This window comes from Paraburkholderia sediminicola (assembly GCF_046027355.1).
GTDB classification, from domain to species: Bacteria; Pseudomonadota; Gammaproteobacteria; order Burkholderiales; family Burkholderiaceae; genus Paraburkholderia; species Paraburkholderia sediminicola_B.
This window is the reverse complement of the sequence record NZ_JAQQEK010000008.1, coordinates 283,792-340,180: the sequence shown is the minus strand read 5'-3', so window position 1 is coordinate 340,180 and position 56,389 is coordinate 283,792. Positions and strand designations below refer to the sequence as shown.

Sequence of the window (56,389 nt, the reverse complement as noted above, 5' to 3'; positions counted from 1 at the left end):
CGTGAATCGCTTCAGCGTGAACGTCACGCCGAACCACGGCGCGAATACCATCGTGGCCACGTTCGTCGCCTCGAAGAGGGCGGTCAGCCAGGTCCCATCGTCACGTCCGATCGAGAACGCGCCGCGAATATCAGCGAGCGCCACCGCGGTGACCTGTTCGTTCAGGATGGCCAGCAGCGACGCGAGCAACATGCCGATCAGACCGATAGCGAGGCGCAGGGGGAGTGTCGCTTCGGTGGATGTCTGCTGTGCAGGAGTGCCTGTCCCGGGGACAGAGACCGGCGCCGGCGATGGTTCGGGCTTCGCTTCTCCTGTTCCAGTTATCGGTGGGTTGGCGGTGTTCATAAGGGTCCGGCTACCAGTGTTTAATGGGGCATTCCATCGGGACATCTTCCTGTCACGACCGGTGTTCGCAAAGATCCAGCCGGCTCACTACCGTATTGCCGCCGCGCGATGGGTTTATGAATTCTAGGAGGCGGCTCGGCTTTCTTAAAGCTGACACAGGTCGCGTATCAGGCCATTTCGTGCGCAAATCTGGCCAATCCACCGTCGCGACCAGAACAACGTGCTCACCCCCGGCAATGAATCTTTTCCGTTCGTTGGACAGAACAAATTTCACCGGCAAGGGGCGGCGCGCGCAGCTATCTTTTTGTAACGACCGAGGGTCACTACAGATGAATCGCGGCCAACCTGTTTCGTTACGAGGATGCCGATATCGCGCCACATCCGGCTCACGCCTTGGGCCGCACCTCTGCAAAGTACTGAGGCGCCTCGCGGCGATCGAACATGCCGTACTCCCGGACAACGCGGATGTGCCGCAGGCGCACGAACTTCGGCAGCGTCGTATTGCGCTCGAAGGCTTCAGCGGCCGCCAGGTCTTCCCACGTCGCCACCGCGATGACGTCGCCGGGTGTCATCAACGCGTCGAATGCGTCCCAGGCGACGAGGCCGGGCGCCTTCGTGTCGAGTCCGAGCGATTCCGCAACCTCGTCCGCGCTGACCAGCTTGACCCAGTCTGGGGCGTACGTCGCGTCGAGTAGCGTTATCGCCTTGCCAACTCCCGTTTCGGTTGTATCGAGGCGTTGCTCGACCAACGTCTGCCCGGCAGGCACGCACGTATCCGCGACGGTCTGGCCAATGCGCAAGCGGTAGTCGGCAAACACACGATCGCGCGCCGCCTGCTGCACCTTATGATGGTTCGTCGTCACTCGCCAGCGTATCAGCGACTTCTCATCGCGCCAGCTCGATAGCGAGAGCAGCCATCCCTGGCGCGTCAGACTTGCGTAGCGGGTGTTGTCGACGAAACCATCGATCGCTTCGAGTTCCGGGCGCAGCATCTTGGCCATGCCGAGATAGGCATCGAATTGTTCGGATAACGGATTGACTTCAAGCATTGCAGAAAACATGGATTCCTTCGTCTGGTTGAGGATGCCTGGTCATGTAGCAGGACATGTCACCGCAGCGACGCAGTCGATTCAGCATCACGTGACTGTCGCGCGATGGGTTGCTTGATTGTCGGAGATGGAGAGGGCTTCTTGAAGCCTCAGCAGGCCGCGTATTGGGCCATTCCATGCGGGAATTCTGCCAGGCTCGTCACGGATACCCAAGGCGACGCGCCGATCCGGAAAAGGTCATTTTCCGTTTGGTTAACAGAGCAGATCCCACTGAGACGGGATATCGCGAAGGCCATTTCGTTTGCTCGTTGAAAGAGTGCGAAACCGGCCATTCCTGGTCTTCTTCGAGTCAATCGTGGGAAGAGAGCGTCACCATGCATGACATGGCGCTTACTATTGCGGCATCTTCCTGGCGCCCGATGACGCGGCGTCCCCATGAGGAAGGCGCAGGTCTATTGGCAGGCTGCAAACACATTCAAGTTGGAATCAAGATGGACAGATTACGCGAGATGGAGGTTTTCGTAGCCATCGTCGACCGAGGCAGTTTCACCAGCGCGTCGGAGAAACTCGGAATGTCGGCTCCCGCGGTCTCGCGGGCGCTCAACTCGCTCGAAGCCCGCCTGGGGGCGCAACTGCTTGCGCGAACAACCCGTTCAGTCAGGCCGACAGAGGCGGGTATGTCATACCTGGATGCCTGCCGCAAGGTGTTGGATGCCGTCACGGACGCAGAAGCCGATGTCGCGGCTTGCCAGGACAACCCGGTAGGCACACTGACCATTTCTGCCCCGGTGCTGTTCGGCCAGCGATTCATCGCTCCGCTAATCGATGCGTATGCCCAGCGCTATCCGGACGTCAGCATTAACGCGGTGTATGTCGATCGCACCACGCGACTTCTCGAAGAGGGCGTGGATATCGCCATCCGGATAGGTCATCTGGGCGATTCTTCGATATATGCAATTCCGTTGGGTTTTGTACGGCGCCGAACCTACGCGGCCCCGGCTTATCTCGTGGCGCATGGAGAACCCGTTCATCCCAAGGAGCTTGCCGACCACCACTGCGTGTCCCTCACGGGAGTGACGAATCCTCTCGAATGGTCGTTTTATGAAAACGGCTTGAGGCTATCGGTCCGGGTTCAGCCACGAATGATCGTCAACCTGGCGCCCGCGGCCGTTATGGCAGCAGTGGACCGCGTGGGATTAACGCAATTGTTTTCCTACCAGGCGGCTCCCGAGGTACTCAATGGAACGCTGCTGCCGGTCCTGACGGCATTCGAGCCCGAGTCGACGCCTGTCAACTTGCTGCATGTGGAGCGGCGCGGCGCAAGCGGTAAGATTCGGGCCTTCGTGGAGTTCGTGACCGAGACGTTGCGCAGAAACGTGCATCTCCAACATATGGAGACCGGCATGACTATGAATGGGACCTCTGGAATGTTGAGGCAGTCAAATAGCGCATGCTGACGGGCTGAGTCGGATTGTTCGGGCTAGTCCACGCGGCGAGTTCTTCAAGCTCAAACTGAACCAGGCGGCGCGACTGCAAGGCGAAGTTCCCGATAGGCAATCACCAGCGCATCGAGGCTGAATGTCCGGTTCAGGCCGCTAGGATTGGGCAGCACCCATACGCGGGCGCCGCCGAAGGTTGCCGGTTGCGGGCCCCACGGGATGTCCCGGCTGCCCGACATTGCGCTGAGCGCCATCTTTCCGAGGAAGGCAACGTATTGCGGTGCGTATCCTTCGATCTTCCGTTCGAACTCCGTCGCGGCCGATTTGAATTCCCAGTGTGATAGCTGGTCCGCTCGTGCTGTTGGACGCGACACCACCGTGGTGAGACCACAACCATACTGCAGGAGCGTGTGGTCGTCTTCGGGACCAATCTGTTCGGGAGTAAAACCCGCCAGATGAACGGCCCGCCAGAACCGATTGCCTCTGCCGGCAAAATGGCGGCCGGTCGACGCCGCGCGGACGCCCGGATTGATGCCGCAAAATACGACGGATAAACGCGGCTCAAGGAGATCAGGAAGAGATTGAAGTGAATCGGAGCGAGTCACGGATGGTGTAAGCCTATTCATGAAGTACATTCGACGCGCCGAGTGGCAACAAAAGGCTACCTCCACGACACCACGCGCGCAGTTTGAACCACCCCATCACGGCGGACAAGCGGCAAGAGCGTCGATTTCAGGTCAAATGTGCCTGGATTCTTGCCAGCCCAACCCGGGTAGACCCGAGAGCTAATCGACAGTTTCCAGTTCCGCTGTTTCGACTTGTTCCTCGACCTCATTAGATGCCCACTGCTGCTTGCCTACCGCGCCACGGAATCGCTGCCGATACTGTCTGGGCGTGACGTTGAGTCGCCGGAAGAAAGTCGCTCGCATATGCGTGGCGCTGTGAAAACCACAATTGAATGCCACGGTCTTGAGAGGCGCATCTGTCTCCTCGAGCAGCTTCCTCGCGGTGTCGACACGAACCTGTTCGACAAATGCGGACGGCGTCACCTTGGCATACTTCGCGAATAGCCTCGAGAAGGTACGGCGGCTGACTGAAACAGCGCTGGCAAGCTGTTCGATCGACAGCGCGTCGGTTATGTGCTCGGTCACGTACCGCAGTACCTTGCCGACGATCGGATCCTGGTCCTTCCGTACGCCGACGTAAGGACTGTATTGAGACTGTCCGCCTTCCCGCTGGATGTAGACCACCAGACGTTTCGCAACCCGCACCGCCAGCTCGTGCCCCCAGTCTTCCGCCACCAGCGACAGGCACAGGTCGATGCCCGCCGTCACGCCGGCAGAGGTAAAGAGCCGTCCGTCACGGATGAAGATCCGGTCCGGCTGCACGCGCGCCTGTGGGAACTCGTCGGCGAGGCGGTGCGCATCTGCCCAGTGGGTCGTCACTTCCTTGCCGTCGAGCAGCCCGGCGTGCGCGAGCACGAATGCTCCGTTGCAAACGGAACCGAACCGGGTTGCGCCGCGCGCCTGGTCTTGCAGCCACTTGAGGAACTCGGGCCGTGGCTGGGCGTTGGGCAACCGCGGTCCGCCGGCTACCAACAGCAAGTCGAATGGCGTGTCGAAGTCCGCGTAGCCATAGGGAATCGAGAGTTGCATCCCGTTCGAGCACGACACGGTGCCGGCCTCGTTGCCCAGCAGAAACACCTGATACTTCTGGTGTTCAGGGAGAAATGTGTTTGCTTCCGCGAATACGTCCAGGGGGCCAGCAACATCCAGCGCCTGCACATCATCGAATACAACAATGGCGACTTTCATGCCGTGACCCTCGTTCCTCGTTGCCGGACTTCATGTCCGCGTCCCTCGAGCGGGTCGGTCGACCCACCGTTCGCGAATCCGCGCGCGCCCGGTGAGCGGCTTGCCTGCCGGTTCGCGACACAGATGTCTCTTCGCTGGACCCACTATAAGAGCGAAGCGCCGCGGGATAAATGCGTTGCGCCGAAAATCACTTGTTACACGAAGTGGGGGTACGCAAACCGGGAAACACTGGTAGAGAGGCGCGCAGGCCCGTTGGTTGGCCGTCGCGAGGGTGGAGTCAGGGGGACGCCGTTTATTGCGGCGCGCCCCATGACCTGTTCGCAACCGACGTGCAGGGCGACTCCGGCTGTGTGGCCCAAATCTCATCGCTATTGGCCAGCGACGGCGCCAACGATGCACACGGTCGCCGTGCCGACTACCTATGCTTTATCTCATCAATGCGGCTGGGAACTTAAGGCTCGGGCGCACCAGAGAATCTGTCGTCGGCGAAATGGTCGTCCGTCCTTAGCCCCTGGTTGCACGCCGGACTGGCCACGATGAGGCTACAGCCGCCTCACCCCATGTCACGGTCGAAGTTCAGACCGGACGCGAATCGAGGACAGATTCATCATGCTGATGGAAAAAATTCAAAGCTCTTTCCTGTTCGGGGGAAACGCCCCCTATGTCGAGGAGCAGTACGAACTCTACCTGGCTGACCCGGCATCGGTCGCGAATGAGTGGCGCGCCTATTTCGATGCGTTGCGCGAAACCCCCGCCATCGACGGCAGCGACCGCGATGACGAGCCGCACGCGCCGGTCGTTTCCACCTTCGTCGAGCTGGGCAAGCGCTCGCGCGCCACGGAGATGACGCTCGATGACGGTCTCGCGATCGCCAGAAAGCAGGTGGCGGTGCAGTCGCTGATTGCCGCGTTCCGCATGGTCGGCACGCGCAAGGCGAAATTGGACCCGTTGCTGTGGACTCCGCCGCAGGCCTCCGTCGAACTGACGCCGGCGTTCTACGGCTTGTCGGCGGCGGACATGTCCACGCGATTCAGCACGGCCGACACCTTTCTTTTCGACGAAGACGCAACGCTGGGCGAGATCGTCGCGGCGCTCGAACAGACCTATTCCGGCACCCTCGGCGCCGAATTCATGCATCTGACCGATGCGGGCGAGCGGCGTTGGTGGCAGATGCAACTCGAGTCGACACGCGCGAGACCTTCGTTTTCGGTTGCGGAAAAAAAACGGTTCCTCGAACGCCTGACGGCCGCCGAAGGACTGGAGAAGTACCTTCACACGCGCTATGTCGGGCAAAAGCGCTTCTCGCTGGAAGGCGGCGAATCGTTGATCGTGCTGCTGGACGAGCTGGTTCGTTACGGCGCATCGAAGAAGGTCAGCACGGTGGTGATGGGCATGGCGCATCGCGGGCGTCTGAATGTGCTGGTGAACATTGCCGGCAAGCCTTTGCGCGCGCTCTTCGACGAGTTCGAGGGCAAGAGCGGCGACCCTCTCCCGGCCGGCGACGTCAAGTACCACAAGGGCTATAGCGGTGTCACGCAGACGGCCGACGGGCCCGTCGATGTCGTGCTTGCATTCAATCCCTCGCACCTGGAAATCGTCAACCCGGTCGTGCAGGGCATGGCGCGCGCCAAAGGGGATGCCTCGGGCGCGGGCGACGGAAGCGACGTGCTGCCCGTCGAAATTCACGGTGACGCGGCAATGTCCGGGCAAGGCGTCGTGATGGAGACGTTGAGCCTGACGTACACGCGCGGACACGGCACGGGCGGAACCGTGCACGTGGTCGTCAACAATCAGATCGGCTTTACGACTTCGGATCCGCGCGATACGCGCTCGTCGTTCTACTGCACGGACATCGCGAAGATGATCGAGGCGCCGGTTCTGCACGTCAACGCTGACGATCCGGAAGCGGTGGCCATGGCGGTGCGCCTCGCGCTCGACTATCGCACGGCGTTCAAGCGCAGCGTGGTGATCGATCTCGTGTGCTTCCGCAAGCACGGGCATCAGGAACAGGACACGCCCGCCATCACACAGCCTCTCATGTACCGCGCGATTGCCAGCCATCCTGGCGTGAGGACCGTGTATGCCCAACAGTTGATCAAGGAAGGCGTGGTGACGCAGGATCAGGTCAAGGACATCCTCGACGCGCAACGCGACAGCCTGGAGCACGCGCGAGAGAGCGAGCCAGTCGAGGTATCCGTGCAGCCAGACGAAATACCCACATGGCCGGAGTTTCTCAAGGACTATTCCGGCCCGGTCCAGTATGGTCCTCCGTTCCCCGCGCAGGTGCGTGCGCTGGCGCAGCAGATCTCGACCGTTCCGGACGGTTACGAAATCCATCCGCTGGTCGGCAAGATGATCGCCGCGCGCCGCGAGATGGCCGCGGGAAGAAAGCCCGTCGATTGGGGCATGGGCGAGCACCTGGCATTCGCCTCGTTGCTCGGCGCCGGGATCGATGTCCGCTTGAGCGGGCAGGACAGCGCGAGGGGCACGTTCAATCACCGCCACGCCGTTCTGCACAATCAGACGCGCAGGAGCCGGTCGGAGGGTGTCTACATCCCGCTCGATCATATCGACGGCGCACAAGGCCGATTTACGGTGACGAACTCCATTCTGTCGGAGGCGGCCGTGTTGGCTTTCGAGTATGGCTACTCGACGGTGAACCGCAATGCGCTCGTCGTGTGGGAGGCGCAATTCGGGGACTTCGCGAATGGTGCGCAGGTTGTGATCGATCAGTTCATTGCGGCGGGCGCCGCAAAGTGGGGGCAACTCAGCGGCTTGACCCTGTTCCTGCCTCACGGGCAGGACGGGCAGGGACCGGAACACGCGTCGGCGAGGCTCGAGCGGTATCTGCAGCTTTGCGCGCAGGACAACATGCGGGTAGCCCAACCGACCACGCCCGCGCAACTGTTCCACTTGCTGAGGATGCAAGCGGCTGTCTTCGATCGCCGGCCGCTGGTCGTGATGACGCCCAAGTCGCTGTTGCGTCATCCGGAAGCGGTCAGCACGCTCGACGAACTGGCCACGGGTGCGTTCCGCGAGATCCTGGTGGACACGCAGGTCGAGCCGTCGCGGGCGTCGAGTGTAGAGCGCGTCATCGTGTCTTCGGGCAAGGTCTACTTCGACTTGCTCGAACAGCGCCGCACGTCGGGTGTTGCCGATACGCCGCTGATCCGCGTCGAACAGCTGTATCCGTTTCCGTCCCGGCAACTCGCCGCGGAGTTCGCGCGCTATCCGAATCTGAAGACCGTGGTCTGGTGTCAGGAGGAATCGCGCAACCAGGGTGCATGGAGCTTCATCGAACCGCAGTTGCGTGAGGTCCTGCCTTCGGCCGCGCAATTGCTGTATGCGGGGCCTGCGGCTTCCGCGTCGACCGCGCCGGGTTATCACGCGGTACATGCGGCGAGACAGGCGGCACTTATCTCCAGTGCCTTCGCGGAATAAAGGCGCATGTCTATTGCTGTGATGCCGCACGCGGACTTCAATCGCTCGGGACGTGGATAAGCGTCCCGAGCGGCGACCGTTCGCATGCAATCAAAAAGAGACGGAGTGTCATTGCAATGGCTCAAATGCGGCCTATCCTGGCCCATAAACAAGCTCTTTTACGCGTGTGCGCAGCCTCGATCATTGTCAGAATGACTAAAACCGTTTCTCACGATTCTTCCAGACGCACATCAAAAAAGTGCTAGATGGGCTGCGCTTCGTACGGAGAACCCGTCGGAGCAATCGCCCATGAGCTGGTAAGGAACATACGCTGTTCTCGAGTTGGAAGGGAAATCGTCCTTAGATTTTGGCCGCTGATGTTCTCAGCGCCCGTTTCCATGCGAGCCAGCCATGACCCAAAACCCAAACCTTGCTTTAGACGCTCTTCTGAAACCGCCGGCCGCCGGCGAATCGATGTCGGGTGCCGACATCATCCTGCGCGTGCTCAGCGAACAGGGCGTCGATACCGTATTCGGCTATAGCGGCGGCGCAATTTTGCCGACGTACGACGCTGTGTTTCGTTTCAACGAAATGCACGCGCAAACTCCCGAGCGCCAGATCAAACTCGTCGTACCCGCCAACGAACAGGCCGCCGGTTTCATGGCCGCCGGTTATGCGCGCGCGAGCGGAAAGGTCGGCGTATTCATGGTGACGTCAGGCCCCGGGGCGACCAACGCCGTGACGCCGATCGCCGACTGTAACGGCGATTCGATCCCCGTCGTCCTTATAAGCGGACAGGTGCCTCGTGCCATGATCGGCACCGATGCTTTCCAGGAAGCGCCCGTCTTTAACATCATGTCCGCGTGCGCAAAGCAGGTGTTTCTGGTTACCGACCCGGCAAAGCTGGAGCAGACGTTGCGGACTGCATTCGAAGTTGCTCGCACCGGCCGTCCAGGCCCGGTTGTCGTGGATGTGCCCAAGGACATCCAGAACTGGACCGGCGTCTATCACGGGCGAGGTACGTTGGAGTTTCGAGGCTACTCCGACCGTCTTCGTCAGGTGGCAAAAGGCGCTCGTCTCGAAGAAGAGAAACGCACCGAATTCTTCGATCTGCTGGCGCGGAGCAAGCGGCCGCTGCTGTATGCCGGCGGCGGCATTATCACGGCCGGCGCGACGGCTGAACTGCGTCAGTTTGCAGAGCGCTTCGGGATCCCCGTGGTGACCACGTTGATGGGTCTTGGCGCGATATCCGTGAAACACGAACTGGGGCTTGGCATGCTGGGCATGCACGGCGCGGCCTGTGCGAACTACGCGGTGGAAGATTGTGACTTCCTGATCGCGGTGGGTGCCCGATTCGATGACCGGGTTGCGGGTGGCCGCCCTGACGCCTTTGCGCCCAGAGCGCGGTATGTCGCGCACATCGACATCGACGAGGCGGAAATCAACAAGGTGAAGCGGGCGCACTGGACGCACGTTGGCGACGCGAAGGATACCTTGCTGTCACTGATGAAGCATGGTCAAGCCACGCAACCGCCTTTGGACTGGCTCGATCGGATCAAGGAACTGAAACGGACCTACGGTATGAACTACGACCGCAATAGTCCGGCAATTCAGCCGCAGTTTGTTATCGAGAAGCTCAGTGAAATTACCGGCGGGCGAGCCATCGTCACCACAGGCGTCGGCCAGCACCAGATGTGGGCTGCGCAATTTTTCGACTTCGTCGAGCCGCGCAGCTTCCTGACGTCGGGCAGTATGGGGACCATGGGTTTCGGGCTGCCCGCGGCTATCGGTGCTCAACTGGCGCGGCCGGATGCCCTTGTCATCGACATCGACGGTGACGGCAGTATCCGCATGAATATTGGCGACCTGGAAACGGCAACCACCTACGGCGTGCCTGTCAAAGTATTGCTGCTCAACAATCTCGGTGACGGGATGATCCGGCAGTGGCAGCGTCTCTTTTACGAGGGTCGCTTGTGCGTGAGCGACAAGTCGCTTCATCGCAAGGATTTCGTCATGGCGGCTCGGGCCGACGGGTTTGAGTTTGCCTGTCGCGTTGACGCAATGAACGAACTCGAGGACCAACTCAAGGCCTTCGTGGAATTTGACGGACCGGCGTTCCTCGAAGTGATGGTCGACGAGAACGCCGATGTGTTTCCAATGGTGGGACCAGGGCAAAGCTACGCGAATATGATCACCGGGCCGTTCATTCCGTCCCGGGTTGAGCCGGAAACCAAAGGGAAGGGCACGGAGCGTCAAGCGGCTGCGGATATGTTCTAACCCTACTTGCTGTCGACTCACCTCGCGCGATCTCACCCGTCCGCCTCAACAGCGTGACAATGCCGATGGCTGCGCTATACTTGCGGCGATGAAAATCCTGCGGACACTTCTCGTCTTGCTGCTGTGTGTGATGCTGCCCCTGAGCGGGCTGGCAGCAAGCGGCACGGCTGGAGCGTGTCCAATGGAATCCACCATGACCGGCGACACCGCCGCCATGTCGGCTGATATGCCCGGCTGCGATTCGGCGAGCCCAATGTCCAGTGAACACGCCAAGTCGAAGGCGTCGCTGTGCAAGGTGAGCGCCCAGTGTCAGATGGGCAGCCTCTATCACCCCGCTTCTTCTCCCACCGTGACTCGACCCGCCGGGTCGTTTGTTCCCGTCAGCTTCCACTACGCACAGTCGCTCTCCATCCGCGAGCCGGATGGCCTCTGGCGTCCACCGCAGTCCCTCTAACTCCATCGTTCTGGTTCACCGCTTTTGCGCGGTGATGTCGTCCCGTTTCGGGACGTGAGTTCGTGTGTCCGCTCGCGCGGCTACACACGGCTCGACCATTCGAGGTTAGACCATGTTTTCCATCATCGGCACGCCGGCATCCCGGCGCGCCCGGGCTGGCGCGTGCGCCGTCTTTTTTGCGTTCGGCTTGTTGACCGGCCGCGCGGCACATGCCCAGGATGCGGGCTTGACGCTCGACGAGGCGCTTCAAATAGCCACCAGTCGCTCGTCCTCGATCCAGGCTGCGCAAGCCTCGGTTCGCGGAAGTTCGGACGTGGTTGTCAAAGCCGGGCAACTGCCCAATCCCACGCTGAACCTGAGTGTCCAGGACCTGCCTGTCAATGGGCCCAATGCCTTCACGATCGGGCAGGACAATTTCACGATGCGTGGCATCGGCGTCCAGCAGGAATGGGTTTCTCCCGCCAAGCGCCGGCTGCGGACAACACTCGCCGATCGTGCCGTGGAGCGCGAGAAATCGACGTACCTCGAAAAGGTCGCGGAGGTTCGTCAGCAAGTGGCCATGGCCTGGCTCAACGCCATCTACGCAAAAAAAGCCGTCGCCCTGAGTCAGGCGCTGGTTGACCATCTGAGCCAGGAACTCGCCGCAAAACAGGCGTCGTACCGTGGCGCTAAAGGGGCGGCGATCGATGTCGCCCAGGCGAACCTGACGCTTGGCAATGCGCGTGACGAACTGATCAGCATCCAACAGGACGAGAAGACCGCGTTGATCACGCTGTCGCGCTGGACGGGGGCGGGCAATGTGCTCGAAGTCGGCGGCACTCCGCCGGCACTCCAATCACGCGTATCCGGTTTAAGCGTCGAGCAGCTTGCTCAGGTTCAACCGTCGTTGATCGCGGCCCGCGCCGCCATTTCGCTGGCCGATGCCGACACGGACGTTACCCGAAGCAACCGAAGCCCGAACTGGACCTGGGGGCTGACCTACTTCAAGAGTGGTGGCAAGTTTCCGGACTATGTGTCGGTAGGCGTTTCCATTCCCTTGCCGATTCACCGCGGGAACGTCGAAAACCGCGACGTCGAGCAAAAGTCCGAAATGGGTACGCAGGCGCGGCTCATTTATGAAGACACCGAGCGGCAGGTCGTCGCGGATATCCAGAGTCTGACGGCAAAGCTCGCCAGTGGGCGAGGCCGTCTGGCCAACGCCAAACAAACCGTTCTTCCCGCGGCCGAACAAAAGGTGCAACTGGCCAATGCGGCTTACCGGTCGGGTACGGGCACGCTCTCCGATGCGTTGGATGCGAGACACACACAGCTCGAAGCGGACCTTCAGGTGTTGAACCTTGAACGGGACGTTTCCCTCGTCTGGGCGCAGCTCGAATACCAGGTTCTGCCGCCCGACCTGACCTCCGGCCAGTAGAGAGAAAAAACATGAACCAGAAACTGATCGTACGCGCCGTTGCGGCAGTGTTCACTGCGGCCGCGCTGCTAGGCGCCGGCTATGTGGCCGGCAGTCATCATGCCGCAACCGATGCACCCATGGCGCCAGCCGCGGCCGCGACTCCATCCATGGCCGCAGACAAGGTCGACCCAAAGACTGGCCGCAAAGTACTCTATTGGCACGATCCGATGGTGCCGAGCCAGCACTTCGACAAGCCGGGCAAGTCGCCCTTCATGAGCATGGAGCTCCAGCCCGTCTTCGCGGACGAAGGAAGTTCAGGCGGTATCAAGGTCGACTCGACGCTGCAACAGAATCTTGGCATCCGATACGCGACGGTGGTCCGGCAGGACGCCTCTGAAAGTTTCGACGCGATCGGAACAACCCAGTTCGACGAGTCGATGGCCGATGTCGTCCAGTCGCGAGTGACGGGTTACATCGATCACCTGTACGCGAGCGCTCCGATGCAACGTGTCGCGAAGGGGGCGCCGATTGCGTCGCTCTTCGTTCCCGACTGGTTGGCGCCGCAGGAAGAGTACCTGGCGCTCAAACGCGGGGGCATGGACGCCGGCCTGCTTGCCGCAGCACGTGCACGCATGCAGGCCCTGTCGATTCCGGACGGGCTGATTACCAGTCTCGACCGAACCGGGAGAGCGCAGACCCACGTCACGCTATTCGCCCAGCAAGCCGGCGTGCTGACGGAACTCAACGTTCGCGACGGCGCGATGGTGTCGCCTGGGCAGACGCTCGCCAAGATCGCGGGTCTTTCGAAGCTCTGGCTGATCGTTGAGATACCCGAGTCGCTCGCATTGCAGGTGCAGCCCGGCATGATGGTCGACGCGACGTTTGCCGGCGATGCTTCGCAACACTTTAGCGGCCACATCCGTGAAATTTTGCCGGGCATCAGTCCGGACAGCCGGACGCTGCAGGCGCGCCTCGAAATCGATAACGCAGGCCTGAGGCTGACCCCCGGGATGCTGATGCGCGCACGTGTCAGTGGCGCGAAACCGGTCTCGCGGTTGCTTGTGCCGTCCGAAGCCGTCATCACGACCGGCAAGCGCTCGATCGTCATCGTCAGGAATAGCGACGGCCGGTTGCAGCCTGTCCAGGTCGCGGTTGGTCACGATAGCGGCGACAGCACCGAGGTGACGAGCGGGTTGACTGAAGGCCAACAGGTTGTCGCATCGGGCCAGTTCCTGATCGACTCGGAAGCGAGCCTGAGGTCCGTGCTGCCGAAACTCGCAGGAAGCGCGGCACCTGCGGCGTCGGCCTCGGCCTCGGCGCCAGCTGCCGCGCAAACCTACGAAACGACCGGCAAGGTCGAAAAAGTCACCAGCAGCGACATCACGTTCTCCCATCAACCGGTGCCGGCGCTGGGTTGGGGTGCGATGACCATGACCTTCGGCAAACCGTCGCCGACGGCCTTTCCGGACGTCAAGGTCGGCGAGTCGGTGCATTTTGTCTTCAAGCCGTCCGATGACGGCTACCAGTTGACGCAGGTCGAGCCGGCCGGAGGCACGAAATGATCGCGCGCATCATTCGCTGGTCGATTGACAACCGGTTCCTCGTCCTGCTCGCGACCGTGCTCGTCACCGCATGGGGCGTTTATTCGCTGACACAAACGCCGGTCGACGCACTGCCGGATCTGTCCGACACGCAGGTCATCATCAAGGCATCGTATCCGGGCAAGGCGCCGCAAGTCGTCGAAGACCAGGTGACGTATCCGCTCACGACGACCCTGCTGGGGGTGCCCGGCGCCACCACCATCCGCGCCTATTCGTCGTTCGGGGACGCGTTCGTCTACGTGCTATTCGATGACAGGACGGACCCGTATTGGGCCCGCTCGCGCGTGCTCGAATATCTCAACCAGGTGCAGAGCCGTTTGCCGCAGGGCGCGACTGTCTCACTCGGGCCCGATGCGACGGGCGTTGGCTGGGTCTACGAATACGCACTGGTTGACCGCACGGGCAAACACGACCTTGGCCAGCTTCGGGCCTTGAACGACTGGTTTCTGAAGTTCGAGCTGAAGTCGGTACCCGACGTTTCGGAGGTCGCCAGCATCGGCGGCATGGTGCGGCAATACCAGGTCGTTCTGGATCCGGACAAGCTGCGCGCCTACGGCATCACCCAGGCTAGCGTCGCGGATGCCATCGGCAAGGCGAATCAGGAGTCGGGTGGTTCCGTGGTCGAACTGGCCGAGTCCGAGTACATGGTCAGGTCCTCGGGATATCTGCGCTCGCTCGATGATTTCCGCCACATCGTGCTGCGCACGAACGGCACTGGAACCCCCGTATTGCTTGGCGACGTCGCGCGCATTCAGATCGGACCTGAAATGCGCCGCGGCATTGCCGAACTGAACGGTGAAGGCGAAGTGGCTGGCGGCGTGATCGTGATGCGCTCAGGAAAGAATGCGCTGACCACCATCGAAGCGGTCAAGGCCAGGCTCGCCGGCCTGAAGAAGTCTCTGCCGCCGGGCGTCGAGATCGTGACGACCTATGACCGCTCGCAGCTCATCGAGCGCGCAGTCGACAACCTCAAGGACAAGCTCATCGAGGAGTTCATCATCGTCGGGCTGGTCTGCGCGGTGTTCCTGTTCCACCTGCGTAGCGCGTTCGTTGCGATCCTGTCGCTGCCGCTCGGCGTGTTGAGCGCATTTATCGTGATGCGTTATCAGGGCGTCAACGCAAACCTGATGTCATTGGGCGGCATTGCGATCGCGATTGGCGCGATGATCGATGCAGCCATCGTGATGATCGAGAACGCCCACAAACATCTGGAGGCGTACGACCACAAACACCCCGATACGCCGATCACGACGGCCCAGCGGTGGGAGTTGATCGCACAGTCGGCGGGCGAGGTCGGCCCGGCACTGTTCTTTTCGCTCCTGATCATCACGCTGTCGTTCATTCCGGTGTTCTCGCTCGAGGGCCAGGAAGGGAAGTTGTTTGCGCCATTGGCATTCACGAAGACTTACACCATTGCCGCTGCCGCCGGGTTGTCCGTCACGCTCGTGCCGGTCCTGATGGGCTATCTGATCCGTGGCCGGATTCCGCATGAGAACGCCAATCCGATCAACCGTGTGTTGATCCGGCTTTACCGTCCCGTGCTCGAAGCGACGCTGCGCCGGCCGTGGGTCGCAATCGGGCTGGCAGTGCTGGCGCTCGCCATCACGGTGATCCCCGTGTCGCGGCTCGGCGGCGAATTCATGCCGCCGCTCGACGAAGGTGATCTGCTGTATATGCCGACCGCGTTGCCCGGCATCTCCGCAGACAAAGCCGCCGAGCTTCTGCAACAGACGGATCGCCTCATCAAGACGGTTCCCGAAGTGAAAAGCGTGTTCGGCAAATCGGGACGTGCCGATACGGCGACCGATCCCGCGCCGTTCGAGATGTTCGAGACCACCATCCAGTTTAAGCCGCGCAGCGAATGGCGGCCTGGGATGACACCTGAAAAGCTGATGGATGAGCTCGACGCGCGGGTGAAGATTCCGGGTCTGTCGAATGTTTGGGTGCCGCCGATTCGCAATCGCCTGGACATGCTGTCGACCGGGATCAAGACGCCCGTCGGAGTGAAAATCTCCGGTGCGGACCTGGGGCAGATCGACAGGATCGCCACGCAGGTCGAGTCCGTCCTGAAGAACGTTCCAGGCGTCACGTCGGCGTTGGCCGAACGCCTGAACGGGGGGCACTACATCGACGTCGATATCGACCGGCTGGCGGCCGCCCGCTATGGCCTGTCCGTGGCGGACATCCAGTCCATCGTGTCGACCGCGGTGGGAGGCGATAACGTCAGCGAGGTTATCGCGGGCCGTGAGCGCTTTCCAATCAACATTCGGTATCCGCGGGAGATCAGGGACTCCGTCGACACTCTGCGCCAGTTGCCGGTCGTCACGGACCGCGGCGCGCAGATCACGCTGGGCGATGTGGCGACGATCGGGATCTCGGATGGTCCGCCAATGATCCGTAGCGAGAATGCCCGGCTATCAGGCTACGTCTACGTCGACATTCGCGATACGGACTTGCAATCGGCCGTGAAAGCGATGCAGAGCGCGGTTGCGCAGCATGTTGTCCTGCCGCCCGGCTATTCCATCGCCTGGTCGGGGCAGTTCGAGTATCTGGAGCGGGCGGCCGCGAAGCTGCGAACGGTAATTCCGGTGACGCTCGCTGTCATTTTCGTGTTGTTATTTTTGACGTTCAACTCGGCGGCCGACGCCCTATTGCTGATGTCGACGGTGCCATTTGCGCTGGTCGGCGGGTTCTGGTTGATCTGGCTTCTCGGGCACGCGGTCTCCGTTGCGACGGCGGTGGGATTCATCGCGTTGTCGGGCGTGGCGGCCGAATTCGGTGTCGTGATGCTGCTGTACCTGAAGGGTGCGCTTAACCAGCGCCTCGACGCAGGCGAGCCCTTTACCGAAGCGACCCTGGTCGACGCCATCCGCGAAGGCGCGGTTTTGCGTGTACGACCCAAGGCGATGACGGTCGCGGTTGTCCTGGCGGGCCTGATCCCGATCATGCTGGGCCACGGGTCCGGCTCCGAAGTCATGCAGCGCATCGCCGCGCCGATGGTTGGCGGCATGGTGACCGCGCCGCTCCTGTCGATGCTCATCATTCCGGCCGCCTGGCTGTTGCTGCAACGCCGCCGCTTTGCGCGCATGAAAGCCACCCCGCAAGAAGCGCTTCAATCCCACGTAGCACCCAATGGCACGCTTGTGCCGCAAACTCACTCTGGAGAAAACCAATGAAGAAGTTGATCACTCTGACGGCTGTGTTCTGTACCGGTCTTACGCTCGCCGGCGCGGCGATAGCGGCGGACGAGATGGCCGGCATGAAAATGGCCAGCGGCGCGATGGATGCCGGGACGCCGAACAAAGCAGCGCTCACCGATGCGGTCATCAAGAAGGTGGACCCGTCGACCGGCATGCTGACGCTTCAGCACGGCGAGATGAAGAACATCGGCATGTCGGCGATGACCATGGCCTACAAGGCCAAGGATGCGGCAATGGTCAACCAGGCGAAGGCGGGCGAGAAGGTCAAGGTTCGCGTTGAAAATGTAAATGGCACGCTGACCATCGTGAAGCTGCTGAAACAGTAACGGTTCGCGGTTGCACAGCGATGCGTCGGCGCCTTGTCCTAGCGCTAACGCATTGCTGTGCCAGTGCCGACGCTGGTTCGTCGGTTGATCGCGCGGTAAGCGCCAATCTTGCGGCGCCTGCGTCCGTCAGGCACCACGCCCGAGCGTGCCCGCTCAGAACGACGTGCCGATCTGAAACTGGAACTTCTGATATTTGTCGGTCGCGTGTTTGACGATCGGAAAGCCGAGCGACAGCTTGAGCGGGCCGATCGGCGAAATCCATTCGAGGCCCGCGCCGTAGCTGTAACGCAAGCCGTTGGCGCCGGTGCTGTTGCCTTCGTCGCCCCAGACATTGCCGGCGTCGACGAAGGTGAAGACGCGCAGCGTCCGGTCCCAGCCGCTGCCCGGCAGCGGGAACGTCATCTCGACGTTGGCCACCACCATTCGCGAGCCGCCGATCGGGTCGCCGGTCGTCTTGTCGGTCGGGCCGAGCGAGCCGGATTCGTAGCCCCGCACGGAGCCGATACCGCCCGCGTAGTAGTTCTTGAAGATCGGATACGCCTTGCCTGCAAAGCCATTGCCGTAACCGCCCTGGAGATTCAGGCCGAGAATGAAGCCGCGCGCGAACGAATAGTAGTACTGCGCCTGCACGTCCGCCTTGTAGTACTCGGTGCCGCCGGCCGGCGTGCCGACTTCGCCGTTACCCTGAATGAAGTAGCCGCGGCTCGGCACCAGCGCGCTGTCGCGATTGTCGCGAGCCCAGCCTGTCGTCAGCGGCACGTTGTTCACTACGCGGCCGAATTCGGAGACGTAATCCAGATAGCTCTGCGGCGTCAGGGAATCCGTGTTCAAGCGGTTCTGTTCGAGCCCGACGCCGAAATAGACCGTGTCCGCTTCGGAAAACGGAATGCCGAATTTCAGGTCGGCGCCCATCGTGATGATGCGGAAACTCGTGTCCGTGTAGTTGTAGAGCGGATAGCTGGTGCGGTAGTACACGTCGGTGATCCGCTTGATGCCGTCCACCGTGAAGTACGGGTCGGTTTGCGTCACGGTCAACGTGCGGTAGGTCTTCGCGGTGTTCACGTTCATGGCGAGGCTCGTGCCGGAACCGAACACGTTGTCCTGCGAGATGCCGGCTGAGAGCACCACTTTGTCCGTCGACGAGAAGCCCGCGCCCAACGTAATCGCGCCAGTGGGTTTCTCGCTGACCTTGACGTCCACGTCGACCTGATCGGGCGAGCCTTCCACCGGCACCGTGGTGACGTCGACATCGGTGAAATAGCCGAGCCGGTTGACCCGGTCTTTCGACAGCGTGAGACGGTTCGAATCGAACCACGAGCTTTCGAGCTGACGCATTTCACGGCGCACCACTTCGTCGCGCGTACGCGTGTTGCCGATCACATTGATATGGCGCACATAGACGCGGCGGCTCGGGTCCACTTGCAGCGTCAGATCGACCGTATGGCGTTGCTGGTCGATCTTCGGCACCGCATTGACGGTGGCGAACGCATAGCCGTATTCCCCCAGCTTGTCGACGATGGCCTTGGTGGTGGCCTGCAGTTTCTCGGCGGAGAAACGCTCACCGGTTTTGATATTCACGAGCTTTCTCAATTCGGCTTCGCGATCGAGCAGATTACCCGCGAGTCCGATCGACGCAATCGTGTACGGCTCGCCTTCATGCAGCGTGACCGTGAGGTACATGTCCTTCTTGTCCCGCGTCAGCGATACCTGAGTCGACTCGATATTGAACTCCAGATAGCCGCGATTCAGATAGTACGAGCGCACGTGCTCCAGGTCGCCGGTCAGCTTGTCTTTTGCGTACAGATCGTTTTTTGTGTACCACGAGAACCAGTTCGGCGTGGACAGTTGCATCTCGTCGCGCAACGTATCGGTGCTGAACGCGTGGTTGCCGATGAAGTTGATCTGGCGGATCTTCGCGCTCGGACCTTCGGCGACCGAGAACAGCACGGCCACGCGGTTGCGGTCGATCGGCGTGATCGTGGTGGTGACTTCGGCGGCGTAGTAGCCGCGCGTCAGATATTGGCGCTTGAGTTCCTGTTCGGCTTTGTCGACCAGCGCCTTGTCGTAATAGCGGCCTTGCGACAGCCCGACTGAACTGAGCGCCTTGGTGAGATTCTCCTTGTCGAATTCATGAATGCCCGCGAAGTCGATCGTGCCGACCGCCGGACGCTCCTGCACGTACACGATGACGACATTGCCCTCGGTCGAGATCCGCACTTCGTTGAAGAAGCCCGTGGCATAGAGCGCGCGAATCGCTTCGGAAGCCTGATCGTCGCTGAACGTGCCGCCTTGCTTGATCGGCAGATAGGCGAACAGCGTGCCGGGCTCGACGCGTTTCAATCCCTCGATGCGAATGTCCTGCACCACGAAAGGTTGCGCAGCGTGGACGGATCCGCTTGTCAGCGTGATGCCGGCGAGCGAGAGCGCGCCGGCTAAACGGCTCGTTAAAACTTGAAGTTTCATCTTGGGTTTCAGTCCGGACGCATCGCGCGACAGCGAGGAAGAGTGCGAGCGATGCATTCGAAACGACCTGCCTTGGCTCTGGAAAGCGCGAAGTATAGGGACGTGCGTGCCGTCGATCGTTACGGAAAACTTTCCGCCCATTAGGGTTGCTAACGTGCGCAACGGGCTCATTGGGCAGGCGCGTGCGGTTTGCGGGACGTGCGTCGAAATAAAGCGTTACAGAACCCAAGGAAGCGTAGGGCGCGTGTAACCCAGCGGCCGGCATGCGCTGCTATCGTCAAATTGTCGATTCCGCTACCTGTGAAACGCGATTTGGAGAAGCGATCATGATTGAATATCTTTCACCCGCAGTTCTGGCGGCGGTCCTGCGTGTCAGCTCGACGCCGATCTTTTCGGTCCATCTGGCTCTGGCGTCGCTGCTCACTCCACGCGAGGCGTCCGGCAGCGCGGCGAACACGGCGAGTACGGCGGATAGCAAGGCCGCGAGCCGTGCAACGCCCAGGCAGGAGGGCACGAGCCGTGTCTGATGCGTCGACCTTCATGCTGAATTCGATTACCGACATGCAATTGACGGCGGATGGTCAATATCTGCTGATTCACGGCAATCAGCCCACCGCGGCGTTGCATCGGTCGGTGCTGAACGACTTGCTGGTTGCGTTGCCGAATGCCATCGAGCACGCCGACCGCGTGATTCATAACGATCAGGACAGGGGCTTCGCGTTGCACTGCCAGGGCTGGGAAGTCGGCCGGCTCAACGGTATGGAGATGGTGGTGATCCGCTTCCGGCTATCCGGCAGCGCGGGCTTGTCGTTTTCGTTGCCGGCCGGGCAGATTCCCTATCTGCTGCAGGCGCTCGGCGGCGCGGCGGGTGTGAGTACGGCGGCCGTGAGCGAGCCCCGCTCGAACGACGTGACGCTTCAGTAAAGCCTGGTCAATCCACTCGCGCATGACGCAGCTCAACCGGGTGCATGCCCGGGTTCCTCTTCACCGCGCCGCATCGCTGCGTCCTTCACCCTTTCCGAGCATTACCTGTCTTGATACTACGCCGTGTATTTCAGCGTCTACGTTTACGGCCGCTCGTTCCTCTCGTGCTATGCGCGGCGGGATGCGCGCCACTTGCCGGTTACGCGCAACTGGCCGGCATCGCAGCGGCGCCCGAATCGCTCGACGGCATCTGGGGCCTGCGCCTCGCGCCGCAATTGAGCGAGCATCCCTTGCGGCCGGGCGACAAACCCGTCACCTCGGCGATGGCCGATTCGATGACCACCACGACCGGCACGGACGTTTCATTGAAAGGACACGCGCAGTTGCGGCGCGCGGCGTCGATCGTCGAGGGCGACGCGCTGCACTACGACGTCGACCGCGACAAGGCCGACGCTTATGGCCATGTGCGCCTCGTCGACAATGGCAACGTGTTCGACGGGCCGGACGCGCATTTCCATGTGGAAGCGAACGAAGGTTATATCAGCGTGCCGAGGTACAGGTTTTATCTCGGCGGCGGGTGGGGCAGCGCCGAGCGCGCGGACGTGGTCGATAACGAACGCACCGTCGTTCATCACGGCACGTACAGCACCTGCCAATGCGAGTCGGCGCCGGCGTGGTATCTGAAGGCATCCGAATTCGATATCGACAATGGCAACGACGAAGGCATCGCGCACAACGGCGTGCTGTTTTTTCAGGGCGTGCCGCTGCTGGCGAGTCCGTGGCTGTCGTTTCCGTTGTCCGGCGCCCGCCGCAGCGGTTTCCTGCCGCCGACGTTTTCGGTCAGTTCCACCAACGGCGTCGACATCGCGTTGCCGTACTACTTCAATCTCGCGCCGAATTACGACCTCACGCTCACGCCGCGCATCATGTCGCGCCGAGGCGAGATGCTGACCGCCGACTATCGCTATATCCAGCCGAACGATTCGGGGACGATGTCGCTCGCATGGCTGCCGCACGATGCGATTACCAGGACACAACGCTACTCGATTGCGTTGAATCAGAACTGGAATCTCGGTTCGGGCCTGAACGCCTACGTGAACTACAACCGCGTGTCGGACTCGACGGTGTCGACCGATCTGGCCTCGGGCGTGGCGTTTCCAACCGGCTCCACCACGCTGTATCAGCAGGAAGCCGGCCTCACCTACACGAACGGACCGTGGAGCGTGCTGGCCCGCGAACAGCGCTGGCAGACTTTCTCGAGCGACTCGACCTATAACCGCGAGCCGCAGGTCAACGTGCGTTATGCACGCTATGACGTGGGTGGCTTCGACTTCGGCGCGGAAGCGGACGCGACGCGCTTCACGATCTCGTCGGCGGATATGACGCAAGGCAACCGCGTCGTTTTCAACCCTTACGTCAGCTATCCGATCGAGCGCCCCGGCTGGTTCATCACGCCGAAGCTCGCGTGGCATTTCGCGGCCTACGACCTGACTTCGATCGGCACGGACGTGCCCGCTGGCGAGCCGAAGTCGTTCAGCGTGAACGTGCCCACCTTCAGCCTCGACTCAGGCATGCGGTTCGAGCGCAGCGTGCGGCTGTTCGGGCAATCGTACATCCAGACGCTCGAACCGCGGCTCTTCTACGTGTACACGCCGTATCGCAACCAGTCGTTCGCGCCGCTGTTCGATACGGCGACGGCCGATTTCGGGCTCACGGAACTGTTCATGCCCAACAGCTTCGTCGGCAACGACCGGGTGTCCGACGCGAATCGGATCACCGCCGCACTGACCACGCGTTTCATCGATCCCGCGAGCGGCGACGAGCGCGCCCGTTTCATGCTCGCGCAGCAGTACGACTTCCGCACACCGCGCGTGACCCTGGAAACGGACGATGCGCTCAGTACGGTCGCTCGTACCGGTGTGATCGCGGGGGCGTCGTACAAGGTAGGACCGGATTTCACGACCGAACAGGCCGTGGAATACAGCCAGGCCAATCATTACCTGACGCACGCGGAAGCCGGCTTCGGCTGGGCGCCGGGCGCGCGCCAGGTGTTGAACGTCGCGTATCGCTATACGCGCGCCAACAGTACGCTCGATTATCAGCCGGTCAACCAGTTCATCGTGTCGGAGCAATGGCCGCTCGCGCACAACGTGGTGAGTGTGGCGCGCGTGAATTACGACATGAGCACGCATCGGTTGATCGCGGGTTTGCTGGGACTTCAGTACGACGCGGATTGCTGGTCATTGGGCGTCGCGTTCGAAAAATACACCAACGCCACCAGTTCGACCACGTCGCCGAGCACCGGCACGCGTGTGTTGATGCAGCTTCAGCTGAAGGGCTTTTCGCAGGTGGATAATGGCCTGCTCAATCAGTTTCGCGCGAATGTGCCGGGTTATACGCCGGCGTCGACGGTCAACGAACCGACCTCGCGGTTCAGCGACTATCCGTAATTGATCGTGCGGACAAGCACGCGCCGCCCGCGGGAGGGGCGTGAGAACGTCATGGTTTGTCTGCGGGCTTGCCGCGCACCAGCGACTCCGGATGACGCTCCAGATAGTCGGCCAGCGCGTTCAGCGATTGCAGCGTGCGGGTCAATTCCTGCAGCGCCTGGTGCACGTCCGACCGCAACGGCGAGTCCTGCTGCAAAGTCGCCTCGGCGGAGCCGAAGGTCTGCCTCGCGGCGGCGAGCGTATCGCGCGCCTGTGGCACGACTTCGTTGCTCAGCCGATTGAACAGCGCGTCGGCGTTCTTCAGCGACGTGTTCAGATTCGAGCCGATCTGATCGAACGGAATCCGGTCGAGCTTCTTCGCGATGTCGGCCACCTGCGTCTGCAGCGCGTCGAGCGTGTTCGGAATGGTCGGCAACTGGACCGGGTCGCCGTTGACGTCGAACTTGACGGGCGCGGCATTCGGGAAGATGTCGAGCGCGATATACAACGCGCCCGTGAGCAGATTGCCGGTGCGCAACTGGCCGCGCAGGCCGCGCTCGACGAGACGCTGCAGCAATGCGTGGCCGGCCGCGGTACCGGCCTCGGGCATCGCCGCGCCACGGGCGCGCCGCCGCAGCCGGTCCGGGTACAGATCCAGCGTCACGGGCATGACGAAGCTGTGCGTGTCCGGATCGTATTCGACGCCGATGTCCGTCACCTGGCCAAGCACAATGCCGCGGAAGTCGACCAGCGCGCCCACTGAAAGCCCACGCAGCGACTGATTGAAGGTCATCACCGCGCGCACCGGTATGCCGTCCGGCGCGCGCATGGCGTCCACTTCGTCGGCGGCGAGCCGGAAGCCGGTCTTCTCCGCGGCCGGCGCGCCCATCGGCTGACCCGGCGGCGTCTGGAAGGCGAGGCCGCCGATCAGGATCGCCGCGAGGGACTGCGTGTTGACGACGAACCCGGCCGAATCGAGCCGCACATTGACGCCGCTTGCATGCCACCAGCGCGAATTGGTGCCGACGTACTGGTCGTACGGCGCGGCGACGAACACCTGCATCGTCACGCCCGTGCCGTCCTTGTCGAGCGAAATGCCGTAGACCTGGCCCACCTGCACGCGTCGATAGAAAATCGGCGAGCCGATGTCGATCGAGCCGAGCGAATCGCCATGCAGTGTAAAGCGATGGCCTTTCTGTTCGGCGGTGACGGGCGGCGGCGTCTCCAGTCCGACGAACTCCGTTTGCGTTTGCGTGGAGCGGCCGACGTCCACGCCGATATACGCGCCGGAGAGCAGCGTGCCGATGCCCGACACGCCGGCAGCGCCGACTCGAGGGCGAACCACCCAGAAGCGTGTGTCCTTGACCGTGAAGCTTTCCGCCTGCTTCGTGAGTTGCACGGCGATCTGCACGTGCGTGCGATCCTTCGACAGCGTGATCGACTTGACCGAACCGATTTCGACGTCCTTGTACTTGACCTGGGTCTTGCCGGGTTCGAGGCCTTCGGCATTGTCGAAGACGATCGTGATCGCCGGACCGCGCTCCGTGACCGCCTTGATGACCAGCGCGAGACCGATCAACGCTGCGATCAGCGGCACGACCCAGACGAGCGAGGGCAGCCAGCTGCGCCGCGGCGCGATGTCGGGATCGGGCAGCTCGGGCGGCAGGGCGGGTCCTTGCGGGCTACTCATGGCGGGCTCCGAAGCGTGGCTGGGCGCGGCCTGGCTGCCGCTCGCCGCGCGGGTCCGGAAGCGGGCGTGGATCGAACTGCATCGCCATGCTCACCGCGGGTCCCGGAGCGCCACGCCGGGCGCCGCAGGCGGGATTGCGCCCGACGATGCTGATGCCGCGCTCAGGGTTTTTTCACGGCCTCCCACGACGAGTCTGGATCGAACGATTTGAGCGCAGCGGCGGCGGCCGCCGAATTCGGGCCGAGGTTCTTCTGATAGATCTGTCTGTCCTGATTGACGATGAAGCTCATCACGCCCGTCTTGCCGTACTCGGCGGGCCACGCGACGACGCCGTAGCCCTTGGTCATCGTGCCGTTCTCGATGTAGTTCTGGCTGCCGCCGCTTGCATGCGGCCCTTGCGCGGTCAGGATGCGGAAGTGATAGCCGTAATAACCCTCTTTCGAGATGTTCTCGGTATGCGGCATCGCCGCGGCGAGAGGGCCGAGCGGACTTTTTGCTTCATCCGGCGCGGTCGGCCAGTACAAGCCGTCATGCTGGCCCGGTGTGCTGAGAATGCGTTGCGCGTAATGCTGGGTCGACGCCTGATAGTCGCCTTGCGCATCGAGAATGGCGAGCGATATCAGCATGGCCGCGTTCTCGTTGCGGCCGATGCGGCGCGTCGCGAGCTCATCGCGGGCGACAGCGGGATCGAAGCGCCAGCCTTTGGACGTCTGCACGAGCGGAATCGGCAACGTCCAGCCACTGGTGCCGACCGACAGATGCTTGCTCGCTTGACCGTTCAGCGGTGCCGGATCGTCGACGATCTGGTGTCCCTTCGACCATGCGCCGAGAAATTCGTAGATGTCCTCTTCGCCAATGGTTTGGGTCGGAATGAAGCGGGTGAAGTCCTTGCCGAGCACATGCTGCATGGCGGGGTGGTCGTTGCTGGCGAGTGCGCCGACGAACGCGTTGACAGCGGCCTCGGGTGTCGGATACACGGCTTGTGCATGCGCTGTGGACGCGCCGGACAGCAGCACGGCGAGCCCGAGGACGGTAGCGGCGCGGCGCGGGTCGAGCGCGAGCGCAAAGGCTTCGGCCAGACGTGCGCCGGATGTGTGGAACATGTGGATGCGGATCATGAGCGGCTCCTGTGAGATCGGTTCAACGTTACCGGCCGAAGTGACGCTGACCGCCGCCACCCGCGCCCAGACCGCCGCCGCGCGGCTGTCCACCGCCGCCCGCGCCGAAACCGCCGCCGCGTTGTTGTCCGCCGCCGCCCGCGCCCAACCCGCCGCCGGCGCGCTCGCCACCGCCTCCCGCTCCCAGATTGCCGGTACGTTGCTGACCGCCGCCGTTCGCGCCGACGCCGCCGCCGCGGTTGTTCGCCTGCGCCTGCCGGCTGGCTTGCCCGCGCTGCACGTCTCGCTGCGCGTCGCCGCCATTGCCCGCGCCGCGTAACGCGTTGTCGCGGTTCACGTTCTGCGCGCTGTCGCGAATGTTGCCGGTCGTGTTGCCGCCCTGGTGAATGCCCTGCACGCGCTGGCTGGCCGTTCCGCCCAGGTTCTGGCCGGTGCGGTTCTGCAAGGTCTGCTGCGCCTGCGCACGCGACGCTGCCGTCGCCGACGTTTCGCGCCCGCGATATGCATCGCGCTGCGCGCTGCTCACGTTGGCCGTAGTGTTGCGATTGAAGGTGGAATTACGGTTCCAGTTGGTCGTGCTGCTATTCACTTTGAGCTGTCGATTCACATTGATGTTGTTGTACTGATTGACGTTGATGTTGACGCTGTGATTGTTCCAGTTGACGTTGCTCCACAGCGAACTGGTGATCGCGACGCCGACGCCGAACGCGAGACCCGCGGCGAGCCCGCTGGCCACGGCATAGCCCGGCGGGGGCGGCACGTACACGGGCGGATAGGCCGGATAGGGCCACGTTCCGTAGACGACCGTGGGGTTGTATGTCGGCACATAGACGACCTGCGGGTTGACCGGCACGATCTGGATCGTGCTCTGCTCGACCACCACTTTCTGCTGCGGGTTGGTCTTCAGGTTGCCGGCCTGCTGCGCCTGCTTGCGCAAGCGTTGCACGGAATCCATCACGTCGTTCGGCTGCGCGAGGAAGGCGTTGCCGAGTTGCGTGACCCAGTCGGGTTTCGACGCCATGGTGGCCAGCACCTGGGGAAACGCCACCAGCGATTGCACGCTCGGGTCCCACGGTTCCGACGCGACTGCCTTCACGGCGTCGTCGCCCTGAAGTTTCGGATTGGCCTTCGACCATGCCGCCGCCGCCGGCACGTCTTGCGGAAAGGTGGAGGCCATCAGCACCTGCGCGAGCAGGGCGTCGGGGTAGAGCGCGATCGGCGCGGTCAGCGAGTCCAGTTGCTGGTTCGAGATTTTCGCCGGGGTTTGCCCATAAGCGGCCGGCGCCGCGACCTCGAGGAAAAGCGGCGAGCCGGCCAGTACGGTCAAGGCGGCTAGAAGAATTCGCGATCCTCTCTGATATGCCCTGGAGCGTTTCACGATCAGGTCTCCCTTGTTGGAAGTTATTTGTGGCGCAGTGATGCGGTGCGTGAGACATCGACGCCGTGACCGTGCCTCTGAGCGGTCGGTCACTTGAGGCGGGTTTGATCACCGGTGCAGCCGACGGTGATACATGACCCGCGAGGATCGAACTTCGAGCGGACTCCGAATCGTCTTTTAGACAGCTTGCACTCGGACTATCCGAGTCCCGGTGTATGTTTTGGCAAGTTCATGACGACACACGGCACTCCACCGCGTGCGCAGTGCAAGTGATGCGCACATGCGCGACACCGCGAATCGCAATGGCAAGATTAACAAACCTTTTCCACCGACGTGTGCAATCTTTTGCGCAAATTAATTCTAGTTGAATTTCCCTCGTTGACGGATTGGCGGCGTGATGCTTGCCGGGTTTTTTCGACGGTCAGCGCTTCTAACAACCTCCTTGCCTTTCGCGCCGAGGTTTCATATGGTGCTTGAAGCACCATTGAAATAGTCGGCGTGTTAGCCGAAGAGGTCAAGCCGCACATGACCCAACGTGCGCCTGCTACGTTTTCCGAGGAACGTTGTAGGGCAGCGGACCGTCCGCTTTCCTGAACGCAAACTCCGCACACGGAGCGCCGTCATCCATTTGCATGGCGCCAGGTCCATTAGGATCGTTTCAGTCGTGATGCATGGATATCGTCCTGTCACATAAGTTAATTGTGCGTGGGAGATATCGTTGAAAAAGCTGCATGTGAATACGACCGAATAATAGCGCGGCCCGATATGAATCGATTTAGATAAAAACACTTTTTCGTTAAGTGTTTTCCGAACCCTTCCAGCTAATCTTTGGTTCCTCCGCCGCAGGTCGGCGAAGCGGTGAAAGGTGCGGGCACGTCTCATCCGTGTCTGCGCCACTCGATCACCCAACTCAATGAGAGACTGATATGAAGCGATTCGCCCTGGTGATCCTGGCCGGTATGAGCACGCTCGCCCTGGCACAGAAGCCGGCCGTTTATCCTGCGCATGGGCAGAGCCAACAGCAGCAGGTGTCGGACGATGGTGCGTGCTATTCATGGGCAAAACAGAACACCGGCATCGACCCAGCGGTCGTCGCGCAAACGCCTCCGCCGCCATCGGGGCCGACCGGCGCGCGCGTTCGGGGTGCGGCGCGCGGGGCGGCAGCGGGCGCGATCGTCGGCGACGTGAGCAATGACGACGCCGGACACGGCGCGGCCGTTGGCGCGACCGCAGGCGCGCTCGCCGGCGGTGCGCGCAGCCGTCAGCAACACGCCGAGCAGGCGCAAACGGCGCAGGCTAATCAGCAAGCGGCGATGAGCACTTATTGGCGCGCGTATGGCGCATGCATGCAAGGCAAGGGCTATACGCTGCAGTAGGCGCGCCACGTGGATCGGCTCATCCAGGTCGGGACACCCGCTACCGCTATTGTTCGTCGCCGACGAACCATCGGAAGTACGGATTATCCGGCTGCGCGTGCAAAGCATTGCTAACGTCGCGAGACCACGCCTCACGCTCGCCGCGATACGCGTCGAGACCCGCGGCATAGAAACTTTGCAGCGCGCCGCGTTCCGCGTTCAGGGCCGCGCGGAAAGTCTCGTCGGCATGCAGCAACGGTGGCTCGCTGCGCAGCGCGAGCAGATGCGTGAACGTGTCCGCGAAACTGTCCCGCCGCACCCATGCCGCGTATTCGATACGCGGCCGGTCATCGGTGACGGGCGGGGCATCCGCGGTGTAATAGGCGAGGCCGGCGCGATCGGTGATCCACGTCGCCAGCAGCGCCGCCGGCGACGCCACGCCCACCTCGCGCAGCGCCGCCGCCACCGGCGGTTGCGCGAAGCGCGACGCGATACGCGGCACATCCAGTTCGATCGGCTGCATCGAGCCGATCAGCATCATCTCGTGCAACTCGGTGGTCCACAGCGCTGCGTACGGAAACACCTGGATGAAGCTCTGGATCAGCGAGCGCGTATCGTCTTCGTTCTGGGTCGGCAGAGGCAGCCATTGCGCGACGATGCCGCCCGTCTGCAGACGCGAGGCCGCCAGCCGGTAGAAATCCGACGAGTACAGATTGACCACGCTGGCCGCTGAAGGTGGCGGCGGTTCGAGCGTGATCAGATCGTAGCGCTCGCTGCTGCGCAGGAGCTCGCGCCGTCCGTCGCGCAGACGGATATCGACGTGCGGGTCCGTGCTCATGCCGTAGTTGCCCTTGAACTGCGGAGCCGCACGCACGACCGCCGGCAGCAGCTCGGCGACCACGCGCTTGTCGAGGCCCGGCCACGTGAGCAGCGCGCCGCCCGTGATGCCCGTGCCGAGTCCGATAACGAGCGCGCTGCGCGGCGTATCGCGATGAACCAGCAGCGGCAGTAATGCCTGCAGACGCATGTAGCGCAACGACGTCATCGCATCGCCGGAGTTCGAGACACCTTGAATGTAGAGACGCCGGAACTGTTTCTGGCCCGCGCCTTGTTCGATCACTGCAACGGTGCCGCCCGCGCTCTCCTCGTAGGAGATCAGATTGCCGCCACGCGCATCGGCAAGCAGGGTGGCGAGCCGGTCCGACGGCGTGAGCAGCACGGCGCACAGCGTGGCCGCGGCCAGCACCGGCACGCTCCAGCGCGCGCCGCGCCGCACGCCTTGACCGCGCCACACGGCGACGCCGCCCACCGCGCCGGCGAGGACGGCGAGCACCGCGAGCGCATGCACCACGCCGAGCGCCGGCACGAGCAGGAAGCCGGCGAGCAGCGTGCCGGCGATGCCGCCTGCGGTATTCAGCGCCAACACCGCTCCGACATCGCGGCCGGTATGGCGCGCATCCACGCTCACGCGCAGCGCGAACGGAAATGCCGCGCCCAACAGCAGCGTCGGTACGAAGACGATGCACGCGGCCGCGACCGCGAAGCTCGCGCACATGGCGGCGAGCAGGCTGCCGGTGACGGAAAACGCGGCCGCGCGTGTGAGGCTTTGCCATTGCGGCAGCCAGCCGCCCAGCGCGGTGACTTCCAGCAATGCGACAAGTCCGGCCGCCATGATCAGCAGCGCGAACACGCCCCACGGATCGCGCGTGCGGTCGACGCGTCGCGAGGCGAGCGCACTGCCGAGCGTCAGTCCGAGCAGATAGGAGGCGAGCACGATCGCAAAGGCGAAACTGCGGGTGCTGATGAACTGCACGATTACTTGCGACCACACCACCTCGTAACCGAGCGCGATGCCGCCCGCGAGTGCATAGAGTGTGATGGCGAGGCGTGCGCCGGGCTTGTCATTTGCCGCGGCGTCATCATCGGAAGGCGCCATGTCGAGCGGTGGCAAAGTCACAGGCGTTCGCGCGGAACCGCCACGGCTGATCAGCAGCGCGACCAATGCGGCCACCGCGTTCAACCCGGCCGCGGCGAACGCGCTGCCTCGCACCCCGAGCGACGGAATCAGCACGAACGCGCAAACGAGCGTGCCCGCAATCGCGCCGCCCGTATTGGCCGCATAGAGGCGTGCGCCAGAGCGGCCCAACTGCGTCGCGCACGGACCCAAGGCGCGCATCAGCACCGGCAGCGTGCCGCCCATCAGCATGGCAGGCAGGCCGACTAGCGCGAACGGCAACGCCCACGCCAGCGGCCCGGCGCGCTCCTGCAGCCAGGCGAACGGCGCGGCCGCGTGCGCCAGCGCGAGTGTGCCGGCGACGGCGAGCAGCAGCGCGCCGCCTTCCAGCGCGGCGTAGAACAGCAAAGGCCGCGACAGGCGGTCGGCGATCCGGCCGAGCAGCCAGCCGCCTAGCGCGAGACCCGCGAAAAACGCGCTGACACCGGTCGTGACCGCCTGTACGTCGACGCCCACGACAAGCGCCAATTGCTTGATCCACAGCACCTGGTAAATCAGCGACGCCGCTCCCGATGCAAACAGCAGCAGCATCGGCCAGGCGACGGGCAAGGCGGGCGCATTGGCAGAATTCGGCGAGTCCTGTTCGAGCGGGTCGCTTCGTCCTGAAGCCCGCGCCTGCGCGCGTGCCTGTGCGCGGCGCTCACGACGCGGACTCTTGGCGCGGTGGGTCAGCGTGTGCGTCATCGATTGAAGTTGAATAGTGTTGAAGCGGCGCGTGGCACGCGCCGCTCGGGTGATGCGTTGCGCGCGCCATCGGAGTGCAGCGCGCGCAACGCAGGGCGGGGCTATTCCAGTCCGCGCTTCTTGAACGATTCGTCGATCTTTTTGTCGACCTGCCGGCGCGCGCCGTCCACGCTGAAGCTCGCGGGCCGCTGGCTCGGCGGATAGTTGACGAAGGTCTGCAGGAACAGCGACGCCTTCATCGTGGCAATGCCGTTGAGATAGACGTTCTTTGTCACCCAGTCGTTGTACTGATCCGAGGTGATGTCCGCCCGTTCATAAGGATCCATGCGCAGGTTGAACAGCTTGGGCAGCCGCAAGCAGACCAACGGGTCCTGCCAGATGTCCAGGTTGCCCTTGGCGCGCTGCTCGCAGAACACCGCCTTCCAGGCATTGCCGTCCTGATCCCAGCGCATCGCCACCAGATCGCCGTCGTCGTCGAAATAATAGAACTCCGTGCGTGGATCCTTGGTCGTCTGCCCGGTCAGGAACGGCAACTGGTTATAGCCGTCGAGGTGATTCTTGAAACTCGCGCCGCCCGCCTTGGGCGCCCAGCCCTTCAGGAGCCGGTCCTTCACGCCGCCGTCTCCCGCCGCGGCGAGCAGCGTGGGGAACCAGTCGAGCCCCGAGAACATCTCGTTTGATACCTCACCCGCCTTGATATGCCCCGGCCATCTCACCATCGCGGGAACGCGGAACGCGCCTTCCCAGTTGGAGTCCTTCTCGCTGCGGAACGGTGTGGTCGCCGCGTCCGGCCACGAGAATTGATTCGGCCCGTTGTCGGTCGTGTAGATGACAATGGTATTTTTGGAGATGTTCAGGTCGTCCAGCAGCTTGAGCAGTTTGCCGACGTCCTGATCGTGCTCCCACATGCCGTCGGCGTATTCGTTGCCGGGCATGCCGCTCTTGCCCCTGAACTCAGGACGAACGTGCGTGAACACGTGCATGCGCGTGTAGTTCATCCAGACGAAGAAGGGCGTGCCGTTCTTGACCTGCTTGCGGATGAATTCTTCCGCGTGCGCGCCGGTCTCGTCGTCGATGGTCTCCATGCGTTTGGCCGTCAGCGGGCCGGTGTCCTGAACCTTGCCATCCGAGGTGCTATGAATCACCCCGCGCGGCGAGAAGTTCTTCACGTACGGATCGTTCTTGTCCTTCGGCCAATACGGACGCTCGGGTTCTTCTTCGGCGTTCAGGTGGTACAGATTGCCGTAGAACTCGTCGAAGCCGTGGTTGGTCGGCAGATACTCGTTCTTGTCGCCAAGGTGGTTCTTGCCGAACTGGCCCGTTGCGTAGCCGAGCGGTTTGAGCGCCTGGGCGATCGTCATGTCGCCCTTTTGCAAGCCGACCGGCGCACCTGGTGCGCCGACCTTCGACAACCCTGTACGCAACGGCGTCTGACCGGTGATGAAGGAAGAGCGGCCCGCCGTACAACTGTTCTCGGCGTAATAGTCCGTGAAGATCATGCCTTCGTTGGCAATGCGGTCGATATTCGGGGTCTTGTAACCGACCACGCCGCGCGAGTAGGCGCTGATGTTCGTCTGCCCGATGTCATCGCCGAAAATCACGAGGATGTTCGGTTTCGCCGACGATTTGGCGGCCGGTTGTGGCGCGCTCGTCGCCGCGGGTTTGGCCGCGGGTTGCGTCTGTGCGGGTGCGTTGATCGATGGAAGGATCAGCACACCGAACACGGCAAGGGCAAGCACGGTCGCCCCCAACGCGTAACGCCCTTTTTTCAGCACCTTTGTCATTGTGTCGCTCCAATGGACTGTGACGCCTATCTGCCCGTTATTCGCCCGTCATGCGTTGCTCCCTGTGACGGGGTTGCCCCTCGTCGGCCGCTGTCTGCCTGCGGCCTGCGATCGCTGCCTTGTGCGGCTTACTGCTTCGGCGCCGGAAACACCGTTTGCCAGTCGTTCTTCATGCTCACCACCGTCCAGCCGTCGGCGACCGCTTCGTCCCACGCTTTGTCGAGCTTGCCGACTTTCGACGCACGGTCGTAAGCGAATTCGCGCGCGGCGTCGTCGTGATGCAGCAGCAATGCGAGATGCCGTCCGGGACCGCTCGCGGTGTACTGCAGCATCTGCAGATCGCCGTCCGAGTTGCCGAACGCGAGAATCGGTTTGCGGCCGATGTTGCGATAGATGCCGACGGGTTTGCCCGGACCGTCGTCGACGAAATCGATTTTCGGCTGGCGCACGAGCGCGGGCCGGCCGTTGCGCATCTCGTACTGCACCACCTGGCTGGAGCCGATGATCTGCTCGGGCGGAATGCCGTAGACCCTTTCGGCCCACACCCGCATGAACTCGATCGTGCCGCCCGACACGATGAAGGTCTTGAAACCGTTGGCGCGCAGATAGGCCAGCAATTCCAGTTGCGGTTGATACACGAGCTCCGTATACGGCCGGCCGAACTTCGGATGGCGCGCACTGTCGAGCCACACGCGGATCGTCTTGTCGTAGTCGTCGACGCTCATGCCGCTATTGGCGACTCCGATCAGTTGCAGCAACGCCTTCTGCTGGTTCGCGAGCGCGCCGTAGTCTTTCGCGACGAGCGCCTTGAAAGCCGGGTTGTCTTTCCACTCGGGATGCTGCGGCGCGACCGCCTTCACCTGATCGAGCATGAAGACGAACTGGAAATACAGCGGCTGTTCGCTCCACAGCGTGCCGTCGTTGTCGAATACGGCGATGCGATCCGCGGGCGGCACGAACGTCGGCGAGCCTTCGCGGGTGACATCGCTGACGAAGGACTGGATCGCCTGTTTGGCAGGCGTGTCACGCCATGAGGACAACGTGGCGATGGACTGCTGCGCCGTGGGCTGGGCGCGTGTGACGGCATCATGCTGCGCGGCGCAACCGGCAAGACTCAGTACGACACCAGCGGCCCGGATCAGGCGCAGGGCACGACTCGACCACACAGTCTGATAGCACGGTTGCATCCGGGCTCCATTTCGATTGAACGGACATGCGCGCGCGCGGACACCTCGTGGGCGCGAGAAACAGCGGTTAAGTAACGATCAAACCCAGCGATCTACCCGCCGGCGACGCCGGGCGCACCCGCGGCTCTCGCCGAAGCCTGGCGGGCGCCGGCTTCTTTCCAGGTGTCTTCGTCCATCACCAGGCGAAAGCCGAGATGCGACATGCTGTTATAGGGATCGGTGCCGCGTCTCGCGCTGGGCCGGTAGCTCAGGCAATAGGTTTCGTTGCACAGGAACGAACCGCCGCGTGTCACGCGCTTGGGGGCGTCGACAGGGACGCCCTGGTCGGCGGGATCCCACGAGTCGCGTGGACCCGCCGGGTTGTCGATCGCGCTGGTGCTCACCGCCTCGCGTCTGAACTGGTCCGCGCGATACCAGTCGGCCACCCATTGCCAGGCGTTGCCGGTCATGTCCGAGAGGCCGTAGCCGTTGGCCGGAAAGGTGCCCACCGGGCTCGTGCCGAGCGCGCCGCCCGCTTTCGGATTGACGACCGGGAACGACTGCGCCTGCTGGCCTTGCCACACGTTGGCCATCTGTTTGCCGTCAGGGGAGAACTGCTCGCCCCACGCATACGTGGCCTGTTCGAGGCCGCCGCGCGCGGCGAATTCCCATTCGGCTTCGGTCGGCAGGCGCTTGCCGGCCCACTTCGCATAAGCCTGCGCATCCTCGTAGGAGACCTGAACCACAGGGTGGTCCTCTTTACCAATGATGTTGCTCTCGGGTCCAGTCGGATGCCGCCAGTTGGCGCCAGGCACATAGCGCCACCACTGCGAGTAATCATCCAGCGGCACCGGACGATTGGTGCCGACGAACACCATCGCGCCCGCCACCATCGCGCTATCGGGCGGACGCGGCGTGCCGGGCGGCAACTGCACTTTCAGGCTGTCCCAGTCGGGTTTTTTCTCGGCGGTGGTGACGTAGCCGGTGGCTTCGACGAAGCGGCGGAATTCGGCATTCGTGACGTGATGGCGGTCCATCCAGAAGCCATGCACCTTGACCTTATGCGCGGGGCGCTCGTTCGGCTGCGCCTGTTTGGCGTCGCTGCCCATGAGGAACTGACCGCCGGGCACCCAGGCCATGCCGAGCGGGCCGTGCGTGCCGTCGCCGAGGACGATTTGCGGATGAGCGGGAGTGTGCGGCGTGAAGGCCCAACTGACAGCGGCGCCGACGCATGCGGGAAGCATGACGAGCAGGGTGCCCCACAGCAACAGTTTACGCATGCGTGACGCACGCGTTGCTGTCGCGGCGGCCGTTCCGCTCGAGCGGAACGGCTTGGCTGACCCTCGATCTCTTGCACTCGTCATCTTTTCTCTCACGCAGTGAAACGGCCGGGTCGTCGTACGTGACGGTCGACTCTCTATTTCAAGCTTCAGGACAAGCTTAGCGATACAGAATAAGGATGTTGCACTCGTGCAAACGAGCCAGTTGGAGAGTAGCAATTTTTTCACGATATTTCATAATTTTTTTTAAACAAGTTGGAAGCTTTGACGAATACGCAGAGGTGCATTACCGTGTCTGCGGCAAGTATGGCATCCGGGTCGCCCAATCAGATATCACATAATGACTTGAGAGAGAAAGCACGATGCGCGAAACCGTTCTGCAGTTCGAAGCGAGCGTGAATGAGGCGGTCGTGGGCCAGCAGGCCGTGGTTCGGCAGGTGTTGATCGCGTTGCTGGCGGACGGCCACGTCTTGCTGGAAAGTCTGCCGGGGCTTGCCAAGACGCGCACGGTCAAGGCCATTGCCACGCGGCTAGCGGCCACCATGAGCCGCATTCAGTTCACGCCGGATCTGTTGCCATCCGACATCACCGGCGCGGAAACGTTGTTGCAATCCGGCACTGAACGCACGCTCAGTTTTCAACCCGGACCGATTTTCGGCAATCTGATTCTCGCCGACGAAATCAACCGCGCGCCGGCCAAGGTTCAATCCGCCTTGCTCGAAGCGATGGAAGAACGGCAAATCTCAGTCGCGGGAAAAACACATCTGATGTCCGCGCTGTTTCTCGTGATGGCGACTCAGAATCCGATTGAACAGGAAGGCACTTATCCATTACCCGAAGCGCAAATGGATCGCTTTCTTCTCAAAGTGCTGATCGACTATCCGTCGCCCGATAGCGAAGTCGCCATGCTGCGGCTGCTGCGGCACGAGAGCAATGCGCCCGCCGAGGCGCCGGCGGTATTGTCGCAGGACGTCATTTTCGCGGTGCGCGACGAAATCCGCCAGATTGCCGTGGCTCCGGCGATCGACGACTATATCGTGTCGATCGTCAACGCGACACGGCACGGCGCGGAACTCGACGCGGACCTCGGCAAATGGATCGAAGTCGGCGCAAGCCCGCGCGGCGCGATCGGCCTCGACCGTGCGAGCCGCGTGGAGGCGTGGCTGCAGGCGCGCAGTTTCGTCACGCCCGACGACGTGCGCGCCGTCATGCATCCCGTGCTGCGGCACCGCCTGATCCTGTCTTACGATGCCAACGCGGACAGTATCAGCGCCGACCGGGTGATCGACCGTCTGGTGGAAAAGGTGGCGGTGCCGGCCTGATCCGGCTGTCGTTTCAATGCTAAGGAGTGGCGTAGCCGTGCTGTCCTCAACTGACATCGGCAGCGTGTATGTCGACGCCGCGCATCTGGCGAAGCTCGAATTTCAGGCGCGGGGCCTGAGTTTCGTCGCGCCCGCGCCGGTGTCGAGCGTGCTGTCCGGTGCGCACGCGTCGCGTCTGCGCGGGCGCGGCCTGAACTTCGAAGAGATTCGCGGCTATCTGCCGGGCGACGACGTCCGCCATATCGACTGGAAGGCGTCGTTGCGGCTCGGCAGACCGCAGGTTCGCACCTATACCGAGGAGCGCGACCGGCCGCTTCTGGTGGTCGTCGATCAGCGCATGAGCATGTTTTTCGGCTCGCGTCGCGCGTTCAAATCGGTGGTGGCCGCCGAAGCTGCCGCGCTTGCCGTGTGGATGGGATTCGCCGCGGGCGACCGCGTCGGCGGCGTGCTCTTCAACGATAGCCAGCTCACGCGCATCAAGCCGTTGCGCAGCCGCGCCCGCATCAAGACGCTGTTCGGCGCGCTCGCCGCGATGAACGGCGCACTGCGCGCCGAAAGCGAGACCCGAACCGCTTACGATCAACTCGACGCCGCGCTCGAAGGCGTGCTTCAACTGGCGGGACACGACTATCTGATCTGCGTGATCAGCGATTTCGCCGGCGCGGGCGAGCGTACGCGCCGTTTGCTGCGGCAACTCGCGGCACACAACGACGTGGTCGCCGCGATGATCTTCGATCCGCTGTGGCAGCAGATGCCGGGCCACCGCGCACTCGTCGTCAGCGAAGGGCGCTTGCAGGTCGAACTGCGGATCGAACAGGAGCGCGTGCGCCGGCCGTTGTCGAGCCTGTTTAGCGGCCGCACGGCCGAAGTGGCCGAATTGCTGCGCACGAGCGGCGTGCCGTTGATGGCGCTCTCCACTGACGAGCCGGCTGTCGATCAGGTGCGGCGTCTCTTCGGCGAACGCGCGCGGCGTACCACCGGGAGCGGCATATGAGCGGCGCGTCGGGCATCGTGTCGGCGGTGGCGAATGGGTCTGCGCAACTGCAAGGATTGCAGGAGTTGCCGCTGCCCGCGCCGGTATCGTACGCACCCCAAACGATTGGCTGGGTGTTCGTCGCTTTCCTCTTGCTGGCGACCGTGCTGCTGGCGTTATGGGTGGGCTGGCGCCGCTATGAACGGCAGCGTTACCGGCGTAGTGCCTTGCAGGAACTGGCCGGAATCGAAGCGAGCCTCGCGACCGGGCAGGCGGACCCGCTGCAACGCGCGGCCATGCTCGCCGCGATACCGCGTTTGCTCAAGCGCACGTCGCTCGAAATTGCGCCGCGCGCGCAGGTGGCGGCGCTGACCGGCGACGCGTGGCTCGCTTTTCTCCAACGCACGCGTGGGCGCTTCGACGCGCAAACCGGTCCGCTTCTCACGCTCGCAAGCTATGCGCCGCCGGAGCAGGTCGCGCGTCTTTCGCCGGACGACGCAGCCGCGCTGATCCGGCATGCGCGCGACTGGATCGAGCATCATCATGTGGAAGTTTGATTTTCCGTGGATGTTCGCGCTGCTGCCGCTGCCCATCCTCGTGTGGTGGCTGATACCGGCTTATCGCACCACGGCCATGGCCGTGCGCGTGCCGTTCTTTCATGAAATGGCGCAGGCCGCCGGCGAGAAGCCGGCGCCCGGCGGCGTGCGTCTGCGCCGGCACTGGCTGCTGCGTTTGCTGATGCCCGTGCTGTGGGTGCTGCTCGTGATCGGCGCGGCCAAGCCGGTGTTCGTCGAGCCGCCGGTGGTGCGCGACGAACCGGCTCGCGATCTGATGCTGGCGATCGATCTGTCGGGATCGATGGCCACGCGCGATTTCGTCGATCCGGCAGGCGAGCGCATGGACCGGCTGAGCGCCGTCAAGCGCGTCGTCGCCGACTTCGTGGCGGAGCGCAAGGGTGACCGCATCGGCCTCGTGGTGTTCGGCGACGCGGCCTATCCGCAGGCGCCGCTCACGCTCGATCACGACAGCGTGCGGATTCTGCTGGATCAGATGCAGATCGGCATGGCGGGTCCGCGTACGGCGATCGGCGACGCGATCGGACTGACCGTCAAGCTGATGGCCGATTCGCACGCGCAGGAGAAGGTGCTGATCCTGCTCACCGACGGCAACGACACCAGCAGCGCGATCCCACCGGAGCGGGCGGCCGAGATCGCGAAACAGCACAAGCTGGTGGTGCACACCGTGGGCATCGGCGATCCGGACACGACGGGCGAAGACCGCGTCGACCTCGATGCGTTGAAGCGCATCGCGAGCATCACAGGCGGCCGTACGTTCCGCGCATTGGGTCAGGAAAAGGATCTGGCCGATGTCTACACGACGCTCGACAAACTGACGCCTGAGAAAATCAAACGGGAGATCTACCGGCCGCAGCGCGATTATTTCTGGGTGCCGGTCGCGGTCGGCTTGTCCATTCTCGCGCTTTATCACGTGCTGGCTTTGTTGATCGCGTGGATGCGCGCGCCTCGGCGAGCGCGGGGCGTGCAGGGCGTGCCGGTGAGCGAGGCTCAGCATGGAAATTGATCTGACCGCGTTCCATTTCCTGCGGCCGGCGTGGCTGCTGTTGCTGATTCCGGCGTTCGGTCTGCCGTTCGTCTGGCTGCGTCGCAACGACGTGCGCGCGCGCTGGCGCGGTGTGATCGCGCCGGAATTGCTGGAGCATCTGATCGTCGGCGGCGCGAAACGTCGCGTGATTCAGCCGGTTCACACGCTCGCGCTGCTGCTCGGCATCGGCGCGATTGCCGTGGCGGGGCCGACATGGCAGCAGGAACGTCCACCGTTCAATCAGGACAAGGCGCCGCTCGTCGTCGTGCTCGAACTCGCTCATTCGATGGACGCCACCGACATCGCACCGACCCGTCTCGAACGCGCGAAGCAGAAGGTGCTCGATCTCGCGAGAGCGCGCAAGGGCGCGCGAACGGGGCTCGTCGTGTTCGCATCGACAGGCCACCTCGTCGTGCCGCCGACCGAAGATCCGGCGATGCTCGAACTCTACGTGCCCGCGCTTTCACCCTCACTGATGCCGCACGATGGCAAGAACGCGGCCGCGGGTCTCGACGTCGCCGAGCGGGTTCTCACGAACGACCCGGCGGCGGGCACGATCGTCTTCATGAGCGACGGCTTCGATGCGAACGGCGCGGACGCCTTCGTGCAAAAAGCGAAATCGCTTCGGCATCAACTGCTCTGGCTCGCGGTCGGCACGGAACACGGCGGTCCGATCCGCGGCCCGGACGGGATGATCCAGATGGATGCCGAAGGCCATCCACTGCTGGGTACGTTCGACGCCGACGCGATCCGCACTGTTGCGCGCGACGCGGACATTCCGCTCGCCAGCATGCGTGCGGACGACGACGATGTCTCGTGGGTCCAGCATCGCGCACAGTCCTATCTCGCGCAAGCAGAGGAGACCAAGATCGAGCCGCGCTGGAAGGAGAGCGGCTATTGGCTCGTGTTGCCGCTGCTGCTGCTCGCGCTGTGGAGCTTCCGGCGCGGCTGGACCGTCAAGTGGCTGCCCGTCGTGCTGCTTTCGCTCGCGTTCGGCGCGCTGCCGCGACAAGCGCAAGCCGCGCAATGGCAGTGGCTCGATCTGTTTGCGACGCACGATCAGCAAGGGCGCTGGAATCTCGAACACGGCAACTACAAGGCGGCTGCGGAACGCTTTGACGATCCGATGTGGAAAGGACGCGCGCAATATCTGGCGGGAGATTACGCCGGTGCGCTCGAGACTTTCTCGAGGCTCAAGTCGGCGCAGTCGTATTTCTATATCGGCAATACGCTGGCGCATCTCGACGATTACGCGGGCGCCATCAAGGCCTACGACAACGCGCTCAAACTGCAACCGTCGCTTGCGCAGGCGACGGCCAATCGCGCGTACATGCAGACGCTGCTGGCAAGGGACAAACGGAACGAAGCCGACCCCGAGCAAGATCCGCCCGACCAGGTGCAGGTCGACAAGAAGAAGGGCCGCGGCACGACCGCGGTGATCGAGGCGGCGCCACAGCCGAGCGAGGATGCGTGGATGCGCAACCTGAACACGTCGCCCGCCGTGTTCCTGCAGCAGCGCTTCGAACAGGAATCCGCAGCGAAGACGGGAGGCACGCCATGAAGCGATTTCTATTCGGCGTTGCGTTGTTGGCTTCCTTGCTGGCATCGGGATCCGCCGCAGCCGATCCCGCGCCGCGCATCATGGCGCGCGCGCATCTCGAACCGGCCGGTCCGGTCGTGGCGGGCAGCGAGGTCAAGCTGGTCGTCGATGTGCTGACGACCACGTGGTTCACCGAAGCGCCGAACTGGCCGCTGTTCACCATTCCCGACGCGATCGTGAATCTGCCCGACGAGCAGGCCGACAATCTGTCCGAGGACATCGACGGCACGCGCTGGTTCGGCGTGAGCCGCGCGTACCGGATCGCGCCGCAGGCGGGCAAGACCTTCGAGATTGCGCCGCTGACGATTACCGTGTATCCCGGCGGCATGACAGGACCGGCGCAGGTGACGACGCCCGCGTTGAAACTGGTCGCGACCCTGCCGCCCGGCGCTGAAGGCATGAGCACCTTTTTCGCCGCGCCCAAACTCACCGTCGAACAGAAAATCGAACCGGCGCCGGGGCATCTCGCCGTCGGTGTGCCGCTCACCCGCACGATCACGCAGCGCGCCGCGGGCACCGAGTCGATGCTGATTCCGCCCGCGATGCTCGCGGACGTAGCCGGACTCAAGCGCTACGCGAAACCCGCGGCGACGCGCAACATCGTCGAGGACCGCGCCGGACTCGTCGCCGGTGAGCGAACCGACAGCGCGAGCTACGTCGCCGATCGCAAGGGCACCTACAATCTGCCGCCCGTGACGATCGAATGGTGGAACACGACGACGCGGCGCAAGGAGAAGGTCGTCCTGCCGGCGGTGCGTTTCTCGGCCGCCGCGGTACGGGAAAAGCCGCTGTTCGAGCTACCCGTCGACGCGATGCGTGAAGGCATGCCGCATCGAATCGTCGTGATTCATGCACGGCAGGTCATTGTCGGCTGTGTCGTCGTGCTTGGGGTGATTCTGTTGATTGCCTTGCGTGCGCGTGTCGGGTCTTTCGTGCGGCGCGGCGAGCGTGCGGTGAGTCAAGCGCGAAAACGCTGGCTGGCAAGCGATGCGCTCGCCTGGCGCAAGCTCGCGATGGCCGCGCGCAAGGGAGAGTGGCGGCAAACGATTCCGGCCTTGTATGCGTGGATGGATAGAGGAGGCGACTTCGGTCGTCCCGCGCGGTTCGAGAACATCGATGCGACCGGCGATCAGGATGCCGCGAGTTTGATCGCCGCGGTCGAATCGAACTATGCGGGAGACGATGCGCGCAGTCGTCCTCGATGGAAAGAGATCGGTGCGGTTCTACGCCGGAGTGCGGATCGGGCGAGGACGAAGCGCAAGGACGACACCTTGCCGGGACCGCTGAACCGATATTAGGGTTTGTCGAACGCGCGTCCTCAACCCCGAAACGTCAGCGCATGCAGCTTTCCTCGCGGCGGTTGCTATCTTTAGCATGGCCGGAAGCGGGGCGATTCCGGGGTTTGCAGGCGAAACCACAGCTACTCCGGGATTTAGAGGGGAATCCCAAAGGATAAGATCGAAATGTACTTGTTAGTTAATTGTAGGTCGACATGCTTTCCCTCCCGCTTTCCGACGACGCCTGGCAGCGTGTGAGTCATCTTTTCCAGCAGGATACGAAACGGCGCTCCGGGCGCCCAGCGCGAAATTCGCGCGACGTGCTGAATGCAATCCTGTGGGTCACGACGCAGAACGAAAAATGGCATCGACTGCCCGCATCCTTTCCTCCGTCGCAGACCCGTTACATCAAATGGTTGCAGTGGCGGCGCGACGGCCTCATGTCGAGGATTGCCGAGGAACTGGGCATGAAGAAGTTTTACCGACGCACGAGGAAGCGGGCAGCGAGTAGCAAAACCGCGTGCCCGCTCAAGGTCCTATCGTTTCTCACGCACCACGTAGTTCGCCTCTCCCGAACCGTATTTCCGCTCGATATCCTCGGGCAGCAGAAATTCCGTTTCGAGTTTGTCGATCATCGGATAGCCCATCAGGTCGGTAATATCGTCGATGCCCACCAGCAGATCGGGCCGGTCGTGCACCGTGCCGTTCTGCGCGCCGTCACGGAACAGTTCGAGCGCGCGCATCATGCCCATGATCGCGGCCGCCGGCAACATCCGCGCGACGGTGACGCGTTTCACGCCGAGTTCCTGCAAACGGCGCACGGGGATCAACGGCGTGGTGGGTCGCGAGCGAATGCCGAAGCCCATGTTGATGCTGACGGGCGCGTCGACGGCGTCGACGAATTTCTTGATCTGCTCTTCCGATGCGATCGCGTCGGGATAGACCATGTCCGCGCCGGCGGCCACGTACAGCTTCGCGCGCTCGATCGCGGCATCGATACCCTCGACGGCGATCGCATCCGTGCGCGCATTGATCACGAAGCCGGAGTCGGATTTCGCCTTCACCGCGGCTTCGATCTTCTTGGCCATTTCCCGTGCGTCGATCACTTCCTTGCCGCGCATGTGGCCGCAACGCTTCGGGCTGACCTGATCCTCGATATTCACGCCGACCACCCCGGCTTCCTCGAACAACTGCACGGTGTGATACACCGACACCGGATTGCCGTAACCGGTGTCCGCATCGGCCATCAGTGGCAGTGAGACGGAACGCGCCAGCCAGTGGCACGCATCCACGTTCTCGGTGAGCGTCATGATGCCGATGTCCGGCTGGCTCAGGCGCGAGTTGGCCAGCCCCGCGCCGGTCGTCGAGGCCGCCTTGAAACCCATCTTCTCGATCACTCTCGCGCTGTAGCCGTCGTAGACGCCCGGCGAAATGATGATCTCGCCGGAATTCAGAAGCGCTCGCATCTGCTGGATTTTCGTGCTGCCCATATGCCACTCTCCACGTTTAGAAAACGCACGGCTATACGGCTATTCGAAGCCGTATAACCGCGCGGGATTGATGCCGAGAATCATGTCGCGGGTGCCGGCCTCGGGCGCCCACTCGCCGACGAGGCCGAGCAGCACGCCCATGTTGGGCATCACGCCGTGATAGGACGAGTGCGGCCAGTCGCTGCCCCAGACCAGCCGGTCTGGGCGCGCCGCCACGAGTGCCTTGGCGAACGGCAGCACGCCGGCATAGGGGGAAACGTCGTCGCCGAGGCGAAACGGCGCGGATAGTTTGACCCAGCACTGGCCGCTTTCCATCAGCGTCAGCAGCGCCTTGAAACCCGGCTGATCGAGGCCGTCCTGAACGACGACGCGCGCGAAATGATCGAGCACGACAGGCACCGGCAAACGTGCGAGGCGAGGGCCGATCTCCGGCAGATCACGCGCATCGAGATGCAATTGCACGTGCCATCCGAGCGGCGCCACGCGTCTTGCCATCGCGTCCAGATCGTCGAGTCCCGAACGCGTATGCAGACGCACGCCGCGGAATCCGGCAGCGTCGAGGTGCTTGAGTTCCACATCGCTTACATCGGATCGCAATTGCGCGATGCCGCGCCATGCGCCGGACGATGCGGCGAGCACGTCGAGTGTGATCTGATTGTCGTGATAGACGGTCGGCTGGACGATCACCGCGCGCGTGACGCCGAGCTTCGCGAGCAATGCGCGATATTCGTCGAGGCCGACCGGCGCAGGCGTATAGCGCCGTTCAGCGCGGTACGGGTACCGTTCGGGCGGTCCATAGATGTGCGCATGACAATCGCATGCGCCCGGCGGCAAGACGAACGGCAGCGCAACCGGCGAGGCGTCCGGCGACTGGCAGACGGGCGGTTCATCCGTTAAAGCGTGGCGGCGATCTTTTCCCGAATCGGTCATGTCATGCGCCGCGCCAGGGGTTGCGGTCACGGCCGTTTTTCGTAAGCGGCATGCTCGTATTTCTGCTGATATTGTTCCGGCGTCAGATAGCGCTGTTCGATGCGCTCGAGTTCCGCGATCCCGACCAGATCATTGAGTTCCTCGAACGACACGACGAGGTCCGGACGCTCGATCACTTCACCGCTCGCCACGGACTCCTTTAGCGTCGCGATCGCGTTCTTCATGCCCTGAATGGCCGCCGCCGTCAGCAAGCGCGGATAGACCACCACGGCCACGCCCAACTCCTGCAGTCGCCGCGCGGAGATCAACGGCGTGGTGGAGCGCTGGCGAATGCCGAATCCCATGTTGACGCAAACTGGCTTGGAGACGTTCTTGATCACTGTCGTAATATGATCCGTGGCCAGCAGCGCGTCGGCGAACAAGAGGTCCGCGCCGGCTTCGGCGTACATGTTCAACCGCTTGATAACTTCGTCGATGCCGTGCGTGGCGAGCGAATCGGTCCGCGACATGATGAGGAGTTCCGGATCGAACCGTGCTTCCGCTGCGGCGCGGATTTTTTCCGCACCTTCCTCGGCGGAGATGACCTGCTTGCCTTTCATATGGCCGCAACGTTTCGGCCAGACCTGATCTTCGATCATCACGCCGGCGACGCCCGCGCCGTCGAATGCGCGCACCGTGAAATGCACGTTGACCGCGTTGCCATAGCCGGTGTCGGCGTCGGCAATCAGCGGCAGCTCGCAACAGGAGGCGAGCGCGCGCGTGACGCGCAGGTTTTCCTCGAGTCCCATGATGCCCTGATCGGCCCAGCCGAGACTGGCTTCACTCACGCCGGCGCCGGTCACAAAGCCCGCGGCAAATCCGGAAGCGCCGAGCAGTCTCGTGCTGTAACCATCGAACACGCCCGGCATCACCAGGATTTCAGGGGCGGCAATCAATTCACGCAGCTTGCTTCTCTTGCTCATTGTTTCCTCCAGGCAATACGAACCGGCAATGACCGCTCACGCTGCGCGCGTCACTTCGTAATGAAAAGCTCTTTGCGCCAGCGGTCCTTGTGAATGCCGATCACGTCTATCTGATCGACGTAGTAAAGAATCTTGCCTTCGAGCGTGGCGGGGAATTTCGGCGCCTGAGGCGAATGTGTGAGCAGCACGTGCACGATTTCGTCGGGAATGCCATTGCGCAAGGCCAGATGCGCGGCCCAGAACGCGTGCGGATACTGCTTGCCGATATCGGTCGCGACGACCTTGCCTTCGGCGTCGGGTGCGAACTCGACCACTTTGCTCGCGTCCTGCAACACGGCCGCCGCGATCAGATAATCGCGATTCACCTTGATGCCGTGGTGGCGTTCGAACAGATCCGCGACCGACATCGCCATCTCCAGCACACACTGGTTATGCGGCAGAGTTGGGTAGGGAATTTCAGTCGATGTCGGAACCTCTGCGATCCGCTTCCAGGGGCTCATTTCCCACAGCGTCTCCCATGTGGCAATGACGGCCTTGCGTAGCGTCGCATCGCTGATGTCGGCGACCTGGGGAAACATCGCCACGACATCGATCGGTTCTTTCGGTTCACTCATAGTGTGCTCCATAGCGTCCTCTTCTGTGTGACACATATCTGGCTTGCGATGCTGCGCCCCGGTTTTGCTAGAGCAGAAACCGTGCGATTGGAATTCCCTCGCGCTGCATGGCAGCATGCGTGACCGATGCACTGGGTGAACGCGGAGCCGGTCGCGGCATGATTGACCGGGCGTTGCGAGAGACGCTGCAGTTCTTGCCGGCGCGATGAAGTGACTGTCACGCAATGCCGATGCAAGGCCGTGGCGCGCGTGACGTGCGAGGGTCTCCGTTTAGTGGTTCGCCGTATTGCGGTTGAGGCGGCGGCGTTGTGTTGCAACCAATATAGAGCAAGCGCTCGCAACGCGGAAATACCAAAACGATGACACGGACATAGCCGAATCCTATGGTTCGCTCACGCTATTGCGGCAGCGAGAGACCATATTGATCGTGCTGGTCGATAAGCTTTGTAAACAGCGCTTTGATCGCCAGTTCGACGACGCGGATGCCGTGCGTGACCGGACGGTGAACCGCGGTCGCGAGCACGAGCCGCGTGTGCAATTGCGGCCTGGCGAGCGCCCGCGCGCGCAGCGTGGCCGCAGCCAGTTCGCCGAGCACCGCCGGTTTCGCGAGTACCGTGCAGGCGAGGCCCGCGACCACCATCTCCTTGAGCAGTTCGAGCGTGTCGACTTCGTACTGCACGTCGAGCGTCACGCCTTCCTTGCTGGCCGCGTATTCGAGCGTGCGGCGCAGACCGTGATTGCGCGTCGGCAAAACCAGCGGTATTTGCGCAACGTCCGCAAGCGTCGTCTCGTCAGGCATTGTGAAGTTGGTGGCGACGGCCGGCGTGACGAGGAACAACTCCGCCGCCGCCAAAGGATCGACCGCGACGGTGGACGAGCGGCGGGCGTCGTGCAGAATCGCCATGTCGAGGCGACCGTCGATCAGCCACTCGTGCACATAGCCGCTATAGCCCGATACCACGTTGACCTGCAGATTGGGATGCGTCTTGCGCAAGCCGGCGATTAACCGCATGCCGATCAGATTGCACACGGTCGGCGTCAAGCCGACGGTGACGAGTCCATGCGGCGAGTCGCGTTCCGACTGCAGATCCGCTGGAATCGCGGCCAGCTGGCGCACGAGCGGACTCGCGCGTTCGATCAGTGCGAGGCCTTCCGGCGTCAGCGAAATGCCGCGGCCGTGGCGGTAGAGCAGACGCAGGCCGCATTCCTCTTCGAGCTTCTGGATCTGCCGGCCCAACGCAGGTTGCGCGATGCCCAACACAGTGGCGGCTTTCGAAAAACTGCCGAACGCGGACACTTGCATCAGCAATTCGAGTCGTCTCAGATCCATTCTGACGCTCCTGCTTCTTTGCGGCATAGCTGCTATGCTCGATAAACCGATTGTGAGGCGGGCGCAAAGTTTTGATAATAGTGCTCTACCCGGGCATCCGGCGGCATTGCTCGCGAGCCTGTCGCCGCGTATCGCTGTGTATTGCCGTGTCCGGCACACACAGAAGGAGTCGTCGATGAGTGCAAGCAAATCATTCCCCATTCCCGCGACGTTGATACCGGGCGACGGCATCGGCCCGGAAATCACCGCTGCCACAGTCAAGGTACTCGACGCATTAGGCGCGCCCTTTGCGTGGGACATTCAGCACGCGGGCATGGCCGGAATTGAACGCGGCGGCGAACCGTTGCCGGAGACGACGCTCGACAGCATTCGCCGCACGAGGCTCGCGCTGAAGGGGCCGTTGACCACACCCATAGGCGGCGGATTCCGCTCCGCCAATGTGCGGCTGCGCGAGGCGTTTTCGCTCTACGCCAATCTCCGGCCGGTGCGCACCATCGTGCCGGGTCGCTATGACGATATCGATATCGTGCTGGTGCGCGAGAACATCGGCGGTCTTTATGTGGCGCACGAACATTACATTCCGATAGGCGACGATCCGCATGGCGTCGCCGTTCTAACGGGAATGAACACGCGCGAAGGGTGCCGGCGCATCGCGCGCTACGCATTCGATTACGCGGTTGAGCACGGGCGCAAGAAGATAACCGTGATCCACAAGGCGAATGTGCTCAAGGCGCTGACCGGTCTTTTCCTCGAGACGGCGCGAGAGGTGGCGCGCGATTACGAGGGCAGGGTGGCCGTCGACGATCGCATCGTCGACGCCTGTGCGATGCAGCTCGTGCTGAATCCGTGGCAGTTCGACATGCTGCTGTGCACGAATCTGTTCGGCGACATTCTCTCGGACGAACTCGCGGGACTGGTCGGTGGACTCGGCCTCGCGCCCGGTGCGAATATCGGCGCCGACGCCGCCATCTTCGAAGCCGTGCACGGCTCGGCGCCGGATATCGCCGGGCGCGGCATTGCCAATCCGGTCTCGCAGATGCTGGCCGCGGGCCTGATGCTCGAACACGTCGGCGCCGGCGATCTCGCGCAGCGTCTGAATCAGGCGATCAGGCAGACGCTCAACGACGACAACGTGCGCACGCCCGATCTGGGCGGTCATGCATCGACGGCGGTATTCACGGACGCGCTGATTGCACGGCTCGGTTGAGCGGGCCGCCCGGAAATCGCTGCCGCTTTCATTGCGAAGGGCGTTGTCGCCCGACGCAGGAACCGGCAGCGATTGGCGCGTCAATGCTTCACTTCGAGATCTTCCAGACTGATGTTGGTCGTATCAACGGCGACGAACGCGGCCACCAGCGCACAGGCAAACCACGCTGCGGCGCCGATGCCGATCAACCAGCCATGCCCCGCACCGATCCCCAGCAGGAACGACGCGACGAGCGGCGCGAAAAAGCCACCCAGCCGGCTGAGTGCGAAACTGATGCCGGCGCCGCGCGCCCGGATGCCGGTCGGATAGATTTCAGCCTCATACGTGTGCAGCAACGGGCCGTTGATGAAAATCATGGCCTCGGTGAGAAAGCCGAACAGCACGATCATGTAGGTCGAGTCCGCCAGCAGAAAACACAGGCCGAAGATCATATTCAGCACATACGCGAACGCCATGCCCCATTTGCGCTGAATTTTGTCCGTAATGTAGACCGAGACCAGACAGCCGACCGGGTACGCGATCTGGATGACGGCGGTGTAGGTCAGCGCGTGCACGATCGAATAGCCACGCGAATAAAGAAAGAACGGCACGAACGTCGCAAAGCCGTACGCACCGAATCCCTGCAACAGTTCGATTCCCCACGCACTCATGGTTCTGCGGATATAGGCGCGCGACAGCAGCAGGCTGATCGGCGATACGCCGCTCTCGATTTCGTACTCCGTTTTCGGCGGGGGCGGCAGCATGACGAGGTTCTTTTCGCGCATGACGCGGCGCTCGATTTTATCCATGACGTCGTCGGCTTCGTCGCGCCGGCCCATGCGTTCCAGCCAGCGCGGCGACTCGGGCAAGCCCAGCCGCAAGAGGAGCGATGAAAAGCCGCCGACTGCCGCTAGCAGCAATGCAATGCGGAATCCCGGCAGCGGTAGATCATTCAGCGGCACGAGCAGCATCGAGGCGAAACCGCCCACCGTGCCGCCGAGAAAACCGATCGTCAGTGCGAAGCTCGACATTTTGCCGCGCGCTCGCGCGGGCGACAGTTCCTGCACGTAGGTCGTCGACAACGGCAGTTCCGCGCCTGTGCCGATGCCCGCAATAAACAGCGCGATCAGCAATACCGTGGCATTCGGTGAGAATGCGGCGAGCAGCGCGCCGGTTGCGAGAATGCACAGGTCGAGCGTGAAGGCGCCGCGCCGGCCGATCTTGTCAGCCACCGTGCTCAAGCCGACCGCGCCCACGAACGTGCCGAAAAAAAGCGCCAGCGGCAATTCGGTAGCGAGATGCGGTTGCCCGAGATAAGCGAAGAAATGCGCTGAAATGGGCCCGACCGAAAAGAGCATGTACGAATCCCAGAACGTGCCGAGCGAAATCAGCAGAATCGATAATCGCAGGTAGTTCGATTCGGGAAGGCGCTCGATTCGCGCGGCGATGGGAATGCGCAGATTGGTTGTCATGGTGCGTCCTTGTGTCCGTTGGGACTGCGCACGTTCATTGCGCGCGGGTGTGACGCGCAAACGTGGGAGAAATCGGCTGGGGTTAGCGGCTCGGACCGCGTGCGGAGGGAGTTTCATCAGAACTTGTGGCGAAAGCCGAGCGACACGACGGTCTGACTATTGCTGTTCGACGCGGTGACCTGATTGATCGCCGCGACTGCCGGCTTGCCGGTCGAGTCTACCCCCGAGGCGTGTTGATAAACGCCGACCAGATACACATCGGTTCGCTTCGAAAGAAAGTAGTCCACGCCGAGCGTGCCCTGGTGATACTGGGCCGCATCCGCACCGTTCACCGAACTACCGCGCGTGTAGTCGTATTCGAGCCCGACCAGCAGACTGGCCAGCACCTGGTACTTGAAACTGAGTTCGACGTTATTGAAGGTTACTTCACCGCCGAGGTGGCGTGGATTCGGACCACTTTGCGCGGTATTACCGAGGCCCATGAATTTGGTGTTCGAATAGGTGGCGCCGAGTGTGGCCGCGCCGATCGTGTAATTGCCGCCGGCGCCGATCACCTGATAGGTACTCGCCGATGCGTAACCGCTATACACAGGGCTCGTGATGGCGTTGGCCGCCGGCGTGGCCGTGCCCGTCGTGCTGTTGCCGAAGAAGCTGACATTCGGATTTCGCACGTTCAAATATGCGGCGCCGAGCGCGAGCGGGCCATTCGTATAGCCGGCGCCGAGCGACCACACCTGATTCTGCGTGACGTTGCCCGCCACGCCGCCAAGACTGTACAGACCGCCGAACGTGATGCCGTCGTAGTTCGCGCTCGCGTATTTGACCGAGTTGTTGGTGCGCTGGCTATTGTCGAAGTTATCGAGGTCCCCGGGGTGCGAACCGATCGTGCCGCCCCACTGGTCGCCGACGGTCAGCGGTCCGATGTAGTCGACCACCGAATCGTATTGACGTCCCAGCGTGACCGAGCCGAAACGCGTGGACGCCAACCCGACGTAGGCCTGCCGGCCGAACATCAGGCCGCCCTGGCCCAGTTTGCCGGTGCCGAGATCGAAGCCGTTCTCCAACCTGAAGATGGCGCTCAAGCCGCCGCCGAGATCTTCCGAGCCACGAAACCCCCAACGGCTGCCACCTTGCGCGGCCGTGGTCAGGTTGTACAGGTGCTTGCCTCCTGCGTTGCTGTTGTATTCGGGCCCCTCGTCGATCATGCCGTACAGCGTGAGGGTCGACTGAGCAAAAGCGGGTGGCGCGGTTGCGGCAATGATTGCCAGCAGTCCTGCCGTGGACATGATCTTCATGTTGTCTCCTTGCGTCTCTGTAGTTGTAGGGTGATTACCGCAATCAAGACTCCTGGTTGAGCGCCATCGACGGCACACTCGACAGTGGCTGAACGGATTCGATGCTCGACATGACTTCGATGAAATAGGGCCGCCGTGCCGCGAGGCCGCGTTTGACGGCGGCGTCGATTTCGTCTGAAGCCGTCACGCGCTCGGCTTCGATGCCGAACGCGCCGGCAATCAGGGCGAAATCCGGATTGGTCAGCGTGGTGCCGATATGGCGTCCCGGATAGGTGCGGTCTTGATGAACGCGGATCGATCCGTAGCAGTTGTTGTTGGAGAGAATGAACAGGATCGGCAAGTGGCGCGGCACTGCGGCGATCATTTCGTTGCCCGTCATGGCAAATCCGCCGTCGCCGACGAGGCAGATCGTCTTCTGCGCGGGCAAGCGCAATTGCGTCGCAATGGCGGCCGGCGTGCCGTAACCCATAGCGCCGGACAGCGGTGACATCAGGCGCCGCGGATAGCGAAAAGGAAAATGGCGGTACACGGGCGCGGCGAACGTGCCGGCGTCGACGCAGATCACGGCGTCCGCGGGAGCATGGTCTGCAAGCGAGCGAACGACGTCGACGAATCGCACGCCGTCGCCGGGTTCGATGGTGCGGGCCGGCCATTCGGCGATGCGTGTGGCGATACCTCGCAAGCGTGTAGTCCACTGCCGCGAGCGCGCCTGCGAACGGTGCACACCAACGAGCGCGTCGGCAAGCGCAACCGGATCGCACACCACGCCGATATCCGGCGCCACATGCAGACCGACGGCGTGGCCATCCGCGTGGCAATGCACGAATGTCTGCGCCGCGCGCGGCGGTTTCGGGAAGCGATAGCCTTGCGTCGTGATGTCGCCCAGCCGCGTGCCGAGTGCGAGCACGAAGTCGCTCGACTCGAAGGCTTCGATCTGTTCCGCCGGATTGGCCAATCCCAGATCGCCCGCATACAGCGGATGCTGATTGGGGAAAATATCCTGGCGTCGAAACGACACCGCGACGGGAACATCGTACGTTTGCACGAGCCGCAGCAGCGATTCGCGCCCGCGCGGCGCTTCGAACGCGCCACCGGCGATGATGAGGGGCCGCTGTGCCTGTTCGAGCAGACGGGCGATACGCTCGAGCGTTACGTCGGACGGAATGGTCGACACGGAAGGCGGCACCTGCCACACATCCGACACGACCTGCTGCTGCTGAATATCCTCGGGAACGACCAGCACGACGGCGCCGGGCGTGTCGGCCGTGGCGATACGCAACGCCTTGAACGCGGCGGCCGCCAGTTGTTCGGGCTCGGTGACTTCCACGACCCATTTGGCGATCGACCCAACCATGCTTCGATAGTCGATCTCCTGAAACGCTTCCTTGCGCAAATCCGCTTTGGGGATCTGTCCGACGATCAGCAGCAGAGGAATGCCGTCCTGTTGCGCGGTGTGCAGCGCAATCGACGCGTTGCTCGCGCCGGGTCCGCGGCTGACCATCACGACGCCCGGGCGGCGCGTCAAGCGTCCGTCCGCGCACGCCATGAAACCGGCGCCCGCTTCATGTCGGCACGTCACCACGTCGATCTGCGGAAAGTCCGCGAGCGCATCGAGAATCCCCAGATAGCTTTCACCGGGCACGAGAAAAACACGATCGATTCCGTTCGCGGCGAGCACGGAAAGCAGCGCGTGGGATGAAGTCGTTGCGGTTGCAGGATTCATGAGCCGTAAATAGAAGTGGGCGAAAGGGGCGTCGACGAGTCCATTGTTGTTTTGATCGCCGTGCAGCATCAATTGGATCGCCGGCATATCAGCTATGCCGCCATCGATGCTTTCTCTCTCGCGAAGAACGGTCTGCATTTCCTGTCGGGCGCCAACGTGCCGGCGCGCTTGTGTGATGCCAATTGAAAGACTGTAGAAGAAGTGTGGTTTGCGTGGAAATACCAATTGAATGAGTCCATCATAGGCATAACCTCTGACCGTTAAACTCAGGATCACGAATCATGGATACCCGTCAGCTCCGATACTTCGTTTCGATCGTCGATTGCGGCAGCATGGGCAAGGCGGCCGAGAAGCTGTATGTCGCGCAACCGTCGCTGAGCCAGCAGATGAGCCGCCTCGAGGAGGAACTCGAAACGAAGCTATTGATCAGAAGCCGGCAAGGCGTGGCGCCGACCGCCGCGGGCCAGTCGCTCTATCGTCATAGCCGGCTCGTATTGCGGCAAATGGAAGAACTCAAGCAGGAAGTGCGGGAGGGCGGAAATGCCGAAAGCGGCACCGTCGCCGTGGGCTTTCCGACCACCATGGCGTCGATTCTCGCCATGCCGCTATTCGCGCGCATTCAGGAACGCTTTCCTCGCATCCGTTTGCAGTTCTTTGAGAGCATGAGTGGCTTTATCAGCGAACTGCTCGCCAACGAACGCATTGATCTGGCCATTCTGTTTCGCGATGCGGATACGCTGGGCGTGACCGCGCTGCCGGTTCTCGAAGAACAGCTTTACGTATTCGGCGAGCCGGGCGGAACGGTCGACTCGCTTGCGCAAACCTGCGCCCTCGCGCAACTCGGCGGCGTGAAACTCGTCGCGCCCGGCATCTCGAACGGTTTGCGCCTGTTGCTCGAACGGGTCTTCGCGCGGGAGAACGTCGAGCTGAATATCGTCGCCGATATCGACTCGCTTCCCACGCTCATTTCAGTCGCGCAATCGGGCGCGGCATGCACGATCCTGCCGGTGTCGGCATTGGCGCAACGCGATCCGGCAAGGCGCCCGCGAGTGCGCAGGATCGTCGACCCGGCGTTGAAGCGCCCGGCGAGCGTCTGCTGGTCCAGCGCGACGCCGATGAATTCCGCGACTTCCGTGGTGTGTCAGACCATCGTCGATCTGATTCACGAACTGTCCGCACAAGGCGAGTGGTCCGGCATCACGCTGCTCGACCCCGCCATGAATCATGCGCGCGTCACCTCGCATCGCAGTGAAGAGGCGAATGTGTTTCGCCGGTTCGCGCATATGCGCTGAACGTCTCACCGCAGCGCTTTGAAAGAAGCCGCGCGCGGCGAGTTCTTTTACTCCGCCTCAGGATGCCGGCGACTTCGCGTGCTTATGATCCGCGCTCAAGTCCACGCCCGCGAGAATTTCCCGCTCGACATCTTCGAGCGTTTTGCGGCGCGTTTCCGGACCGACCGCGAGCACCAGCAGGCACAACAGCAGCAGCACGCTCGCCAGCATCACGAAGACGGCGAACGAGCCGAAGCCGTTCAGCACAAACAGAACGAAATACGGCATGATCGCGGCCGACACCCGCCCGACTGCGGTCGACGCACCAAAGCCCGTGCCACGGATATCGGTCGGAAAGAGCTCGGGCAGGTAGACGGCGAGAACGGTATTCGCGGTGATTTGCACGAATAGCACTTCGAGAAAGCCCGTGGTGACGAGCAACCATGCCGGCGCATCGAGTGCGAACGCATAGCCGATGCCAACCGCGGCCGCAAGAAACGATGCCGACGCCACCACGGTGCGACGCCCGAGCCGGTCTACGAGAAAGATCGGGATCAGCATGCCGATCGGCGCACCCATCGCCATTACCGCGGAGTAGGTGAGCGAGTGCACGATCGACTGGCCACGATGCAGAAGAAGCGTTGGCACCCAGCCGATAAAACCGTACTGGCTCGCGAGAATCAGCGACACGATCGCAAAACAGAACAGCGTGCGCCCGAGCCGGTGGCGGCCGAACAGCGCGGTCCACGGCAACTCGTTGCGCTCCGGCAGGAAGCTCGCCGGCGCGACGCGCGGCGCGTGCGCGTCGCCGGTATTTTCGAGCCACAGCGCGTCGAGCACTTCATGCATTTCCGCCGTGCGGCCCTGACGTTCGAGCCAGCGAGGCGATTCCGGCAGCGCCCGACGCAGATACCAGACGATCAGCGCCGGCACAGCACCGACCACGAACATCGCGCGCCAGCCGACAGCCGGCAGGAACCATGCCCCGACGAATGCGGACAGCGGCTGCGCGCAATTCACCAGCAGCCCGAGCGTCACGCCCCAGCGTCCGCGGCAATGCGCGGGCGTCATCTCGGCCATGATCGCGTAGCCCACCACGAGTTCGCCGCCCAATCCGATCCCGGCGATGAAGCGCAAGATCACGACGAGCGTGAACGAGGGCGCCGCCGCCGTTGCGAGCGTCGCGAGGCTGAACAGCAGCAGATTGAACTGGTAGAGCGATTTGCGTCCAAAGCGATCGGCGAGCGTGCCGCTCATGACCGAACCGATCGCAAGCCCGAAGAAAGTGGCGAAGATGAACTGCGCGACGCCGCTGGTGCTGGTGAAGTTCGTGTGCACCATCGAAGCCACGACGCCCGACTGCATGAACAACTCGAAAGCGTCGATCAGCATGCCCGCGCCGAGCAGCCAGAACATCCGGCGGTGCGCCGCGCCGACAGGCATCCGTTCGATAGTTGCCTCTGCGATCGACATGGTGTCTTCCTCCAGAATTGCGCGTCTCGTTTCCGTGCGTTTGCGGACTCCTCGCGGATCTATACCGGCCGTGTGCCGCGCAATTGCACGCGATGCATCAGGCGCCGCTGGCCGGGATAATCGTCGAGGGCGAGATGCTGGCAACAGCGGTTGTCCCAGAACGCAATCGAACCGGGCGCCCAGCGGAAGCGGCAGGTGAATTCGGGTCGCGTCGAGTGTTCGAACAGGAAGCGCAGCAACGGGGCGCTTTCGGCCACCGTCAT

42 protein-coding genes and 2 pseudogenes (1 of these 44 cut by a window edge) are annotated in these 56,389 nt (G+C 62.8%); 22 read left to right on the top strand and 22 right to left on the bottom strand.

What is annotated here, in order from left to right:
- Both PQR42_RS16900 and PQR42_RS16895 read right to left on the bottom strand, forming a co-directional pair.
- Positions 1–345: pseudogene (locus PQR42_RS16900) on the bottom strand (MFS transporter); the annotation flags it as partial.
- A 386-nt stretch (positions 346–731) separates the two neighbouring features.
- Positions 732–1,406 carry an antibiotic biosynthesis monooxygenase family protein gene (locus PQR42_RS16895; RefSeq protein WP_408220736.1) on the bottom strand — a complete coding sequence of 225 codons (675 nt, stop codon included), beginning with the start codon at positions 1,404–1,406 and terminating at the stop codon, positions 732–734.
- A 152-nt stretch (positions 1,407–1,558) separates the two neighbouring features.
- Here PQR42_RS16895 and PQR42_RS16890 point away from each other — a divergent pair, with 152 nt between their 5' ends.
- Positions 1,559–2,851: a LysR family transcriptional regulator gene (locus PQR42_RS16890; protein ID WP_408386428.1), complete on the top strand. Its 1,293-nt coding sequence runs from the start codon at positions 1,559–1,561 to the stop codon at positions 2,849–2,851.
- 50 nt (positions 2,852–2,901) lie between these two features.
- On the opposite strand, the gene mug is transcribed toward PQR42_RS16890, so the two are convergent.
- Together mug and PQR42_RS16880 are read right to left on the bottom strand one after the other, a co-directional pair.
- Positions 2,902–3,459, bottom strand: coding sequence for a G/U mismatch-specific DNA glycosylase (mug, locus tag PQR42_RS16885; protein WP_408386784.1), 558 nt, complete (start codon positions 3,457–3,459; stop codon positions 2,902–2,904).
- Positions 3,460–3,618: 159 nt separating this feature from the next.
- Positions 3,619–4,647 carry a GlxA family transcriptional regulator gene (locus tag PQR42_RS16880; RefSeq protein ID WP_408386430.1) on the bottom strand — a complete coding sequence of 343 codons (1,029 nt, stop codon included), beginning with the start codon at positions 4,645–4,647 and terminating at the stop codon, positions 3,619–3,621.
- A 609-nt stretch (positions 4,648–5,256) separates the two neighbouring features.
- Between PQR42_RS16880 and PQR42_RS16875 the strand changes: the two genes are divergently transcribed.
- From PQR42_RS16875 to PQR42_RS16845, 7 genes are all read left to right on the top strand, one after another.
- On the top strand, positions 5,257–8,088 hold the full coding sequence (locus PQR42_RS16875; protein WP_408386432.1) for a 2-oxoglutarate dehydrogenase E1 component: 2,832 nt from the start codon (positions 5,257–5,259) through the stop codon (positions 8,086–8,088).
- Positions 8,089–8,478: 390 nt separating this feature from the next.
- Positions 8,479–10,344, top strand: coding sequence for a biosynthetic-type acetolactate synthase large subunit (gene ilvB, locus PQR42_RS16870; protein WP_408386434.1), 1,866 nt, complete (start codon positions 8,479–8,481; stop codon positions 10,342–10,344).
- 88 nt (positions 10,345–10,432) lie between these two features.
- Positions 10,433–10,798 carry a hypothetical protein gene (locus tag PQR42_RS16865; RefSeq protein ID WP_408386436.1) on the top strand — a complete coding sequence of 122 codons (366 nt, stop codon included), beginning with the start codon at positions 10,433–10,435 and terminating at the stop codon, positions 10,796–10,798.
- Between the two features lie 112 nt (positions 10,799–10,910).
- Positions 10,911–12,212, top strand: coding sequence for a TolC family protein (locus tag PQR42_RS16860; protein WP_408386438.1), 1,302 nt, complete (start codon positions 10,911–10,913; stop codon positions 12,210–12,212).
- 11 nt (positions 12,213–12,223) lie between these two features.
- Complete coding sequence (locus PQR42_RS16855) at positions 12,224–13,756, top strand: efflux RND transporter periplasmic adaptor subunit (protein ID WP_408386440.1); 1,533 nt, start codon at positions 12,224–12,226, stop codon at positions 13,754–13,756.
- Positions 13,753–16,971: an efflux RND transporter permease subunit gene (locus PQR42_RS16850; RefSeq protein ID WP_408386442.1), complete on the top strand. Its 3,219-nt coding sequence runs from the start codon at positions 13,753–13,755 to the stop codon at positions 16,969–16,971. The genes PQR42_RS16855 and PQR42_RS16850 overlap by 4 nt, the downstream gene beginning before the upstream one ends.
- Entirely contained in the window at positions 16,968–17,321 is a 354-nt protein-coding gene (locus PQR42_RS16845; RefSeq protein ID WP_408386444.1) for a copper-binding protein, read from the top strand. Before PQR42_RS16850 ends, PQR42_RS16845 begins: the two co-directional genes overlap by 4 nt.
- Positions 17,322–17,474: 153 nt before the next feature.
- Here the strand turns inward: PQR42_RS16845 and bamA are convergent, their stop codons facing one another.
- Complete coding sequence (gene bamA, locus PQR42_RS16840; RefSeq protein WP_408386445.1) at positions 17,475–19,784, bottom strand: outer membrane protein assembly factor BamA; 2,310 nt, start codon at positions 19,782–19,784, stop codon at positions 17,475–17,477.
- A gap of 326 nt (positions 19,785–20,110) precedes the next feature.
- Between bamA and PQR42_RS16835 the strand changes: the two genes are divergently transcribed.
- From PQR42_RS16835 to PQR42_RS16825, 3 genes are all read left to right on the top strand, one after another.
- Positions 20,111–20,311, top strand: coding sequence for a hypothetical protein (locus tag PQR42_RS16835; protein ID WP_408386447.1), 201 nt, complete (start codon positions 20,111–20,113; stop codon positions 20,309–20,311).
- Complete coding sequence (locus PQR42_RS16830; protein WP_408386449.1) at positions 20,304–20,708, top strand: hypothetical protein; 405 nt, start codon at positions 20,304–20,306, stop codon at positions 20,706–20,708. Before PQR42_RS16835 ends, PQR42_RS16830 begins: the two co-directional genes overlap by 8 nt.
- A 164-nt stretch (positions 20,709–20,872) precedes the next feature.
- Entirely contained in the window at positions 20,873–23,158 is a 2,286-nt protein-coding gene (locus PQR42_RS16825) for an LPS-assembly protein LptD (RefSeq protein ID WP_408386785.1), read from the top strand.
- Positions 23,159–23,207: 49 nt separating this feature from the next.
- Here the strand turns inward: PQR42_RS16825 and PQR42_RS16820 are convergent, their stop codons facing one another.
- The 3 genes from PQR42_RS16820 to PQR42_RS16810 form a co-directional block, all read right to left on the bottom strand.
- Positions 23,208–24,827, bottom strand: a complete 1,620-nt coding sequence (locus PQR42_RS16820) for a PqiB family protein (protein ID WP_408386451.1) — start codon at positions 24,825–24,827, stop codon at positions 23,208–23,210.
- Positions 24,828–24,988: 161 nt separating this feature from the next.
- Positions 24,989–25,945 (bottom strand): DUF2950 domain-containing protein, encoded by a 957-nt coding sequence (locus PQR42_RS16815; RefSeq protein WP_408220709.1) that lies wholly within the window; start codon positions 25,943–25,945, stop codon positions 24,989–24,991.
- A 28-nt stretch (positions 25,946–25,973) separates the two neighbouring features.
- Positions 25,974–27,323, bottom strand: coding sequence for a DUF3300 domain-containing protein (locus tag PQR42_RS16810; protein WP_408386453.1), 1,350 nt, complete (start codon positions 27,321–27,323; stop codon positions 25,974–25,976).
- Positions 27,324–28,249: 926 nt separating this feature from the next.
- Between PQR42_RS16810 and PQR42_RS16805 the strand changes: the two genes are divergently transcribed.
- Positions 28,250–28,699, top strand: a complete 450-nt coding sequence (locus tag PQR42_RS16805; RefSeq protein WP_408386454.1) for a glycine zipper domain-containing protein — start codon at positions 28,250–28,252, stop codon at positions 28,697–28,699.
- Between the two features lie 46 nt (positions 28,700–28,745).
- Here PQR42_RS16805 and PQR42_RS16800 read toward each other — a convergent pair whose 3' ends face one another.
- The 4 genes from PQR42_RS16800 to PQR42_RS16785 all read right to left on the bottom strand — a co-directional run bounded on the left by PQR42_RS16800 (position 28,746) and on the right by PQR42_RS16785 (position 35,606).
- Entirely contained in the window at positions 28,746–31,223 is a 2,478-nt protein-coding gene (locus PQR42_RS16800; protein WP_408386787.1) for a spermidine synthase, read from the bottom strand.
- Positions 31,224–31,477: 254 nt separating this feature from the next.
- Complete coding sequence (locus tag PQR42_RS16795) at positions 31,478–33,160, bottom strand: arylsulfatase (protein WP_408205402.1); 1,683 nt, start codon at positions 33,158–33,160, stop codon at positions 31,478–31,480.
- A 128-nt stretch (positions 33,161–33,288) separates the two neighbouring features.
- Positions 33,289–34,347, bottom strand: a complete 1,059-nt coding sequence (locus PQR42_RS16790; protein WP_408386456.1) for an HAD family hydrolase — start codon at positions 34,345–34,347, stop codon at positions 33,289–33,291.
- Positions 34,348–34,439: 92 nt separating this feature from the next.
- Complete coding sequence (locus PQR42_RS16785) at positions 34,440–35,606, bottom strand: formylglycine-generating enzyme family protein (protein WP_408386458.1); 1,167 nt, start codon at positions 35,604–35,606, stop codon at positions 34,440–34,442.
- 362 nt (positions 35,607–35,968) lie between these two features.
- On the opposite strand from PQR42_RS16785, the gene PQR42_RS16780 reads away from it, so the two are divergent.
- The 7 genes and pseudogenes from PQR42_RS16780 to PQR42_RS16750 all read left to right on the top strand — a co-directional run.
- A complete protein-coding gene (locus tag PQR42_RS16780; protein WP_408386460.1) occupies positions 35,969–36,928 on the top strand; it encodes an AAA family ATPase in 960 nt (319 codons plus the stop codon).
- A gap of 16 nt (positions 36,929–36,944) precedes the next feature.
- Positions 36,945–37,922, top strand: a complete 978-nt coding sequence (locus tag PQR42_RS16775; protein ID WP_408205406.1) for a DUF58 domain-containing protein — start codon at positions 36,945–36,947, stop codon at positions 37,920–37,922.
- A complete protein-coding gene (locus tag PQR42_RS16770) occupies positions 37,919–38,458 on the top strand; it encodes a DUF4381 domain-containing protein (RefSeq protein ID WP_408205407.1) in 540 nt (179 codons plus the stop codon). Before PQR42_RS16775 ends, PQR42_RS16770 begins: the two co-directional genes overlap by 4 nt.
- Entirely contained in the window at positions 38,445–39,482 is a 1,038-nt protein-coding gene (locus PQR42_RS16765) for a vWA domain-containing protein (protein ID WP_408493677.1), read from the top strand. The genes PQR42_RS16770 and PQR42_RS16765 overlap by 14 nt, the downstream gene beginning before the upstream one ends.
- Positions 39,472–41,064: a vWA domain-containing protein gene (locus PQR42_RS16760; RefSeq protein WP_408386462.1), complete on the top strand. Its 1,593-nt coding sequence runs from the start codon at positions 39,472–39,474 to the stop codon at positions 41,062–41,064. The genes PQR42_RS16765 and PQR42_RS16760 overlap by 11 nt, the downstream gene beginning before the upstream one ends.
- A complete protein-coding gene (locus PQR42_RS16755; RefSeq protein ID WP_408386464.1) occupies positions 41,061–42,401 on the top strand; it encodes a hypothetical protein in 1,341 nt (446 codons plus the stop codon). The genes PQR42_RS16760 and PQR42_RS16755 overlap by 4 nt, the downstream gene beginning before the upstream one ends.
- Before the next feature lie 194 nt (positions 42,402–42,595).
- Positions 42,596–42,820: pseudogene (locus PQR42_RS16750) on the top strand (transposase); the annotation flags it as partial.
- A gap of 96 nt (positions 42,821–42,916) precedes the next feature.
- On the opposite strand, the gene PQR42_RS16745 reads toward PQR42_RS16750, so the two are convergent.
- From PQR42_RS16745 to PQR42_RS16725, 5 genes are all read right to left on the bottom strand, one after another.
- Positions 42,917–43,870: an isocitrate lyase/PEP mutase family protein gene (locus PQR42_RS16745; protein ID WP_408386466.1), complete on the bottom strand. Its 954-nt coding sequence runs from the start codon at positions 43,868–43,870 to the stop codon at positions 42,917–42,919.
- A 39-nt stretch (positions 43,871–43,909) separates the two neighbouring features.
- Positions 43,910–44,830, bottom strand: coding sequence for an amidohydrolase family protein (locus PQR42_RS16740; protein ID WP_408386468.1), 921 nt, complete (start codon positions 44,828–44,830; stop codon positions 43,910–43,912).
- Positions 44,827–45,762 (bottom strand): isocitrate lyase/PEP mutase family protein, encoded by a 936-nt coding sequence (locus PQR42_RS16735; protein WP_408386470.1) that lies wholly within the window; start codon positions 45,760–45,762, stop codon positions 44,827–44,829. Before PQR42_RS16735 ends, PQR42_RS16740 begins: the two co-directional genes overlap by 4 nt.
- A 50-nt stretch (positions 45,763–45,812) precedes the next feature.
- A complete protein-coding gene (locus PQR42_RS16730) occupies positions 45,813–46,376 on the bottom strand; it encodes a hypothetical protein (RefSeq protein WP_408205415.1) in 564 nt (187 codons plus the stop codon).
- A 397-nt stretch (positions 46,377–46,773) separates the two neighbouring features.
- The gene (locus PQR42_RS16725; protein ID WP_408205416.1) at positions 46,774–47,706 is read right to left on the bottom strand and encodes a LysR family transcriptional regulator; all 933 of its coding nucleotides are present in this window, start codon (positions 47,704–47,706) and stop codon (positions 46,774–46,776) included.
- Positions 47,707–47,881: 175 nt separating this feature from the next.
- Here PQR42_RS16725 and PQR42_RS16720 point away from each other — a divergent pair, with 175 nt between their 5' ends.
- Positions 47,882–48,913: an isocitrate/isopropylmalate dehydrogenase family protein gene (locus PQR42_RS16720; RefSeq protein WP_408205417.1), complete on the top strand. Its 1,032-nt coding sequence runs from the start codon at positions 47,882–47,884 to the stop codon at positions 48,911–48,913.
- Positions 48,914–48,993: 80 nt separating this feature from the next.
- Here the strand turns inward: PQR42_RS16720 and PQR42_RS16715 are convergent, their stop codons facing one another.
- From PQR42_RS16715 to PQR42_RS16705, 3 genes are all read right to left on the bottom strand, one after another.
- The gene (locus tag PQR42_RS16715; RefSeq protein ID WP_408205418.1) at positions 48,994–50,364 is read right to left on the bottom strand and encodes an MFS transporter; all 1,371 of its coding nucleotides are present in this window, start codon (positions 50,362–50,364) and stop codon (positions 48,994–48,996) included.
- A 116-nt stretch (positions 50,365–50,480) separates the two neighbouring features.
- Positions 50,481–51,650 carry a porin gene (locus tag PQR42_RS16710; RefSeq protein WP_494478185.1) on the bottom strand — a complete coding sequence of 390 codons (1,170 nt, stop codon included), beginning with the start codon at positions 51,648–51,650 and terminating at the stop codon, positions 50,481–50,483.
- Positions 51,651–51,702: 52 nt separating this feature from the next.
- Complete coding sequence (locus PQR42_RS16705) at positions 51,703–53,382, bottom strand: thiamine pyrophosphate-dependent enzyme (RefSeq protein ID WP_408386474.1); 1,680 nt, start codon at positions 53,380–53,382, stop codon at positions 51,703–51,705.
- 15 nt (positions 53,383–53,397) lie between these two features.
- On the opposite strand from PQR42_RS16705, the gene PQR42_RS16700 reads away from it, so the two are divergent.
- Together PQR42_RS16700 and PQR42_RS16695 are read left to right on the top strand one after the other, a co-directional pair.
- Positions 53,398–53,568 (top strand): hypothetical protein, encoded by a 171-nt coding sequence (locus PQR42_RS16700; protein WP_408386476.1) that lies wholly within the window; start codon positions 53,398–53,400, stop codon positions 53,566–53,568.
- Between the two features lie 95 nt (positions 53,569–53,663).
- A complete protein-coding gene (locus tag PQR42_RS16695) occupies positions 53,664–54,674 on the top strand; it encodes a LysR substrate-binding domain-containing protein (protein ID WP_408386478.1) in 1,011 nt (336 codons plus the stop codon).
- 57 nt (positions 54,675–54,731) lie between these two features.
- Here the strand turns inward: PQR42_RS16695 and PQR42_RS16690 are convergent, their stop codons facing one another.
- Both PQR42_RS16690 and PQR42_RS16685 read right to left on the bottom strand, forming a co-directional pair.
- Positions 54,732–56,126: an MFS transporter gene (locus PQR42_RS16690; RefSeq protein WP_408205423.1), complete on the bottom strand. Its 1,395-nt coding sequence runs from the start codon at positions 56,124–56,126 to the stop codon at positions 54,732–54,734.
- A 59-nt stretch (positions 56,127–56,185) separates the two neighbouring features.
- A protein-coding gene (locus tag PQR42_RS16685) for a TauD/TfdA dioxygenase family protein (protein ID WP_408205424.1) crosses the window boundary here: on the bottom strand, positions 56,186–56,389 show its end. It continues 636 nt past the right edge of the window; only the last 204 of its 840 coding nucleotides appear in the window; its start codon lies beyond the right edge, outside the window; it ends in the stop codon at positions 56,186–56,188.

What these genes read in the sequence shown, in the direction of transcription:
- PQR42_RS16820 (WP_408386451.1), bottom strand. Translation starts at nt 24,827, where the DNA reads ATGAGTAGCCCGCAAGGACCCGCCCTGCCGCCCGAGCTGCCCGATCCC.
- PQR42_RS16795 (WP_408205402.1), bottom strand. Translation starts at nt 33,160, where the DNA reads ATGACAAAGGTGCTGAAAAAAGGGCGTTACGCGTTGGGGGCGACCGTG.
- PQR42_RS16715 (WP_408205418.1), bottom strand. Translation starts at nt 50,364, where the DNA reads ATGACAACCAATCTGCGCATTCCCATCGCCGCGCGAATCGAGCGCCTT.
- PQR42_RS16875 (WP_408386432.1), top strand. Translation starts at nt 5,257, where the DNA reads ATGCTGATGGAAAAAATTCAAAGCTCTTTCCTGTTCGGGGGAAACGCC.
- PQR42_RS16745 (WP_408386466.1), bottom strand. Translation starts at nt 43,870, where the DNA reads ATGGGCAGCACGAAAATCCAGCAGATGCGAGCGCTTCTGAATTCCGGC.
- PQR42_RS16805 (WP_408386454.1), top strand. Translation starts at nt 28,250, where the DNA reads ATGAAGCGATTCGCCCTGGTGATCCTGGCCGGTATGAGCACGCTCGCC.
- PQR42_RS16880 (WP_408386430.1), bottom strand. Translation starts at nt 4,647, where the DNA reads ATGAAAGTCGCCATTGTTGTATTCGATGATGTGCAGGCGCTGGATGTT.
- PQR42_RS16735 (WP_408386470.1), bottom strand. Translation starts at nt 45,762, where the DNA reads ATGAGCAAGAGAAGCAAGCTGCGTGAATTGATTGCCGCCCCTGAAATC.
- PQR42_RS16780 (WP_408386460.1), top strand. Translation starts at nt 35,969, where the DNA reads ATGCGCGAAACCGTTCTGCAGTTCGAAGCGAGCGTGAATGAGGCGGTC.
- PQR42_RS16845 (WP_408386444.1), top strand. Translation starts at nt 16,968, where the DNA reads ATGAAGAAGTTGATCACTCTGACGGCTGTGTTCTGTACCGGTCTTACG.
- PQR42_RS16730 (WP_408205415.1), bottom strand. Translation starts at nt 46,376, where the DNA reads ATGAGTGAACCGAAAGAACCGATCGATGTCGTGGCGATGTTTCCCCAG.
- ilvB (WP_408386434.1), top strand. Translation starts at nt 8,479, where the DNA reads ATGACCCAAAACCCAAACCTTGCTTTAGACGCTCTTCTGAAACCGCCG.
- PQR42_RS16790 (WP_408386456.1), bottom strand. Translation starts at nt 34,347, where the DNA reads ATGCAACCGTGCTATCAGACTGTGTGGTCGAGTCGTGCCCTGCGCCTG.
- PQR42_RS16785 (WP_408386458.1), bottom strand. Translation starts at nt 35,606, where the DNA reads ATGCGTAAACTGTTGCTGTGGGGCACCCTGCTCGTCATGCTTCCCGCA.
- PQR42_RS16725 (WP_408205416.1), bottom strand. Translation starts at nt 47,706, where the DNA reads ATGGATCTGAGACGACTCGAATTGCTGATGCAAGTGTCCGCGTTCGGC.
- bamA (WP_408386445.1), bottom strand. Translation starts at nt 19,784, where the DNA reads ATGAAACTTCAAGTTTTAACGAGCCGTTTAGCCGGCGCGCTCTCGCTC.
- PQR42_RS16835 (WP_408386447.1), top strand. Translation starts at nt 20,111, where the DNA reads ATGATTGAATATCTTTCACCCGCAGTTCTGGCGGCGGTCCTGCGTGTC.
- PQR42_RS16710 (WP_494478185.1), bottom strand. Translation starts at nt 51,650, where the DNA reads ATGTCCACGGCAGGACTGCTGGCAATCATTGCCGCAACCGCGCCACCC.
- PQR42_RS16765 (WP_408493677.1), top strand. Translation starts at nt 38,445, where the DNA reads ATGTGGAAGTTTGATTTTCCGTGGATGTTCGCGCTGCTGCCGCTGCCC.
- mug (WP_408386784.1), bottom strand. Translation starts at nt 3,459, where the DNA reads ATGAATAGGCTTACACCATCCGTGACTCGCTCCGATTCACTTCAATCT.
- PQR42_RS16775 (WP_408205406.1), top strand. Translation starts at nt 36,945, where the DNA reads ATGCTAAGGAGTGGCGTAGCCGTGCTGTCCTCAACTGACATCGGCAGC.
- PQR42_RS16850 (WP_408386442.1), top strand. Translation starts at nt 13,753, where the DNA reads ATGATCGCGCGCATCATTCGCTGGTCGATTGACAACCGGTTCCTCGTC.
- PQR42_RS16770 (WP_408205407.1), top strand. Translation starts at nt 37,919, where the DNA reads ATGAGCGGCGCGTCGGGCATCGTGTCGGCGGTGGCGAATGGGTCTGCG.
- PQR42_RS16800 (WP_408386787.1), bottom strand. Translation starts at nt 31,223, where the DNA reads ATGCTGCTGCTGTTTGCATCGGGAGCGGCGTCGCTGATTTACCAGGTG.
- PQR42_RS16720 (WP_408205417.1), top strand. Translation starts at nt 47,882, where the DNA reads ATGAGTGCAAGCAAATCATTCCCCATTCCCGCGACGTTGATACCGGGC.
- PQR42_RS16695 (WP_408386478.1), top strand. Translation starts at nt 53,664, where the DNA reads ATGGATACCCGTCAGCTCCGATACTTCGTTTCGATCGTCGATTGCGGC.
- PQR42_RS16865 (WP_408386436.1), top strand. Translation starts at nt 10,433, where the DNA reads ATGAAAATCCTGCGGACACTTCTCGTCTTGCTGCTGTGTGTGATGCTG.
- PQR42_RS16760 (WP_408386462.1), top strand. Translation starts at nt 39,472, where the DNA reads ATGGAAATTGATCTGACCGCGTTCCATTTCCTGCGGCCGGCGTGGCTG.
- PQR42_RS16705 (WP_408386474.1), bottom strand. Translation starts at nt 53,382, where the DNA reads ATGAATCCTGCAACCGCAACGACTTCATCCCACGCGCTGCTTTCCGTG.
- PQR42_RS16855 (WP_408386440.1), top strand. Translation starts at nt 12,224, where the DNA reads ATGAACCAGAAACTGATCGTACGCGCCGTTGCGGCAGTGTTCACTGCG.
- PQR42_RS16815 (WP_408220709.1), bottom strand. Translation starts at nt 25,945, where the DNA reads ATGATCCGCATCCACATGTTCCACACATCCGGCGCACGTCTGGCCGAA.
- PQR42_RS16755 (WP_408386464.1), top strand. Translation starts at nt 41,061, where the DNA reads ATGAAGCGATTTCTATTCGGCGTTGCGTTGTTGGCTTCCTTGCTGGCA.
- PQR42_RS16860 (WP_408386438.1), top strand. Translation starts at nt 10,911, where the DNA reads ATGTTTTCCATCATCGGCACGCCGGCATCCCGGCGCGCCCGGGCTGGC.
- PQR42_RS16690 (WP_408205423.1), bottom strand. Translation starts at nt 56,126, where the DNA reads ATGTCGATCGCAGAGGCAACTATCGAACGGATGCCTGTCGGCGCGGCG.
- PQR42_RS16895 (WP_408220736.1), bottom strand. Translation starts at nt 1,406, where the DNA reads ATGTTTTCTGCAATGCTTGAAGTCAATCCGTTATCCGAACAATTCGAT.